Origin of the sequence: Micromonospora sp. CPCC 206060, from assembly GCF_036906895.1 — a bacterium.
In the GTDB taxonomy this organism is placed as follows: domain Bacteria; phylum Actinomycetota; class Actinomycetes; order Mycobacteriales; family Micromonosporaceae; genus Micromonospora.
Map to the genome: position 1 here is coordinate 1 of NZ_JBAKHU010000037.1, position 57,671 is coordinate 57,671.

42 protein-coding genes and 1 pseudogene (1 of these 43 running past the window's edge) are annotated in these 57,671 nt (G+C 72.2%); 33 read left to right on the forward strand and 10 right to left on the reverse strand.

Annotation, left to right across the window (positions count from 1 at the left end):
- Positions 1–62: 62 nt before the first annotated feature.
- The gene (locus V6U90_RS21400; RefSeq protein ID WP_442933637.1) at positions 63–1,097 is read right to left on the reverse strand and encodes a DUF3866 family protein; all 1,035 of its coding nucleotides are present in this window, start codon (positions 1,095–1,097) and stop codon (positions 63–65) included.
- On the reverse strand, positions 1,027–1,641 hold the full coding sequence (locus tag V6U90_RS33950; RefSeq protein WP_442933638.1) for a cation transporter: 615 nt from the start codon (positions 1,639–1,641) through the stop codon (positions 1,027–1,029). The genes V6U90_RS21400 and V6U90_RS33950 overlap by 71 nt, the downstream gene beginning before the upstream one ends.
- Here V6U90_RS33950 and V6U90_RS21410 point away from each other — a divergent pair.
- The 6 genes from V6U90_RS21410 (at position 1,531) to V6U90_RS21435 (ending at position 6,275) form a co-directional block, all read left to right on the forward strand.
- On the forward strand, positions 1,531–2,529 hold the full coding sequence (locus V6U90_RS21410; protein WP_334439475.1) for a helix-turn-helix transcriptional regulator: 999 nt from the start codon (positions 1,531–1,533) through the stop codon (positions 2,527–2,529). The genes V6U90_RS33950 and V6U90_RS21410 overlap by 111 nt on opposite strands.
- Positions 2,526–3,539 (forward strand): helix-turn-helix transcriptional regulator, encoded by a 1,014-nt coding sequence (locus tag V6U90_RS21415; protein WP_334439478.1) that lies wholly within the window; start codon positions 2,526–2,528, stop codon positions 3,537–3,539. Before V6U90_RS21410 ends, V6U90_RS21415 begins: the two co-directional genes overlap by 4 nt.
- Positions 3,540–3,549: 10 nt before the next feature.
- Positions 3,550–3,798, forward strand: a complete 249-nt coding sequence (locus V6U90_RS21420; RefSeq protein ID WP_334439481.1) for a hypothetical protein — start codon at positions 3,550–3,552, stop codon at positions 3,796–3,798.
- Between the two features lie 208 nt (positions 3,799–4,006).
- On the forward strand, positions 4,007–4,300 hold the full coding sequence (gene tatA, locus V6U90_RS21425) for a Sec-independent protein translocase subunit TatA (RefSeq protein WP_334439483.1): 294 nt from the start codon (positions 4,007–4,009) through the stop codon (positions 4,298–4,300).
- 18 nt (positions 4,301–4,318) lie between these two features.
- A complete protein-coding gene (gene tatC / locus V6U90_RS21430) occupies positions 4,319–5,272 on the forward strand; it encodes a twin-arginine translocase subunit TatC (protein WP_334439486.1) in 954 nt (317 codons plus the stop codon).
- Between the two features lie 70 nt (positions 5,273–5,342).
- The gene (locus V6U90_RS21435) at positions 5,343–6,275 is read left to right on the forward strand and encodes a diacylglycerol kinase family protein (protein ID WP_334439489.1); all 933 of its coding nucleotides are present in this window, start codon (positions 5,343–5,345) and stop codon (positions 6,273–6,275) included.
- 59 nt (positions 6,276–6,334) lie between these two features.
- Here the strand turns inward: V6U90_RS21435 and V6U90_RS21440 are convergent, their stop codons facing one another.
- The gene (locus V6U90_RS21440) at positions 6,335–7,108 is read right to left on the reverse strand and encodes an HAD family hydrolase (protein ID WP_442933639.1); all 774 of its coding nucleotides are present in this window, start codon (positions 7,106–7,108) and stop codon (positions 6,335–6,337) included.
- Between the two features lie 86 nt (positions 7,109–7,194).
- On the opposite strand from V6U90_RS21440, the gene V6U90_RS21445 reads away from it, so the two are divergent.
- Positions 7,195–9,990 (forward strand): DEAD/DEAH box helicase, encoded by a 2,796-nt coding sequence (locus tag V6U90_RS21445; protein WP_334439492.1) that lies wholly within the window; start codon positions 7,195–7,197, stop codon positions 9,988–9,990.
- 310 nt (positions 9,991–10,300) lie between these two features.
- On the opposite strand, the gene V6U90_RS21450 is transcribed toward V6U90_RS21445, so the two are convergent.
- A complete protein-coding gene (locus V6U90_RS21450) occupies positions 10,301–11,215 on the reverse strand; it encodes a 5'-3' exonuclease (RefSeq protein WP_334439494.1) in 915 nt (304 codons plus the stop codon).
- Positions 11,216–11,341: 126 nt separating this feature from the next.
- Between V6U90_RS21450 and V6U90_RS21455 the strand changes: the two genes are divergently transcribed.
- The 3 genes from V6U90_RS21455 to V6U90_RS21465 all read left to right on the forward strand — a co-directional run bounded on the left by V6U90_RS21455 (position 11,342) and on the right by V6U90_RS21465 (position 14,210).
- Entirely contained in the window at positions 11,342–12,460 is a 1,119-nt protein-coding gene (locus V6U90_RS21455) for a M24 family metallopeptidase (protein ID WP_334439497.1), read from the forward strand.
- On the forward strand, positions 12,457–13,602 hold the full coding sequence (locus tag V6U90_RS21460) for an acyl-CoA dehydrogenase family protein (protein ID WP_334439499.1): 1,146 nt from the start codon (positions 12,457–12,459) through the stop codon (positions 13,600–13,602). The genes V6U90_RS21455 and V6U90_RS21460 overlap by 4 nt, the downstream gene beginning before the upstream one ends.
- A 98-nt stretch (positions 13,603–13,700) precedes the next feature.
- Entirely contained in the window at positions 13,701–14,210 is a 510-nt protein-coding gene (locus tag V6U90_RS21465) for an Lrp/AsnC family transcriptional regulator (protein ID WP_334439502.1), read from the forward strand.
- Here the strand turns inward: V6U90_RS21465 and V6U90_RS21470 are convergent.
- On the reverse strand, positions 14,137–14,751 hold the full coding sequence (locus tag V6U90_RS21470) for a histidine phosphatase family protein (RefSeq protein ID WP_334439504.1): 615 nt from the start codon (positions 14,749–14,751) through the stop codon (positions 14,137–14,139). The genes V6U90_RS21465 and V6U90_RS21470 overlap by 74 nt on opposite strands.
- A 366-nt stretch (positions 14,752–15,117) precedes the next feature.
- Here V6U90_RS21470 and V6U90_RS21475 point away from each other — a divergent pair, with 366 nt between their 5' ends.
- The 10 genes and pseudogenes from V6U90_RS21475 to V6U90_RS21520 all read left to right on the forward strand — a co-directional run bounded on the left by V6U90_RS21475 (position 15,118) and on the right by V6U90_RS21520 (position 38,371).
- Positions 15,118–15,489, forward strand: a complete 372-nt coding sequence (locus V6U90_RS21475; protein ID WP_334439506.1) for a hypothetical protein — start codon at positions 15,118–15,120, stop codon at positions 15,487–15,489.
- A 116-nt stretch (positions 15,490–15,605) separates the two neighbouring features.
- Positions 15,606–15,794, forward strand: a pseudogene (locus V6U90_RS21480) (amidohydrolase family protein); the annotation flags it as partial.
- A gap of 333 nt (positions 15,795–16,127) precedes the next feature.
- Positions 16,128–16,727 (forward strand): chorismate--pyruvate lyase family protein, encoded by a 600-nt coding sequence (locus V6U90_RS21485; RefSeq protein WP_334439509.1) that lies wholly within the window; start codon positions 16,128–16,130, stop codon positions 16,725–16,727.
- Positions 16,724–18,136, forward strand: a complete 1,413-nt coding sequence (locus V6U90_RS21490; protein WP_334439512.1) for a class I adenylate-forming enzyme family protein — start codon at positions 16,724–16,726, stop codon at positions 18,134–18,136. The genes V6U90_RS21485 and V6U90_RS21490 overlap by 4 nt, the downstream gene beginning before the upstream one ends.
- Positions 18,126–23,717 (forward strand): type I polyketide synthase, encoded by a 5,592-nt coding sequence (locus V6U90_RS21495; RefSeq protein WP_334439514.1) that lies wholly within the window; start codon positions 18,126–18,128, stop codon positions 23,715–23,717. The genes V6U90_RS21490 and V6U90_RS21495 overlap by 11 nt, the downstream gene beginning before the upstream one ends.
- A complete protein-coding gene (locus V6U90_RS21500) occupies positions 23,714–27,085 on the forward strand; it encodes a condensation domain-containing protein (protein WP_334439517.1) in 3,372 nt (1,123 codons plus the stop codon). Before V6U90_RS21495 ends, V6U90_RS21500 begins: the two co-directional genes overlap by 4 nt.
- A 4-nt stretch (positions 27,086–27,089) precedes the next feature.
- Positions 27,090–31,742 (forward strand): amino acid adenylation domain-containing protein, encoded by a 4,653-nt coding sequence (locus V6U90_RS21505; protein ID WP_334439520.1) that lies wholly within the window; start codon positions 27,090–27,092, stop codon positions 31,740–31,742.
- Positions 31,742–32,968, forward strand: coding sequence for a macrolide family glycosyltransferase (locus V6U90_RS21510; protein ID WP_334439523.1), 1,227 nt, complete (start codon positions 31,742–31,744; stop codon positions 32,966–32,968). The genes V6U90_RS21505 and V6U90_RS21510 overlap by 1 nt, the downstream gene beginning before the upstream one ends.
- Positions 32,965–34,140: a 4-hydroxybenzoate 3-monooxygenase gene (locus tag V6U90_RS21515; RefSeq protein WP_334439525.1), complete on the forward strand. Its 1,176-nt coding sequence runs from the start codon at positions 32,965–32,967 to the stop codon at positions 34,138–34,140. The genes V6U90_RS21510 and V6U90_RS21515 overlap by 4 nt, the downstream gene beginning before the upstream one ends.
- A 775-nt stretch (positions 34,141–34,915) precedes the next feature.
- Entirely contained in the window at positions 34,916–38,371 is a 3,456-nt protein-coding gene (locus tag V6U90_RS21520) for a glycosyl hydrolase (protein ID WP_334439528.1), read from the forward strand.
- 95 nt (positions 38,372–38,466) lie between these two features.
- On the opposite strand, the gene V6U90_RS21525 is transcribed toward V6U90_RS21520, so the two are convergent.
- Entirely contained in the window at positions 38,467–39,156 is a 690-nt protein-coding gene (locus V6U90_RS21525; protein ID WP_334439531.1) for a GNAT family N-acetyltransferase, read from the reverse strand.
- Between the two features lie 162 nt (positions 39,157–39,318).
- Here V6U90_RS21525 and V6U90_RS21530 point away from each other — a divergent pair, with 162 nt between their 5' ends.
- From V6U90_RS21530 to V6U90_RS21540, 3 genes are read left to right on the forward strand one after another with little or no spacing between them, the layout of a single operon-like run.
- Positions 39,319–40,152 (forward strand): carbon-nitrogen family hydrolase, encoded by an 834-nt coding sequence (locus tag V6U90_RS21530; protein ID WP_334439534.1) that lies wholly within the window; start codon positions 39,319–39,321, stop codon positions 40,150–40,152.
- Between the two features lie 24 nt (positions 40,153–40,176).
- Positions 40,177–41,529 (forward strand): helix-turn-helix domain-containing protein, encoded by a 1,353-nt coding sequence (locus tag V6U90_RS21535; protein ID WP_334439537.1) that lies wholly within the window; start codon positions 40,177–40,179, stop codon positions 41,527–41,529.
- The gene (locus tag V6U90_RS21540) at positions 41,526–42,851 is read left to right on the forward strand and encodes a helix-turn-helix transcriptional regulator (RefSeq protein WP_334439540.1); all 1,326 of its coding nucleotides are present in this window, start codon (positions 41,526–41,528) and stop codon (positions 42,849–42,851) included. The genes V6U90_RS21535 and V6U90_RS21540 overlap by 4 nt, the downstream gene beginning before the upstream one ends.
- 11 nt (positions 42,852–42,862) lie before the next feature.
- Here V6U90_RS21540 and V6U90_RS21545 read toward each other — a convergent pair whose 3' ends face one another.
- Positions 42,863–43,093, reverse strand: coding sequence for a DUF4190 domain-containing protein (locus V6U90_RS21545; RefSeq protein WP_334439543.1), 231 nt, complete (start codon positions 43,091–43,093; stop codon positions 42,863–42,865).
- 773 nt (positions 43,094–43,866) lie between these two features.
- On the opposite strand from V6U90_RS21545, the gene V6U90_RS21550 reads away from it, so the two are divergent.
- From V6U90_RS21550 to V6U90_RS21560, 3 genes are all read left to right on the forward strand, one after another.
- Entirely contained in the window at positions 43,867–46,395 is a 2,529-nt protein-coding gene (locus V6U90_RS21550; RefSeq protein ID WP_334439546.1) for a chitinase C-terminal domain-containing protein, read from the forward strand.
- 397 nt (positions 46,396–46,792) lie between these two features.
- Positions 46,793–47,698 carry a hypothetical protein gene (locus V6U90_RS21555; RefSeq protein ID WP_334439549.1) on the forward strand — a complete coding sequence of 302 codons (906 nt, stop codon included), beginning with the start codon at positions 46,793–46,795 and terminating at the stop codon, positions 47,696–47,698.
- A 518-nt stretch (positions 47,699–48,216) separates the two neighbouring features.
- Positions 48,217–49,005, forward strand: a complete 789-nt coding sequence (locus V6U90_RS21560) for a GntR family transcriptional regulator (RefSeq protein ID WP_334439551.1) — start codon at positions 48,217–48,219, stop codon at positions 49,003–49,005.
- Between the two features lie 36 nt (positions 49,006–49,041).
- Here V6U90_RS21560 and V6U90_RS21565 read toward each other — a convergent pair whose 3' ends face one another.
- Complete coding sequence (locus V6U90_RS21565; RefSeq protein ID WP_334439555.1) at positions 49,042–50,409, reverse strand: hypothetical protein; 1,368 nt, start codon at positions 50,407–50,409, stop codon at positions 49,042–49,044.
- A 239-nt stretch (positions 50,410–50,648) separates the two neighbouring features.
- On the opposite strand from V6U90_RS21565, the gene V6U90_RS21570 reads away from it, so the two are divergent.
- From V6U90_RS21570 to V6U90_RS21580, 3 genes are all read left to right on the forward strand, one after another.
- A complete protein-coding gene (locus tag V6U90_RS21570) occupies positions 50,649–50,798 on the forward strand; it encodes a hypothetical protein (RefSeq protein WP_334439558.1) in 150 nt (49 codons plus the stop codon).
- A 47-nt stretch (positions 50,799–50,845) separates the two neighbouring features.
- Positions 50,846–52,012, forward strand: a complete 1,167-nt coding sequence (locus V6U90_RS21575) for a helix-turn-helix domain-containing protein (RefSeq protein WP_334439590.1) — start codon at positions 50,846–50,848, stop codon at positions 52,010–52,012.
- A gap of 205 nt (positions 52,013–52,217) precedes the next feature.
- The gene (locus V6U90_RS21580) at positions 52,218–52,562 is read left to right on the forward strand and encodes a hypothetical protein (protein WP_334439561.1); all 345 of its coding nucleotides are present in this window, start codon (positions 52,218–52,220) and stop codon (positions 52,560–52,562) included.
- Here V6U90_RS21580 and V6U90_RS21585 read toward each other — a convergent pair.
- Complete coding sequence (locus V6U90_RS21585) at positions 52,547–53,137, reverse strand: dihydrofolate reductase family protein (RefSeq protein ID WP_334439563.1); 591 nt, start codon at positions 53,135–53,137, stop codon at positions 52,547–52,549. The genes V6U90_RS21580 and V6U90_RS21585 overlap by 16 nt on opposite strands.
- A 285-nt stretch (positions 53,138–53,422) precedes the next feature.
- On the opposite strand from V6U90_RS21585, the gene V6U90_RS21590 reads away from it, so the two are divergent.
- From V6U90_RS21590 to V6U90_RS21600, 3 genes are all read left to right on the forward strand, one after another.
- Positions 53,423–54,151: a class I SAM-dependent methyltransferase gene (locus V6U90_RS21590; RefSeq protein WP_334439565.1), complete on the forward strand. Its 729-nt coding sequence runs from the start codon at positions 53,423–53,425 to the stop codon at positions 54,149–54,151.
- Positions 54,152–54,251: 100 nt separating this feature from the next.
- Complete coding sequence (rpmF, locus tag V6U90_RS21595; protein ID WP_334439567.1) at positions 54,252–54,431, forward strand: 50S ribosomal protein L32; 180 nt, start codon at positions 54,252–54,254, stop codon at positions 54,429–54,431.
- Positions 54,428–55,672 (forward strand): GTP-binding protein, encoded by a 1,245-nt coding sequence (locus V6U90_RS21600; protein ID WP_334439569.1) that lies wholly within the window; start codon positions 54,428–54,430, stop codon positions 55,670–55,672. Before rpmF ends, V6U90_RS21600 begins: the two co-directional genes overlap by 4 nt.
- A 140-nt stretch (positions 55,673–55,812) precedes the next feature.
- On the opposite strand, the gene V6U90_RS21605 is transcribed toward V6U90_RS21600, so the two are convergent.
- Entirely contained in the window at positions 55,813–56,199 is a 387-nt protein-coding gene (locus V6U90_RS21605) for an ArsR/SmtB family transcription factor (RefSeq protein WP_442933640.1), read from the reverse strand.
- Between the two features lie 81 nt (positions 56,200–56,280).
- Between V6U90_RS21605 and V6U90_RS21610 the strand changes: the two genes are divergently transcribed.
- Positions 56,281–57,671: the 5' portion of a heavy metal translocating P-type ATPase gene (locus V6U90_RS21610; protein ID WP_442933641.1), read on the forward strand. Its footprint extends 586 nt past the window's final position; 1,391 of the gene's 1,977 nt are visible here — the first part of the coding sequence; it begins with the start codon at positions 56,281–56,283; the stop codon falls past the right edge of the window.

Genomic DNA, 57,671 nt, shown 5'->3' on the forward strand with positions numbered 1-57,671 from the left:
TGACCACGACTGCACCCAAACCCCGGCCAGTCAACCCCCGAAGAACTTACGGCGCGGACCACTTAGCTGCTCATACCGAGCCGGGCGGCGTGCCGGCCGGCGGCTGCGGCGGCCAGGAAGTAGGCGTGGTCGGCGTCCAGCCCCCGCCCCATCGTCGACAGCGGCACCGGGCTGGCCCGCAGCGCCGCGTCGAGCCCCTCGGTCGACACGGTCACGATCCGGTGCCGGATGGCCAGAGGAGCCACCGCCGCCGCCACCTCGGCGGCCAACCCCGGCTCCAGCCCGTCCGGCAGCACCAGGTCGGCCGGGACGAGTGCGACCCGCCCGTACGCGGTGGCGCTGTGGTGGGACAGCCCCCGGTGCCGGGGACGGGGGTCGGCGTCCGAGATCCGCAGCGAGCCGACCGGGCGACCGCCCAGCGTGGCGATCGCGTTGACCGCCTCGCCGACGGCCACCCCGGAGAAACCCCACCGGGTACCGGTGCCGAGGTTGCCCGGTCCCTGGGCCACGATCGCCACCTCGGCGTCGAGCACGTGCCGGGCGGCGAGCAGGCCGCTGTGCAGGTTCGTCGCCTCCAGGTCTCCGCCGAAGGCCTGACCGACGCTGACCGTGCCGGCCAGGTCGGCGCGCAGCCCGGCCAGGGTCCGGGAGAACCAGGCTGGCAGGGCGCCGCCGTCGGTCAGCAGGTACGCCACCCGCGCGGTGGGCGCCTCGGCGCGGATCCCGGCCAGGATTGCCGGCAGCGCCGAGTGCAGGTCGGCGGTGACCACCGGCATCCCGGCCAGGTCGTCGGCGTCTACCAGGGCGGCCCGGTGCGGTGAGGCGTCCTCGTCGACGCCGAGCAGGATCGGTTGCAGCGGGGTGTACCGGGCCTTGACCAGATGCCCGGCGTCCCGGGTGTCGACCGCGTCGGGCGGGTCCGCCGGCAGCCGGTCCGGCAGCGCCACCACCAGGGCGTACCCGCCGGTGCCCAGCCCCATCAGCAGGGCCGAGGCGTTGAGCAGCACCAGGTCGCCCGGCTCCGGCTCACCGACCAGCGCGGGGTAGGCCAGCGCCCGCATGCTGCCCCCGTCGCCGAGGGTGACCTCCAGTTCCACCGCGCCGGGCCATCGCCGCCGTACCGTCGTGACCGTGCCGGACCGCCATCGCACCATGCCCGGCACGGTAACCGCGTCGTCGACGCCCGGTGCCGTGGGGGCCGCGGTGCTGGCTGTCGGCGGGCCGGGCGCCCCGGCGTAGCGCGGTGTGGAGCAGCACCTCGGTGGTGGTGTCGGCCTGTGAGTGGGCCGCCTCGGAGAGCATCGCCGCCGAGCCGGAGATCGTCCCGGCGACGAGCTTGGCGGCGGCGATGGCGAGGTTCGCGCCACCGGCCACGATCACCGTGCCGGCTCTCGGCGTTCGTTTCCCGTCCCTCGGACACCAGGTCACCCTGCGACCGGGTGGTCCGGGCGGCAGACTGCCGACCTGCTTCGCGCGCCACGCCCCGCGTGGGTGCACGACCCGAACGGGTGGGCTGCTAGCGTCTTGCAGGTGTCGCGGACCCGCACCGAACGCCTGGTCAACCTGGTGATCTGCCTGCTCTCCACGCGACGGTTCCTGACCGCCGCGCAGATCGCCGCCACCGTGCCCGGATACGAGCACGATCCGAGTGACGCCCGGGACCACGAGGCGTTCCAGCGCAAGTTCGAGCGGGACAAGGCCGAGCTGCGGGAACTCGGGGTGCCCCTGGAGACCGGCACGGCCAGCGTGTTCGACACCGAGCCGGGCTACCGGATCGCGCACCGTGAGTACGCGTTGCCGGACATCCCGCTGGAGCCGGACGAGGCGGCCGCGGTCGGGATCGCCGCGCGGCTCTGGCGGCACGCCGGGTTGGCCACGGCGGCCTCCTCCGGGCTGGCCAAGCTCCGCGCCGCCGGGATCGACGTGGACCCGCAGGCCACCCTCGGGGTGGAGCCGATGGTGACGGTCGATCCGGCGTTCGCACCGTTGACCGCCGCCGCCCGGGACCGCCGTACCGTGCACTTCGACTACCGGACGCCGGACGGCGACACCCCCACCAGCCGCCGGCTGCAACCGTGGGGGGTGGTCTGCTGGCGGGGCCGCTGGTACGTGGTCGGGCACGATCTGGATCGTTCGGCTACCCGGTGCTTCCGGCTGTCCCGGGTGGTCGGCGTGGTCCGGCCGGTCGGCCAGCCGGGCGCGTACACCCCGCCGGCCGACGTGGATCTGATCAGCCATGTGGCCCGTTGGTCGGGGCCGGTGGAGCGCTCCGGTCGGGCCACCGTGCTGGTGGCGCCGGGGCGGGCGGCCGGGTTGCGCCGGTGGGCGCGGGAGGTGCGTACCGGTCCGGACGGTGACCGGCTGGTGCTGCCGTACGCCGACGCCGAGACGCTCGCCGGTCAACTGGTCGGGTACGGCCCCGACGTGCGGGTTCTGGACCCGCCGGAGGTACGGGAGGCGGTCATCCAGCGGTTGAAGGAGATCGTCGCCCGCCACGAGGAACTCACTACTCCGGGAGGGCAGGCATGACCAGGACGGCGACCCGCGCCGCGTCGCGCACCTCGGCCGACCGGTTGGCCCGGCTGCTGAACCTGGTGCCGTACCTGCTCGCCCGGCCGGGTATCGAGCTGGCCGAGGCCGCCGGGGATCTGGGGGTGACCGACCGGCAGCTACGCGAGGATCTGGAGCTGCTCTGGGTCTGCGGGCTGCCCGGGTACGGCCCGGGTGACCTGATCGACATGGCGTTCGACGGTGACCGGGTCACCATCACCTACGACGCGGGCATTGACCGGCCGCTGCGGCTCACCCAGGACGAGGCGCTGGCGCTGGTGGTGGCGCTGCGGATGCTGGCCGAGACGCCCGGGGTGGACAACCGGGACGCGGTCGAGCGTGCCCTGGCCAAGATCGAGAGCGCGGCCGGTGACCTGGCGGACGCCCCGGTGGCGGTCCGGATGCCGGACGACTCGACGCAGGTCGAGGCGCTGCGGGCCGCGGTGCAGCGGGGCCGGGCGCTGCGGATCACCTACTACACGGCGGCCCGGGACGAGACCACCGAGCGGACCGTGGATCCGTTGCGGATGCTGATGGTCGGTGGGCGGGCCTACCTGGAGGCCTGGTGCCGCCGGGCGGAGGCGGTACGCCTGTTCCGGGCCGACCGGATCGACGCCTTCACCGAGCTGGACGTCCCGGCCGTGGTGCCGCTGCAGGCCCAGCCGCAGGACGTGACCGAGGGGGCGTTCCGGCCGTCGGTGGATCTTCCGCTGATCACGCTGCGGGTCGGTCGTGGCGAGCGGTGGATCACCGAGTACTACCCCTGTGAGCGGGTCGAGCGCGGCGAGGGCGACCAGTGGCTGGTCTGGATGCGGGTGACCGATCTGGGCTGGGCCCGCCGGTTCGTGCTCGGGCTCGGGCCGACCGTCACGGTGGTCTCCCCGCCGGAACTGGTCGAGCAGGTGCGGGCCCGGGCGGCTGCGGCGCTCGACGCGTACGCCACCGTCGTGCCGACCGCCGATCGGGCGGAGCCGGTCGACACCCACTAGGCTGGCCGCCGTGGTGAAGTGGATCGTTCTCGCGGTGGTGGTGGCGGCGCTCGTGGTGCCCGCCCTGGCGGTGCGGCCGGTGCTGGTGCGCCTGCCCGGCCTACACCGGGCGGCGTTGGGTCTCCAGCAGCGGCAGGCCCAGGCCGAGTCGTTGGCCGTCGGCGCGGAGGCTCTCCAGCAGCGGGTGACCGCCCTTCAGGAGCAGGCCGACACGATGGCGCAGCGACTCGCGGTGATCAAGGCCAAGCGCGGGGAATGATCGAAATCTGCAACTGCCTGCGCGGACCAGCCCGGTTTCGCGCAGGAAGTACCGCACGGTGACGGGTTGACGGGACGCGCGCCGTTAGCCGAGACTTCACCGACCAGGCATGATCCCCGGATGCCTGGTGGGTGGCGGAAGCCGTCGACGGACGTACGATGGGCTCCGAGACACCGACGTAGACGACACAGAGCGACTGGAGCTTCCCATGGGTGCCCTCAAGCCGTGGCACATCGCCGTACTCGTGGTCGTGCTGATCCTGCTCTTCGGCGCGAAGCGGCTCCCGGACGCGGCCCGCTCGCTGGGCCGTTCGCTGCGGATCATCAAGGCCGAGACCAAGAGCCTGGCCGACGACGACCGTGACCTCGCCGAGAAGGCCGACGCCCAGACGGCCCGGCAGCCGCTGCCCCCGCAGAACGTCCAGCAGCAGCCGTACGCCGCCCCCCAGCAGCCGGCCGCGCCTCCGGCGGTCGATCCGGTGCAGCGCGTCCGCGACAACTGAGCCGGGGCCCGACCACCGATGGGCTTCGCTCTGCGCAAGCGCGGGCCGAGCAGCTTCGAACGGGCCGCCGACGGGTCGATGACCCTCGTCGAGCACATCCGCGAGCTGCGTGACCGGTTGTTCCGCGCCTCGCTGGCCATCCTGGTCGGCTTCGGCGTGGGCATCTGGCTGGCCGGTCCGGTTCGTAGGCTGCTTCAGCAGCCGTACTGCTCGCTGCCGAACTCGAAGGACCCGGCGACCGGGCTGTGCAACTTCGTGCAGCTCGGTCCGGCCGACCTGTTCCTGCTCAACCTGAAGATCGGCCTCTGGGTCGGGCTGATCGTGGCGGCTCCGGTCTGGCTCTACCAACTCTGGGCGTTCATCGCTCCGGGCCTGCACCGGCACGAACGGCGCTACGCGTACGTGTTCACCGCGCTGGCCGCGCCGCTGTTCGCCGCCGGTGCGGTGCTCGCCTTCTTCGTGACGTCGAAGGGTTTGGAGTTCCTGCTGGAACTCTCCGACACCGACATCAGCACGACGCTGGACATCACCCGGTACATCTCCTTCGTCACCAACCTGATCCTGCTGTTCGGGGTGGCGTTCGAGTTCCCGCTGATCGTGCTGATGCTCAACTTCGTCGGCATCGCCAGCGCCCGTAAGCTGCTGGGCTGGTGGCGGATCGCGGTCTTCGTCTTCTTCGCCTTCTCCGCGGTGGTCACCCCCACCCCGGACCCGTTCGGTATGACCGCCCTGGCAATCTGCCTCTGCGCGTTGTACTTCGCCGCCGTCGGGGTGGCGTTCATCAACGACAGGCGCAAGGGCCGGGGCAAGGAGATCTACGCCGGCGTAGCCGACGACGAGGTCTCCCCGCTGAACCTCGATTCGGAGCCGGTCACGGCCGGCGACCGCGTCGAGACGGTCGCCCCGGTGGCCGCGCCCGAGCCGGTCGCGGCACCGAAGCCGATCACCCGGCAGTTCGACGACATGACCTGACCGGCGGTGCCGTCCGGGTACTCCGGGCGGCACCGTCCGGGCATGCACCGCACCGTCGGCGCCGGGTACGGTGCTCGCCGTGACCGACCCTGATCACCTCCTTTTGCCGCCGGGTCCGGTGGCCGTGCTGGTCAACCCGACGGCCGGCAAGGGCCGGCACCGTGACCTGCTGCCGCAGGTGCTGGCGCGGCTCGCCGAGGGGGGCCGGCCGCTGCGGTTGCTGGACGCGGACACCCCCGACGGCGCGGTCCGGGCCTGCCACGCGGCGGTGGCCGAGGGAGCCGGCGCGCTGGTCGCGGTGGGTGGGGACGGCACCGTGCACCTGGGCCTGCAGGCCGTCGCGGGCCGCGCCGTCGGCTTCGCCCCGGTACCGGCCGGCACCGGCAACGACTTCGCCGTGGAGACCGGGTACCCGCTCGATCCGCTGGCCGCCGTCGACACGGTCACCGCCGCGCTGCGCGCCGGGCGTACCCGGGGCGTGGACCTGGCCCGGCTGACCGGAGCGGACGGCGCCGTACGTTGGTACGGCGCGGTCCTCGCGGCCGGGTTCGACGCGGTGGTCAACGAGCGGGCCAACCGGATGCGCTGGCCCCGGGGCCCACGCCGCTACGACCTGGCCATCCTGGTGGAGTTGGCCCGCCTCCGCCCGCGCCGCTACACCCTGGTCCTGGACGGGGTACCGCAGGAGGTGGACGCGGTACTCATCGCGGTGGGCAACACCGCCAGCTACGGCGGCGGCATGCGGATCTGCCCGGCGGCGGACTCCACCGACGGGCTGCTCGACGTGATCGTCGGTGGCCGGTTCACCCGGCGTGAGCTGATCCGGGTCAAGCCGCGCATCTACCGGGGCAGCCACGTCGACCATCCGCTGGTACGGACCTACCGGGCCCGCACGGTGGAGCTGTCCGGGCCGGAGATCGTGGCGTACGCCGACGGGGAGCGGACCGCGGCGCTGCCGCTGACGGTGACCGCCGTGCCGGGCGCCGTCCGCCTGCTGCGCTGAACCGCCCCGCCCACCACACCGGCCGGCCCGGTGGTGGTCCCCCGGTCAGTGGTGGCCGGTCAGGCGCCGGCGACCGCCAGGTCGAGGACGGCGGTCAGACCGTTGGACCGGCCCGCCTCGGCCGCCGGGAGCACCAGTGCCGCGCAGCCGGCCCGGACCGCACCCGCGTCAGCCGGCGTGTCCCCGACCATCAGGGTGCGTTCCGGGTCCACGCCCAGCATCCCGCAGGCGCGCAGGAAGATCCCCGGGTCGGGTTTGCAGCGCCCCACCTCGTAGGACAGCGCGTAGGCGTCGATCAGGTCGACGAATCCCCAGTCGGCGAAGATCGGCCGGATGTCGAAGCCGATGTTGCTGACCACCGCGACCCGGACACCGGCGGCCCGCAGGGCCCGCAGCGCCGGGCCGGTGTCGGCGTACGGCACCCAACCGGCCGAGGTCAGCACCCGCTCGTACAGCGCCTCGGCCAGCCCGTCCTCGGTGCCGGTCACGGTCTCGGCGAGGCCGGTGTAGGCGGCCCGGTGGGCGTGCGGGTAGAGATCCCGGTCCGCCCAGACCTCGGCCAACCGGGGCGGTACCCGCGCCGGCAGCGGGCCACCGGCCCGCCCGGCGGTGAGCAACCGGTCGGCGAGGGCGGTGGCGCGGGCCCGCTCCAGGCCCATCCCGCACGACGTGGCGGCGGCGAGAACCCAGTCCAGTGGGGTCTCCACCTGGGCGAGGGTGCCGTGGAAGTCGAGCAGCACGGCGTCGACCGGCCGGCGCGGGGGCACCTCGTCGGCAGTCCCGGGGCTGCCGCTGGGGGTACCGGGCATGGGCGGTTCGGTGTGGTCCGACACGTGGTGCACCCTACCGACCTCCTCTGACGGGTCCGTCCGACGGCCTCGCCGCGTGCACCCGGCCGGTACGCACTAATCTTGGTGGCATGTCGAGCCCCGCCGAGCGGTACGCCGCGGCGCGCCGCCGGGCCGCGCAGGCCAACATGTTCCCGGCGCTGGACGAGTTCGCCCTTGACCTGGGGTTCGATCTCGACGATTTCCAGCGGGAGGCCTGTCAGGCCCTGGAGCGGGGCAGCGGGGTGCTGGTTTGCGCGCCGACCGGGGCCGGTAAGACGGTGGTCGGTGAGTTCGCCGTGCACCTGGCGTTGCGGGGCGCACCGGCTGGCGTGGAAGGAGCGACCGACGGCCCGGGTACGCCGGTGCGGAAGTGCTTCTACACCACCCCGATCAAGGCGCTGTCCAACCAGAAGTACCACGACCTGGTGGAACGCTACGGCGCCGAACGGGTCGGTCTGCTGACCGGGGACAACGCGATCAACGGTGACGCGCCGGTGGTGGTGATGACCACCGAGGTGCTGCGCAACATGCTCTACGCCGGCTCGGCGACCCTGGCCGGCCTGGCGTACGTGGTGATGGACGAGGTGCACTACCTCGCCGACCGCTTCCGGGGCGGGGTCTGGGAGGAGGTCATCATCCACCTGCCCGCCTCGGTGACCCTGGTGTCGCTGTCGGCCACCGTCTCCAACGCCGAGGAGTTCGCCGACTGGCTGGTCACCGTCCGGGGTGAGACCGAGGTGGTGGTCAGTGAGCACCGGCCGGTGCCGCTGTGGCAGCACATGCTGGTCGGTAAGCGGATGTTCGACCTGTTCCACGACGCCGACGCGGCCCGTAAGCACGACGTGCACCCGGAGCTGCTGCGCTACACCCGGGACACGCTGCGCCGCCTGGAGTTGGGTGAGGGACGCAGCGCGGGCCCCGGCCAGGGACGGCGCGGGCCGCGCTGGCGCGGCCCGCTGCGCCCGGACATCGTCGAACGGCTGGACCGGGAGGGGCTGCTCCCGGCGATCCTGTTCATCTTCAGCCGGGCCGGTTGCGCCGCCGCCGTGCAGCAGTGCCTCGCCGCCGGGCTGCGGCTGACCACGCCCGAGGAGCGCACCGAGATCCGTCGGGTGGTCGAGTCCCGGGTGACCGCCATACCCGGCGAGGACCTGGCCGTGCTCGGCTACTGGGAGTGGCTCGACGGGCTGGAGCGCGGTCTCGCCGCCCACCACGCCGGTATGCTCCCCGCCTTCAAGGAGGTCGTCGAGGAGCTGTTCGTCCGGGGCCTGGTCAAGGCGGTCTTCGCCACCGAGACCCTGGCGCTCGGCATCAACATGCCGGCCCGCTGCGTGGTGCTGGAGCGGCTGGTCAAGTTCAACGGCGAGGCGCACGTCGACCTGACCCCGGGGGAGTACACCCAGCTCACCGGTCGGGCCGGCCGGCGGGGCATCGACGTCGAGGGCCACGCGGTGGTGGTCTGGTCGCCGGAGACCGACCCGCGGCACGTCGCCGGGCTGGCCTCGACGCGTACCTACCCGCTGCGGTCCAGCTTCCGCCCGTCGTACAACATGGCGGTCAACCTGGTCGGCTCGGTGGGTGCCGAACCGGCCCGCGCCCTGCTGGAGTCGTCGTTCGCGCAGTTCCAGGCGGACCGGTCGGTGGTCGGGCTGGCCCGCCAGGTGCAGCGCAACACCGAGACCATGGAGGCGTACGCCGCCGAGGCCGCCTGCCACCACGGCGACTTCAACGAGTACTTCGCGTTGCGGGTGGCGATCGCCGACCGGGAGCGTGCGCTGGCCCGGCAGGGGCAGTCGCAGCGCAAGGCTGCCGCGGTCGCCTCGCTGGAGCGGCTGCGGATCGGTGACGTGATCCGGGTGCCCTCCGGGCGGCGGGCCGGGCTCGCCGTGGTCCTCGAACCGGGCACCGGCGGGTTCGGTGAGCCCCGGCCGCTGGTACTCACCCAGGACCGCTGGGCCGGTCGGGTCACCCCGGGGGATTTCACCACCCCGGCCGAGGTGCTGGCCCGCATCCGGGTGCCGAAGCACTTCAACCACCGTTCGCCGGCTGCCCGGCGGGATCTCGCGGCGGCGGTCGCCGGCACCGGCCTGGACCGGCACGCCGGCCGGCGCGGCGGGCGTTCGCGCGGTTCCGGGGAGGACCACCGGCTCATCCAGCTCCGTTCGGAGCTGCGCCGGCACCCGTGCCACGCCTGCAACGAGCGGGAGGAGCACGCCCGCTGGGCGGAGCGGCGCTGGCGGCTGGAGCGGGACACCGAGGAACTCCGTCAGCGGGTGGCCGGCCGGACCGGCTCGCTGGCCCGTACCTTCGACCGGATCTGCGCCCTGCTCACCGCGCGCGGCTACCTGACCGGCGACAGTGAGGTCACCGACGCCGGGCGGACGCTCGCCCGGATCTGGAGCGAGGCGGACCTGCTGGTGGCCGAGTGCCTGCGCCGTGGCGTGTGGGACGGTCTCTCCCCGGCCGAGTTGGCCGCCGCGGTGTCGGTGCTGGTCTTCGAGGCCCGGCGGGACGCCGACGAGCGGGCGTCGGTACCCCGTGGTCCGGTCGCCGACGCGGTCGACGCGACCCTGAAGCTGTGGAGCGAGATCGAGTCCGACGAGGCGTCCCGGGGGCTGGAGGTGACCCGGGAGCCGGATCTCGGCTTCGTCTGGCCGATCTACCGCTGGGCGCGCGGCGAGGTGCTGGCGAAGGTACTCGCCAGCGGGCACAACCTGGACGGTGACATGCCGGCCGGCGACTTCGTCCGCTGGGCCCGGCAGGTGGTCGACCTGCTCGGCCAGCTCGCCGACTCCGGAGGTGTGTCGACCGAGTTGCGGCAGACCGCCCGGCAGGCGATCGCTGCGGTCAACCGGGGGGTGCTGGCGTACCACGCCGCGACCTGACCGGCACCGGCCCGCCGCGCCCTGTTCGGGTACACCTTCCTCGATCCACTCCGTTTTCAGGAAGTCGGGCTATCGGATCGGGGCTGACACCGCGACTACCAGGAAACCGAGTGGATCATAGAGCGGTGGTCGAGGCCGATCAGGGCCGCAGCGGGTGTCCGGTGTCATGTCGGCGGGGCAGTCGGCCCCCCGTGTGCTGGCGCAGACGGTGCAGCTCGACAGGCGGCGAGTCGGAGGTCTGCTGCGGCTGTCGACCAACGGGCAGCCCCGGACCGCGCGACCCTTCGCCGGACCGGCCGGCAGGCGCCGGTCAGCCGGCCAGCGCGTCCACCAGGCGCCGGCACGGGCTGGCCAGGTTCCACTGCTCGGCCAGAACCAACAGCCGGTCCGGGTCGGCGGGCGCCTTCGGCAGCGTGGTGTCCAGCTCCGATAGCGGGACGTCCCGGGCCACCCGGACGACCTGCGGCGCGACCGCCAGGTAATCCCGGGCGGCGGTGAGCTTGGTACGCAGCCCGGGGGCGAAACCGGCGTCCGGGTCGTCCAGGGCGGCGACGATCTCGGCGACCCCGCCGTACCGGGTGACCAGCCGGGCGGCGGTCTTCTCGCCGACGCCGGGCACCCCGGGCAGCCCGTCGCTGGGGTCGCCGCGCAGTGCGGCGAAGTCGGCGTACCGGTCGGCCGGCACCCCGTACCGGGCCTGCACGGCCGCGTCGTCACAGTCGTCGAGGTTCGCCACGCCGCGCCCCACGTACAGCAGCCGGACCGGGTGGGCGTCGTCGACCAGTTGGAACAGGTCACGGTCGCCGGAGACGACCTCGACCGGGCCGGGCTGGGTGGTGGCCAGGGTGCCGAGCACATCGTCGGCCTCGTAGCCGGCGGCGCCCAGGGCGGGGATACCGATGGCGGCGAGCACGTCCAGGATGACCGGGATCTGCGGGGTGAGCGTGTCCGGCACCACCTCACCGCCCTCCGGGGCCAGCCGGTGGGCCTTGTACGACGGCAGCAGCGCCACCCGCCAGTCCGGTCGCCAGTCGTGGTCGAGGGCGCAGACCATCCGGTCCGGGTGCCGGGTGCGGATCAGCGAGGCGAGCATGTCCAGGAAGCCCCGGGCCGCGTTGACCGGACTACCGTCGGGTGTCCGGGCCGCCGACTCGGGGATACCGAAGTAGGCCCGGAAGTAGAGGCTGGGTGCGTCGATGAGAAGCAACGGGGGTCGGTGTGCCACGCCGACAGCCTGGCACACCGACCCCCGGCGTGCGGTACGGCACGCGCCTGCCGGGTGTCGTCGCCCGGGGTCCGGTGGTGCCGGCACGAGGCCCACCGTTGACCGAACGACCGTTAAGCTAGCGGGGTGCGCATCGAGGAGCTGTACCCGCCGGACCGGATCGCCGCCGCCCGGCGGGCCACGGCCGCTGCCGGTCTCGATGCCCTGCTGCTCACCCCCGGCTCCGACCTGCGCTACCTGACCGGATACCCGGCGCACGCCTCGGAGCGCCTGACCTGCCTGGTGGTGCCGGTGCAAGGGGAACCCACCCTGATCGTGCCGGCCCTGGAACGGCCGGCGGCCGAGGCGTCACCGGCGCCGGCCACCGGCGTGCGCATCGTCGACCACGCCGACGGCTCCGATCCGTACCCGCTGGTGATGGCCGCCATCGGCGGGCCGGTCACCGCCATCGGCATCGCCGACCGGATGTGGGCCGAGCAGGTCCTCGCCCTGCGTGCCGTCCTGCCCGGCACCGCCCAGCGACTGGCCGGCGAGGTCCTGCGGGAGCTGCGCATCCGCAAGTCGCCGGCGGAGGTGGCCGCGTTGCGGGAGGCCGGGGCGGCGATCGACGCGGTACACGAGCGGATGGGGGAGTGGCTGCGTCCCGGGCGGACCGAGGCCGAGGTGGCCGTGGACATCGCCGCCGCGATCACCGGCGCCGGGCACCTCAGCGTCGACTTCGTCATCGTCGCCGCCGGGCCCAACGGGGCCAGCCCGCACCACGGCACCTCGGACCGGCCGATCGGCGCGGGGGAACCGGTGGTGGTCGACATCGGCGGGACCATGCCGTCCGGGTACCGCTCCGACTGCACCCGCACCTACCTGACCGGCGACGTGGCGCCGCCGGCCGAGTTCGTCGACTACTACGCGGTACTGCACGCCGCGCAGCGGGCCGCGGTCGCCACGGTGCGGCCCGGGGTCACCGCCGAGGCGGTCGACGCCGTCGCCCGGCAGGTGATCACCGATGCCGGGTACGGTCCCGCGTTCCTGCACCGTACCGGCCACGGCATCGGGCTGGACGGCCACGAGGAGCCCTACGTGGTCACCGGCAACGTGCGGCCCCTGGAGACGGGGATGACCTTCTCCGTCGAGCCGGGCATCTACCTCGCGGGCCGGCACGGCGCCCGCATCGAGGACATCGTCGTCTGCACCCCGGACGGCGTGGAACGACTCAACACCACCCCCACGGAGTTCACCGCGCTATGACCGTCGACCGTATCCTCCCCACCGACGAGGCCCACGACCTGCTCGACCTCGCCACCGACCTCGCCGACCGGGAACTCGCACCCCGGGCGGCCGAGTTCGAGGCGCGCGCCGAGTTTCCCCGCGAGGTGCTGCGCACCCTCGGCCGGGCCGGCCTGCTCGGCCTGCCCTACCCCGAGGAGTACGGCGGTGCGGCCCAGCCGTACGAGGTGTACCTCCAGGTGCTGGAGATCCTGGCCAGCCGGTGGCTCGCGGTCGCCGAGGCGGTCAGCGTGCACACCCTGTCCTGCTACCCGGTGGCCACCTACGGCAGTGCCGAGCTGCGCAAACTCCTGCCGGACATGCTCGGTGGGGAGCTGCTCGGGGCGTACTGCCTCTCCGAGCCGCAGGGCGGGTCGGACGCGGCGGGCCTGACCACCCGGGCGGTACGTGACGGCGACGACTACGTGGTCGCCGGCACCAAGGCGTGGATCACCCACGCCCATTCGGCCGACTTCTACAACATCTTCTGCCGCACCGGCGGCCCCGGTGCGCGGGGCATCTCGTGTCTGCTGGCCGACCGGGGCACGGCGGGGATCACCCCGCAGGCGGCGGAGAAGACGATGGGGCTGCGGTCCTCGCCGGTGGCGCAGATCGCCTTCGACGACGCCCGGGTGCCCGTTGACCGGCTGGTCGGCGAGGAGGGGTCCGGTTTCAGCATCGCCATGTCGGCGCTGGACTCTGGTCGGCTCGGTATCGCCGCCTGCGCGGTGGGTCTGGCGCAGGGGGCACTGGACTACGCGGTCGGCTACGCCCGGGAGCGGCAGCAGTTCGGCCGGGCCATCATCGACTTCCAGGGCCTGGGTTTCCTCCTCGCCGACCTGGCCACCCAGATCTCGGCGGCCCGCGCGTTGACCCTGGCGGCGGCCCGGCTGCGCGACGCCGGACGGCCCTACTCGATCGAGGCGGCCAAGGCGAAGCTGTTCGCCGCCGATGTCGCGATGCGGGTCACCATCGACGCGGTGCAGGTCCTCGGCGGTGCCGGGTACGTCGCCGACCACCCGTTGGAGCGGTACCTGCGGGAGGCGAAGGTGCTGCAGATCGTGGAGGGCACCAACCAGATCCAGCGGCTGGTCATTTCCCGGGACCTGGCCAAGCAGCGGTGAGGCTCGCCCCCGTGACGCCGTGGCCTGCACCATGACACGGGTCCCGGGCGGCGGTGGTGCCGTCGCCCGGGACCGGTTTTACCGGTAGGTTGCACGCCGTGGAGGAGATCGATCGCGCCATCGTCGCGGCGCTGACCGCTGACGGTCGGCTGTCGTACACGGATCTGGCGGAGCGGGTGGGCCTGTCGGTCTCCGCCGTGCACCAGCGGGTCCGCCGGCTGGAGCAACGCGGAGTGATCAAGGGGTACGCCGCCCGGGTGTCGTTCGAGGCACTGGACCTGCCGTTGACGGCGTTCGTGGCGATCCGTCCGTTCGACCCGTCCCAGCCGGACGACGCCCCCGAGCGGCTGGCCCATCTACCGGAGATCGACTCGTGCTACTCGGTGGCTGGTGAGGACTTCTACCTGCTGCTGGTACGGGTGGCCAGCCCGGCGGATTTGGAGCGGTTGCTCCAGGAGATCCGGACGGCGGCGAACGTGACCACCCGGACCACGGTGGTCCTGTCCACGCCGTACGAGGCCCGTCCGCCGAAGGTCAGCTCGGACCCGGCGACCCTGGCGAGGGCGCGGGGGCTGCCTCCGGAGGCGGCTGGTTCCAGCGCAGAATGACCGGGCGGCCGTGTTCGTGGCCGAGCACGGAAACGCTGGCGGTGTCCAGCCGCAGCCGACCGCCGGCGCTGGCCGGTAGGCCGATCCAGCGGGCGCCGGCCACCCGCAGGCTGTGCCCGTGCGCGACCAACGCGACGTCACCCCGAGCGAGCGCCTCGGCGGCCCGGGCGAGTACCCGGTCCAGGCGGGCGCCGACCTGGTCGGGGGACTCGCCGCCGGGGCACCCGTCGGTCCACAGATACCACTGTGGACGGTCCCGCCGGATGTCGGCGGAGGTCCGGCCCTCGTACTCGCCGTAGTTCCATTCGGCGAGGTCGGCGTCGATCGCGGTGGGGATGAGGCCGGCCAGTTCGGCGGTCCGCCGCGCCCGCTGGCGGGGACTGACCAGGACGGCGGCGAACGACCGGCCGGTCAGGTACGTGGGGAGCGCGCGGGCCTGCTGTTCGCCGACCGTGGTCAACTCCAGATCGGTGTACGACGTGTGCCGGTGCGCGGCGCTCCACTCGGTCTCGCCGTGCCGGATCAACAGGATCTCACCCATCGGCCCAGTCAACCAGATCGGCCGGTGGGTGACCCGGATCGACCGGCCGACTCCGCCCGCCGGCCGCTGCTGTGGCCGCCGGGCGCGCCAAGTGGCCGCCACGACGTCTGGGCAGCCGGCCCGTCGATCACCGGTCGGGCATGCGTCGCCTGTCGCCTGCTCCGCGTCGGTGTCGCTGGGGGCGCAACCGGCACGCCGACGTGACCGGGTCTGCGAGTGGCTGCCTGCTCGCTGACGCGGCCGTCACCGGCTGGGCAGCGCCCGCGCGCACCGCCCAGCGGTCCCGGACGCCTGACGCCCATCGGTGTTTGACCGCCGGGGCCGGGGGAAGACCCTGCTCCCAGGGCTGATTCCCGAGGAGCGACGATGGCGGACGCAGGACAGGCCAGAAAAGCTACCGGGGCGCGTAAGGCCCCGACGAATCGGACAACGGCGGCGAAGAAGGCGACGACGGCCACGAAGCGGGCCACCGGGGCGACCATGGCCAAGTCACCGGGTGAGAAGCCCACGCCGACGGCGGCCCGGGTGGCCCGGAAGAAGGACTCCTCGGCCACGGCGGCCCCCGTCCGAGCCCGCAAGGCGCCGGCCACGGGCGCGCCGGCGAAGACGACGTCCGCCAAGAAAACGGCGAAGGCCGCCGCGACCCGTGCCGGTGCGGCCCCGAGGACACCGGCCCGCAAGGCGACGACCATGGAGTCGTTCGGCACCCGACGGACGGCCCGAACGAGCGCCCGCTGACCCGCCCGCACGGTCGGGGGCGGCGTCGGCCCGCCCATCCTGACGATCACGTGAGTCGGTCAGGCCAGGCTGGCGGCCCTGGGGCTGGCGGGACTCGCTGACATCTCCACTGTGGGTCCGCGCCGGCCCCCGGTCGCCACACCGGCCCGGAGAGCGTCCAGCGGCTGCTGGGCAAGCACCCCGATCTGGTGCTGGTCATCGCCCACCTCGGCATGCCCGAGTACCACGCCTTCGCGGACCTCGCCGAGCAGTATGCCGACGTGTACCTCGACACGACCATGAGCGGCATGGATTCCACCAACCGAATCGCACCCCTGCCCGACAGGTACCGCCCGCGGCTGGCCTATCCCTACGCCCACCAGTTGCAGGCGCTCCCCCGCCTCGACCTGGGTGATGAGTGGATGCGCGCCGCCGGTTCACTGTGCGAGGATGCGCCGCGCTGTCGTCGTCGGCGGACCAGTCGGCGATGGTGGCGCTGTCCTACACCCGGTCGAAGATGTCGACAATCCGGAGCCGGGCCACACGGCGGCTCCGGTCATCGTGGCGGATCCCGCTGCGACGGGACCGGCGGGTTCTTCGCACTTGCGGACCCGGGGCGGGTTTGGCAAGTTGTGACCGGTTCTAGTCGAGGGAGAACGATGCGCAAGACATCCGGGTTGGCTGTGGACGGTCCAGCAGCCGGTGGTGATGTCCAGGCGTTGTTCACCCGACACTTCGTCGCACAGTCACGCCGCCCGGCCCCACTCACCGATGTCGCGGTCGACAGCCTGCACCCGGAGCAGCGCTGTCTACTCGCCACGGACGGCATGGTGAGCACCGTGCTTGAGGCGTACCACCTGGAGCCGATCGTGGTGCGGCCGGTCAGCCAGGGCGAGGTGCCGGTCCACGGCGCGGAGGCCGACTGGCTGGGGATTTCCCAGGCGGCGACCGTGGTACGCCGACGGGTGGAGATCCGGGGGCTGGTCTCCGGCGTCACGTACGTCGCCGCGGAGTCCCTGCTCGTGCCGTCCCGCCTGCCGGACGGTTTCGGCGACGACATCGACCGTTTCCCCTCCGGGCTCGGGGCGGCACTGTTCGCCCGGGGCATCGAGAGCCGGCGGGAACTGCTGTGGTTCGGTGCCGGGCCGCTCCCCGGCTGGTACCCCGATCAGGATGGCGGGGGCGTGCTGCAACGCACCTACCGGGTGATCAACGGCGGGCAGCCGATATCGCTGATTACCGAGAGTTTCCTGCGGTGAGCCCGGCCACGGAACTGGGGTTGTTGACCTCAACCATCGGCCGGGTGGCCCGGATCGACCCGTCGCGTGTCGCGGTCCGGGGCTCCGACGGTGAGGTGACCTACGGCGAGCTGCGTGACCGGTTGGACGCCGCCGCATCCCGCCCGGTCCCGGGCGAGTGCCTGCTGCCCGTGTCCGGGCTGGCATCCGATGTGGTTGCGCTGCTGACCCGGGCCGTGGCCGGGCAGAGCGTACTGGTGCTCGACGCACAGACCACCGCGTGGGAGCGGGAACGGGTCGAGGCGCTGATCCCGGGCGGTGACGGCCCCGGGACGTCGCCGTGGCTGGCGCTGTGCACCTCGGGTACGTCCGGGCTGCCCAAGGTGGTGCCGCTGGGTTGGCGGACCGACGTCCTGCCCAACGCGCTCGCGTTCGCCGAGGCTGCGGGGTACGGGCCGGACGATGTGATCTGGTGCAGTACGCCGCTGCACCACCGGTACTGTCTGGCCGCCGGGGTGCTCGGTGGGTTGCTGTCCGGCTCGACCCTGCTGCTGATGCCGGGCATGCTCGGTCCGGCCGAGTTCGGTCGGCGCCTGCACGACGACCGCGTCACGGTCCTGCTGTCGGTGCCGTACCTGTACGGGTTCTACGCCCAGGAGCTGGCCCGCGATCCCGGGATCGTCCGTGCCCTGCCGTTGCGCCGTTGCGTGGCGGCGGGAGAGCCGCTCCCGGCGCAGGTCGCGCAGGCCTGGCACGAGGCCACCGGCCTGCCGTTGCTCTCCCACCTCGGCAGCACCGAGGACGGCCAGCTCACGCTGGGCCGCGGTGAACCCGACGAGGGCGTGGGACGACCGCTCGCCGACACGCAGATGCGCGTGGACGCCGACGGTATCCTCGCCACGCGTCGCCGGGCTGATGTGTCCACCCCGGACGGCAGCGTGGATCCCGGGCCGGCGGGTGGTGGCCGCGACGGCTGGCGCCGGATGGGTGATGTCGGGTACCTCGACGAGCGGGGCAATGTCCACGTCACCGGCCGGGCCGGCGACCGGCTCAACGTGGCGGGGAAGAAGGTTGACCCGGTGGAGGTCGAGCAGGCGCTGCGGACGTGTCCGGGTGTCTCCGACTGCGTGGTCGCCGGGCTGCCCGGCCCGACCGGTGACGAACTGGTCGCCTTCGTCGTCGTGAGCGGCGCCCCCACCGACAACGAGCTGCGCCGTCATCTCGGCGAACTACTCTCGCCGTACAAGGTGCCCCGACGCTTCGTACGGTTGGGTCGCGTCCCGCGTACCCGCACCGGCAAGCCACAGCGTGGCCTGCTGGTCGCGGGGCTGCTGGCGGAGCGGCCAGCCACGGGTACCGCGCCGGAGGGCCCGACGCCGCAGCAGAGTGTTCCGCTCGACCCCACCGGAAGGCTTTCGCGTGACCAGTGACCACCCGGGTACCGCAGCACAGGACCGGCCCGAGCCGATCGCCGTCGTCGGTATGGCCGCCAGGTTCCCCGGCGCGCGGTCGGTGGAGGAGTTCTGGCGCAACCTGGTCGACGGCGTCGAATCCGTACGCTGGTTCAGTCCCGAGGAGCAGATCGCGGCCGGTGTGCCGGAGTCCGTGGTGCGCCAGCCCGGTTTCGTCGCCGCGGCGCCGGTCCTCGACGACATCGACTGTTTCGAACCCGCGTTCTTCGGTCTGAGCCCCCGCGAGGCGGAGCTGCGCGATCCGCAGCAACGGCTGTTCCTGGAGGTCGCCCACGAGACGCTGGAGAACGCCGGGTACGACTCGTGGCGCTATCCGGACCGGATCGGGGTCTTCGCCGGGGTGGGCGCCAACGGCTACCTGCTGCACCATGTCGCGCCACCGGCGTTCGAGGCGAACACCGAGGGCATGTCGGTCGGTATCGCCAACGATCACGACTTCGTCTCGACCCTCGTGTCGTGGGCGTTGAACCTGCGCGGGCCGAGCATGACGATCAACTCGGCCTGCTCCACGTCGCTGGTGGCCGTACACGCGGCCTGCGCGGCACTGCGGGCGGGCGACTGCGAGATGGCGCTGGCCGGCGCGTCGAACGTCGTGATCCCGCACGGCTACGGCTACCTGTACCAGCCCGGCGGGGTGTTGTCGCACGACGGGCACTGCCGGGCGTTCGACGTCGACGCCGACGGCACCCTGTGGGGCAGCGGGGCCGGTGCGGTGCTGCTCAAGCCCCTGAGCGCCGCGAGACGCGACGGTGACACGGTGTACGCGACGATCCTCGGCTCAGCGGTGAACAACGACGGTACGAAGGACAGCTTCACCGCACCCAGCGCCGCCGGTCAGCGCGCGGTCGTCGCGGCGGCACTCGACGCGGCCGGCGTCGATCCGCGCACCATCGGGTACGTCGAGGCCCACGGTACGGCGACCGCGCTGGGCGATCCGATCGAAACGGCCGCCCTGTCCGAGGTGTACGGCCGCGGCTCCACCGACACCGGCTGGTGCGGGCTCGGCGCGGTCAAGAGCAACATCGGGCACCTGATCAGTGCCGCCGGTATCGCCGGACTCGTCAAGACGGTGCTCGCCCTGCACCACGGTCTGATCCCACCGACGTTGCACTACCGGCGGCCCAATCCGCGCATCGACTTCGCGAACAGCCCGTTCAAGGTGGTGGCGACCCTCACGCCCTGGCGTGGCGGCGCCCAGGCCCGGCGGGCCGGGGTCAGCGCGTTCGGCATCGGGGGCACCAACGCCCACGTCATCGCCGAGCAGGCGCCACCGTCGGCGCCGCGCGCCGGTGCCACCGGCCCGGTCCTGTTGCCGCTGTCGGCCCGTACCGACACCGCCCTGCACGAGGTCGTCGCCAGCCTCGGCGAGCACCTGTCCGCGCACGACCAGATCGACATCGCCGACGTCGCACACACCGTGCAGGTCGGGCGGCGTCAGCTCAGCCACCGTGCGTTCGTGGTGGTGGCCGATCCCTACGAGGCCGCGTACACGCTGTCGGAGGGCCCGGGCGGTGGCTCGCGCCTGCGGGTGGGCCGGGCCGCGTCGACCCCACCCGAGGTGGCCTTCCTCTTCTCCGGGCAGGGCGCCCAGCACGTCGGTATGGGTCGTGGGCTCTACGACCGGTACCCGGTTTTCCGGGCGGCGGTCGACGAGTGCGCCGAGCTGCTCGGTGAGCATCTCGACCGGGATCTGCGCGAGGTGCTCTACCCGGCAGCGGGCGGCGCCGGCACGGACCTGGACCAGACCTGGCTCACCCAGCCGGCACTGTTCACCGTCGAGTACGCGCTGGCCCGGCTCTGGCAGTCGTGGGGGGTGCGCCCGACGGCGATGGTCGGGCACAGTGTCGGTGAGTACGTGGCGGCCTGCCTGGCCGGCGTGTTCACGCTGCCCGACGCGCTGCGGGTGGTTGCCGCGCGGGGACGGCTGATGCAGTCCATGCCGGCGGGAGCGATGCTCGCGGTGCCGCTGGACGAGCAGCGGCTGCGCCCGCTGCTGCCCGACACCCTGGACCTGGCCGGGGTGAACGGACCCGGGCGGTGCGTCGTCGCGGGCCCCACCGACGACGTCGAGGCGTTCGCGGCCGAACTGACCGGCCGGGGAATCGCCTCGAACCCGCTGCGCACCTCGCACGCCTTCCACTCGACGATGATGGAGCCGATCCTCGACGGGTACACGGACCTGCTGGCCGGCCTGACCCTGCGGGCCCCGCAGGTGCCCTTCCTGTCCAACGTGACCGGTGACTGGATCACCGACGAGCAGGCCACGAGCCCCCGGTACTGGGCCGAGCATCTGCGCTGCACGGTTCGTTTCGCCGACTGCGTCGACCGCCTGCTCGCCGAGCCGGGCGCCACCGGCTCCGGTCGGGTGCTCGTCGAGGTCGGTCCCGGCCGTACCCTCGTGGACCTGGTCCGGGCCGGCCACCAGGGCGCCGATCTGCTGGTCACCCCGAGCCTGCCCCGGCCACGGGAGTCGTCGGCGGAGTCGGACCAGGTCGCGGCCCTGACCGCGGTGGGCGAGGCGTGGCTGCGCGGCGTCGACGTGGACTGGGCCGGCCTCGCCGAGCCCGGACGCCGACGCATCCCCCTGCCCACCTACCCGTTCGAGCGCAAGCGGTACTGGATCGAACGCGGCGCGGACCGCCCTGTCGACCAGCGCCGCAGCGGTCCGTTGGCCCTGGCGGACTGGTTCGAGGTGCCCGGCTGGCGCCAGGCGCCGGTGCCGGCCACCGCCGACAACGCGTTGACCGGCGAGCGGGTGCTGCTGATGTGTCCGGACAACCCGGCCGGTGAACTGCTGGCCGGCGCCCTCGCCGGCCGGGGCGCGGCGACGGTCCGGGTACGGATCGGCACCGGGTACTCCCGGGTGGCGCACGACCTGTTCACGGTCGACCCGACCTCCCGCGAGGACCACGCGCGGGTGCTGGCCACGCTGCGCGCCGAGGGCGCCGCCCCACAGCGGATCGTCGCGGCGTGGGGCCTGCTGCCGCCGCCCGCGCCGGACAGCGGCCTGCACCCGGAACGCGTTTCCGAAGGGCTGCGACGCTGCTTCTACGGCCTGCTCGCACTGGCCCAGGCCCTCGCCGAGGAACGCCCCACCGGGCTGCGCGTGGACGTGTGCACCGCGCACACGCAGGACATCGACGGCACCGATCTGCTGGCGCCGGAGTTGGCGGTGGCGGCGGGTGTGTGCCGGGTCGGACCGGTGGAACTGCCCGAGGTGACGTGGCGGCATCTCGACACCGACCTGCCCGGGGATGACACGGCGCTCGCCGGATCCGTGGCCGCCCTGGTCGCCGCGCTCGCCCATCCGGGCACCGATGAGCTGGTCGCGTTGCGGCGGGGACGGCGCTGGCTGCCCACCGTCGAACCGGTACGGCTGACCCCCGAGTCGCTGGCCGGCCCGGACTGGCGTACGGCAGGCGGGTACCTGATCACCGGCGGTACCGGCGGACTGGGTCTGGCCATCGCCGAGCACCTCGCCGAACACGCGCAGGCCAGGGTGGCCCTGCTCGCCCGCTCGGAGCTGCCACCTCCGGCGCAGTGGGACCAGTGGCTGGCCGCTGACGGGTCCGACGCCACCGCCCAGGTGATCCGTTCGGTCCGGCGGATCCAGGCCCTCGGTGGTGAGGTCCTGCTGGTCCGGGGCGACGTCACCGACGCCGCCGCGCTCCGCCGGGCCCGCGACGAGATCATCGACAGGTTCGGCGCCCTGCACGGGCTCATCCACGCCGCCGGCGTGCCGGGCGGTGGAATGATCGAGGTCAAGGCGTTCGCCGACGCGGCGGCGGTCCTCGCCCCCAAGGTCGACGGGCTGGTGGCCCTGGCCGACGCCTTCGGTGACCTGCCGCTCGACGTCGTGGTCCTGTGCTCCTCGGTCACCGCGCTCGCCGGTGGGCTGGGTCAGGTCGACTACTGTGCCGCGAACGCGTTCATGGACGCGTACGCGCACAGCCCGCGACGGTTCGCCGCCCGGACCGTGTCGGTGAACTGGGGTGGCTGGCTCGACGTCGGCATGGCCGCCCGCGCGGTGGACGGCCACGCCACGCCGCCGGGACATGACATACCGCAGGACCGGCCGGTCGCCGCACCCGAGGTGCCGACGTTCGCCCCGTACCACGGCCATCCGTGGCTGACCGAGGTGGCGCACCTCGCCGCCGGCCGGGTCGTGCTGCGCGGCACGCTGGGCCCGGACACCCACTGGGTGCTCGATGAGCACCGGATCAACGGTGAGCCGGTGCTGCCCGGCACCGCCGCGCTGGAACTGATGTACGCGGGGTTCGTCGCCACCGCCGCAGGGGACACCGGCCCCGTCGAACTGCGTGATGTCCTGTTCCAGGCGCCGCTGGCGGTGCCCGACGGCACCGGGATGCTGCTGGAGGTTTCCGTGTCGGCCCCGGCACAGGACGGTAGCCGGGCGGTGACGGTCGCCGGGCACACCGCTGACGGGCTGCGGCAGTTCGCCCGGGCCGGCGTCCGCCGGCTCGTCGACGACCAGCCGCCCACCATCGACGTGTCGGCGGTACGCGGACGGTGTGTGCCCCGGGACGGAGCCGGGATGCCCACCGGCGGTGGGATGCTCGCCTTCGGTCCACGCTGGAACAGCCTGCGTGCGGCGTGGACCGGCAGCGGCGAGGAACTGGCCGAACTGCGGGCGCGTCCGATGGTCGCCGACGAGATCGGCGTACTCGGCCTGCACCCCGCTCTGCTCGACGAGGCGACCGCGTTCGGCGCCGGGTACGACGTGGCACCCGACCAGCGGTACCTGCCGCTGGGATACGGGCGCGTGGTGGTGCGCGGGCCGCTGGCCGCCGAGATCACCAGCCACCTGCGGCACCGCGGCGGTGACGCGCAGCGGGAGGTTCTGCGCGCCGACTTCAGCATCGCCGACGCCGCCGGTCGGGAGGTGGTCGCGATCACCGACTTCACCCTGCGCCGGGTCGCGGAGGACCCGCTGGCCGCCGCCGGACCGCAGGTGGTCGGGCAGGTCTCCCCGGCGGCCGTCGCCGACGCGGTGGCGGTGTCGAGGAGCCCACGCGGGCAGGATCCGGCCGGGATCAGCCCGCCCGACGGTGCCGAGGCGCTGCGCAGGCTGCTCGCGGCCGACCTCGGTCCGCAGGTGGCGGTCGGCGTGATCGGCGTCGAGGAGGTACGCCGGGACGTGCGCGAACGCGCAGCCGACCTGGTGAGCGCCGTACCCGGTGCGGTACCGGCGGCGTCGGGCCAGTCCGGCCGGGAGGGCCTGGGCCCGTACCGGGCACCCGCCACCGAACTGGAGTCGGCGCTGTGCGCGGTGTGGTCGGAGATCCTCGCCATCGCGGAGATCGGTGTCGACGACGACTTCTTCGAACTGGGTGGGAACTCGCTCGTGGCGATCCAACTGGTCTGGCGGGTCGGCGAGGTGTGGGGGGTGAAGCTGCCGATGCGGGCGCTGCTGGACGCACCGACCATCGCGGGCCTGGCCGGTACGGTGCAGGCGGCCCTGGCCGTCGATGACGCGGACGACCTGCAGATCGAGGTGCTGCCGAGGGGGCGGTCGTGACCGCGCAGCAACCGGACGACGCGCCGGTGTTCCCCGCGTCGTCGGCGCAACGTCAACTGTGGTTCCTGGAGCAGATCTATCCCGGCCAGCCGTTGAACAACCTCAACGTCGAACTGCGCCCGGCCGCGCCGTTGCGCCCCGAGCCGTTACGGGCCGCGTTGCGGGCCCTGGTCGACCGGCATGAGGCGTTGCGTACCACGTTCCACCAGCGCGACGGATCCCTCGTGCAGGCCGTGGCCCCCCGGGCCGGTGAGGTGGACCTTCCGGTCAGCGACCTGCGCGACCTGACCGAAGAGCAGGCCCGCGAGCGGCTGACCGGGTTGCGCCAGCGCGACGCGGCGGCCCTGTTCGACCTGACCACCGGGCCGGTGCTGCGGACCCGGCTGGTGTACCTGCCCGGCGACGCGCAGGCGGTGATCATGGTCGTGCACCACATCGTCGCCGACGCGACCTCGGTCGGCGTCATGGTGGAGGACCTCGCGGCGTTGTACTCCGGCGCGGCCGACGGAACGGATCCGGGTCTGCCGCCCCTGCGCATCCAGTACCTGGACTACGCGGCCTGGCAGCAGAAGCGCCAGGACCGCCCGAAGGCCGCCGAATCGGTCCAGTGGTGGCGTCGACAGTTGGCGGACCTGCCGACCGTACGGCTCGTCCCCGGGCGGCCCCGCCCGGCCGGTGCCCTGGACAGCGGCGGCTGGTACGCCGAGAACTGGGACAGCGCCTTCGTCGACGATCTGCGGGCCCTCGCCCGCGCCCATGCCACCACGGTGTTCGCCGTGCTCCTCGCCGGGTACTCGGTGCTGCTCCACCGGTACACCGGCGGAACGGACCTCCCGGTCGGTACGCCGGTGCTCGGTCGCCCCACCGCCGAGCTTCGTCGGGTGGTCGGGCTCTTCGTCAACATGCTGGTCCTGCGGGTGGACGTGTCCGGCGACCCGGGCTTCGGTGAGCTGCTGACGCGGGCCCGGCGTACCGTGCACGACGCCCTCGCCCACGAGGACACGCCGTTCGAGCGGATCGTCAACGCGGTCGCCCCGACGCGGGCCCTCGGTGTGACCGCGCTGTTCCAGGTGGGCATCAACATGGTTCCGGCACCGCCACCGGCGCAGGCCGGCCGGGCGGCGTTCCTGTCCGCCGGCACCGAATTCGGCAACGGGACCGCCAAGTACGACCTGTTCCTGACCTTCAACGAGCGCGCCGACGGCGGGCTGGAGGTGGTCGTCGAGTGGCGGCGGGGCGTGCTGGCCGACACGGCCGCCCGCGCCCTGCCCGGTCAGCTGCACCGGATCCTGCGTACCGCTCTCGCCGATCCGCTGCTCCCGGTGGGTGAGCTTCCGCTGCTCGACCCGGACGGGACCGGCACGCTCGTCGCGGCTCTGGCCGGCGCCGAGCCACCGCAGGGGTACGCGTCGGGTCTGGACAGTTTCCCTCCGGGTGGTTCACCTGACGAACCGGCGGTGCTCGACGGTAGCGGCGTGGCCGTCACGTACCGCCAACTCGCCTCGGCGGTGGACCTGGCGGTGGCCCGGCTGCGCGAGCACCACGTGCGCCCCGGTGACCTGGTCGCCGTCACCGGTCCGCCGGGCAGCGCGCTGCTGGCGGCGATGCTCGGTGTGCTGCGTACCGGTGGTGTCGTGCTGCCCCTGGCGTCGGGCGGGAACCTGGCGTCGGACGGGGACCTGGCCGACCTGGCCGCCGGTCTGGGCGCGGTGCTGCTGGTGGACGTACGCCACTCGCCGGCGGAACTGCACCCGGTCACCCCGACCGGCGCCGGTGCCGGCGGGCCGGAGACCTGCGCCGCCTGGTTGCTGCCGCCGGATGGTCCCGCCGGTACGCCGACCGCGTTGACCCGTCGGGAGGTCACGCGCGCGATGGCGGTGCGGGCCGAGCGGCTGGGCATCGGACCCGGTACCCGCGTGACGGTGGCCCAGCCGGTTACCTCCCCGGCCTGGCTCACCTCGACCCTCGCCACCCTGGCCGGGGGCGGCTGTCTCACCTTCGTCGAGGTCACGCCACCAGCGGATCCGGCTGCGCCGGCTGTGCCGCCGGTGGGCGATCCGGCACATCTGGCCGCCGCACTGGTCCGGTCGCCGGCCGACGTCCTGTGCATCCCCGCGACCGAGCTGGCCGCGGCGCAACTCGCCGCGCCCGCCGAGCCGCGCGATCTTCTGCCGTCCACGGTGCTGGCACTGACCGGGACCGTCGGGCGGGCCTGGGTCGACGATTTGCGGGCCGGCTGTGCCGTCGAGGTCTTCCACGGGCCGCCACGGCTCGCCGGGATGGCACTGGCCTACCGGTGGGATCCCGTGCGGGAGGTGCCGACGACCCCGCACCTGCCGCTGGGACGGCCGCTGCCCGGCGTCCAGGTCTTCGTGGTGGATGCGGCGGGAGCACAGGTGCCGCCGATGATGCCGGGAGAACTGTGCGTGGACCATGCTGGCGGAGCCGGTCTACCGGTACCGCCGGGCTCGCCGCTGCGTACCGGCCTGCGGGCGCGGACCGCCCCCGACGGGCTCGTCGAGTACCTCGGTCGCCTGTCGGAGGCCGGACGTGCCGGCGCCCCACCGGCGGCCGATCGGGCCCTGGCCGAGGCGGCGTTGGCGGAACACCCGGCGGTGGCGGCGACGACCGTGACGGTCGGGCCACCCGCGGTCGCGTACGTGCTGCCCCGGCGAGGGGTGACCGCCGACCCCGCGCGGATACGGGGCGAACTGGCGGTTCGGCTGGACGCGGAACCGGGCCGGGTGCCGGTCGACGTCGTCTTCGTCGACCGGCTGCCGCCAGCGGGTGGGCGCGGACCGGGGGACCGGCCCGGGTCAGCGCACGGGCCCGCGTCGACGTCCGGGATGCCGCCAGGCGACGGTGCCGGTCGAGCGTCGAGCGCCGTGGGGGACGGTCAGCCGCACCGCGGGCGGGCGCCACTGAACCGGGCCGAGGAACTGCTCGCCGGCGTCTTCGCCGAGGTCCTGGGCCATCCGTCGGTGGACACCACCACCGGCTTCTTCGCGCTCGGCGGGGACTCGGTGGCCAGCCTGCGGGTGGTGGGCCTCGCCGCCGAGGCGGGTCTGGAGATCTCGCCCAGTGACGTGTTCCTGCACCAGAGCGTCGCCGAACTGGCCCGGGTCGCGAAGACAGCCGCCGTACCGGCCGGGGAGCAGGGACAGCAGCCCGATCAGCTGCCGGACCCCGCCTCGCCGCACCAGGACAACCGCACGCCGGTGCCGGACAGCACCGCGCCGGTTGTCGAGGGCTACCGGGCGAGCGACTTCCCGGACGCCGGCCTGTCCCAGAGCCAGCTCGACCGGTTGGTGGCCAGGTTGGCGGCGGCCTCCGGTCGGCAGCCGCGTCCCGACGACCAGAATCCGTGAGTACATGACGGGCCCGGCGATCGAGGACATCTATCCGCTCACGCCTCTGCAGCACACCATGCTGTTCCACGCTCTGGCGGCCCCACGCGCCGGTCAGCACCTCCAGCAGCATGTGTACGAGGTGACCGGGCCGGTGACGCCCACCATGCTGCGTGCCGCGTTCGAGGCGGCGCTGGCCCGGCACACCGCCCTGCGTACCGGCTTCGTGTGGCAGGACGTGAGCCGGCCGGTCCAGGTGGTGTGGGCCGACGTGACGCTGCCGTGGCAGGTCGAGGATCTGCGCGCGGCGGACGAGTCCACCGTGCAGGGGTGTCTCGACCGGGTGCTCGCGGCGCACCGAGACGCCGGCTTCGACCTCACCCTCGCACCGTTGCTGCGGGTGGCGGTGGTGCGTACCGGTGCGGACCGGATGCTCGTCGCGGTCACCGACCATCATCTGATCGTCGACGGCTGGAGCGAGGCGCTGCTCGCCAGCGAACTGGCGGAGCAGGTGCGCGCCGCGGTGGCCGGCCGGTCGGCCCGGTTACCCGCCGCACGCCCGTTCGGGGAGTACGTCCGGTGGCTGGCCGGACGTCCGCAGGCCGAGACCGTCTCGTACTGGCGGTCCCGGCTTCGTGACCTGCGTGCCCCGACGCCGCTGGGGGTGGACCGGCGGGGCCGGTTCACTCCGCCGGAGATCGGTGTCGACGACCGCCGGCTGGAGGCGACCTGGCACGACCCGGAACTGTCCGGGCGACTACAGGCGTTGCGGGAGCGGGGCATCCTGCCGGCCACGCTGGCGCACGCCGCCTGGGCGCTGCTGCTGGCCCACCACAGTGGCCGCGATGACATCACCTTCGGCGTCACGCTCGCCGGGCGTGGCGCCGCCCTGCCGTCGATGGACACCCGCATCGGCATGTACGCCAACACTCTGCCACTGCGCCTGGGCGTGGACCGGGCCACGCCGGTCGGTTCCTGGCTCGCCCGGGTGCAGCAGACCCTGGCCGAGCTGAGCCGGTACGAACACAGCCCGCACCCGCTGGTGCAGGCACAGTCGGGGATGCGGCGCGGAGACGCCCTCTTCGACAGCGTCCTGGCCTTCCAGGGCTTCTGGGATCGCGCCGCGACCGGTGCCGGTGCCGGTGCCGACGGCGACAGCGATGGCGACGACGGCGTCGGCGTTTCGCTGGTACGCGCCGTCGAGCACACCAGCGTGCCGCTGGCCGTGTCGGTGACGCTGCCCGGAAACAGCGTGTGGACCCGACTGGACTACGACGCGAACCGCTTCGACGAAGCTGTGATGGCCGCCACCCTGCGCCGCTACCAGCGGTTGACGGTGGTGCTCGCCGCTGACCTCGATGCGCCGGTCGGCTCGGTACGGATGCCCGACGCGCCGGTCGGCTCGGTACGGATGCCCGACGCGCCGGTCGGCTCGGTACGGATGCCCGGGGCGGACGTGGGGGAGCGGTTCCTGGCCGGTACGGCCGAGGACGGTCCACCGGACGCGCCCGTGGTACCGGACCCCGCCGGTACCGGCCGGAACGAGCCGCCCGATGTGCTGGCCGCCGTGTGGCGGGCCGCCGGGCGATGGCCGGACGCCACCGCCGTCCGGGCCCCCGACGGGACGTGTGGCTACGCCGATCTGGTGCGTCGCGCGACCCGACTCGCGGCGGACATCAATGTCGAGCCCGGTGGGACCGTGGCGATCCTGGCCCGCCCCTCGGTGGAGATGGTCGTGGCCGTGCTCGCGGTGCTGCACGTCGGTGGCGCCTGCTGGTTGGCCGACCCGGCGACCTGGGACGAGGCGCAGCTGCGGGCCAGCGGCGCGCGTCTGCTGCTGGTCGACGGGGTTGTCACGCCAGCCGCCGGGGGCACCGTCGTTGACCGCACAGCGGGTGCGGACGCCACCACGGCATGGTGGGCGCCGACAGCCGGCGCGGACGGTACCCGTGTCCCCGTCGGCCGGCGGGCGGTCTCCGTGGCGGCTGCCGCCGCCGTCAGCGAACTCGACCTGGCTGCCGGCGCGGAGGTGACCTGCCGGGTACCGCCACCGTGGGCCGCCGCGTGGTGCCTGCTCGCGCCGCTCACCGTCGGAGGCTGTGCCGTACTCGGTGCGGTGCGGTCAACGGGAGCCGGGACGGTGATCGCCACCCCCGCTCAGTGGCGCGACCTGATCGCCGAAGGCTGGCGGGGCGGCCAGGCTGTCGTCGTCGGCGAAGCACCGTCGGCGTATCTGCGCGCCCTGCTGGCCGGACGGGCCGGGAACGTGAGCGGGGTCTACGGCACCGCACGCGGCGCGGGCATCGCGAGCGTGGCGAGGTGGCGTGCAGGCGACGGCTGTGCATCCGCCGGTGCCGGGGGAGCCCTGATCGGGCGTGCCGTCCCGGGCGTGCGGCTGCTGCTGCTCGACGAGCATCGTCGGCCGGTACCCGCCGGGGTCCCCGGACACCTCTGGCTCGCTGATGATCTGCGCACCGGCGACCGGGCGCGCCACCGCGCCGACGGCACGCTGGAACTGCTGGGCAACGAGCGGGACGGGGCCGAGGCGACCCTGGCCGGTCAGGCGCTGCGGGAGATTCCCGGGATCGCCGCCGCGCTCGTGCTCACCGACGCCGACGACCGGCTGCTCGGCTGGTACGAGTGCGTCGAACGGCCCGGCCCCGACCCGGCGACGGTGTCGCGCCTGCTGCGCCAGGTCCTACCGCCCACGCTGGTGCCCGTGGAACTGACCGCCGTCGAGCGGCTGCCGGTGGATCCGGGCGGCCGGTGGGACCGCGTCGCGCTGCTGACCGCAGCACCGACCGGGGACAGCCTCAGCTACGAGGTCGCCGCAGCACCGGTACCCGACCCCGGGCAGGTCGCCACGCTGCTGCGTTGGGGCGACGGCGGATCGGCGGGCACCCCGGCGGGCACGATCACCGAACTCGTCGCGGCCAACGCCCGCCGCGCACCCGCCGCGACGGCCATCGACTTCCACGCGCGGCCGACCAGCTACGGCGAACTCTGGCGTTCGGCCGAGGAGATCGCCGGCCGGCTGGCCACCCTGGGCGTACGGTCCGGCGACACCGTCGCGCTCTGCCTGCCGCGCGGGCCCTCGATGGTGGCGGCAGCGCTGGGAATCCTGGTCACCGGCGCGGCGTACCTGCCGGTTGATCCGGCACTGCCGGCCGAACGGATCCGGTTCATGCTGGTCGACGCGTGCGTCGCCGCGCAGGTGAGCACCACCGCGCTGGCCGGGCGGATGTCCACCGGTACGGTGCCGCTGCTCGACCTCGACGCGGCCGACCCGATGCCCGTCGCGTCGCGGTCCACGGCGCAGCGTCGCCCGTCATCCGTCGACCCCGCCGGGGCGGCCTACATCCTCTACACCTCGGGCAGCACCGGGGTGCCCAAGGCGGTCGTGGTGCCGCACCGCGCGGTGGTCGACTTCGTCACGCACATCAACGCGGCGTACCGGATCCGGCCCGGTGACCGGGTCCTCGCCCACGCCGCGCTGAGCTTCGACGTGTCGGTGTTCGACCTGTTCGCCACCCTGGGCGCAGGCGCCACCGTGGTGCTCGCCGACGATGACGACCGACTGTCCGCGCAGCGGTTGCAACGGTTGCTGGTCGACCGGGCCGTCACCGTCGCCGAGCTGCCCCCGGCGTTGATGCCGTCCCTCGACCCGGACCGGCTTGCCGACCTGCGACTGGTGTCGGTCGGCGGTGAGCCGCCCGCCGGGGCGCTGGTGGACGCCTGGCAGCGGCCGGATCGGGAGTTCTGGAACGGGTACGGCCCCACCGAGACCACCGTGGCGGTCACGCTCATGCGGTGCCGGCGACCCTCCGGCGGCCGGGTCCCCCCGATCGGTCGGCCGATGCCCAACCACCGCGGGTACGTCGTGGACACCGACCTGCGCCTGGTCGCCCCCGGCGAGGCCGGGGAGCTGTGCGTGGCGGGACCGGGGCTGGCCCAGGGCTACCACGGCCGTCCCGGGCTCACCGCCGAGCGGTTCGTGCCGGATCCGTTCGGCCCGTCCGGTGGACGGATGTACCGCACCGGGGACCTGGTCCGCTGGAACGCCGACGGTCAGCTCGAGTTCCTCGGCCGCGTCGACCGGCAGGTGAAGATCCGGGGATTCCGGGTGGAGCTGGGCGAGGTCGAGTCGGCGTTGTGCACGGTGCCCGGTGTGGCCACCGCCGTCGTCGAGCTTCGACCTGACCCGACCGGCGTGCCGGTCCTGGTCGCGTACGTCACCGGCCCGGCGGTTCCGGAGCTGACCACGCTGCGTGCGGTCGCCGGCCGGCGGCTGCCCTACTACATGCTGCCCGACCGGCTGGTGCACCTCGACGAGGTGCCGTTGACCGCGACCGGCAAGGTGGACCGGTCCCGCCTGCCGGTGCCCCCGCCGCCGTCGACCCGGGTCGGGGAACCCGCGGGCGGTCCGTCGTACGGCGCAGCCGACGGGGTGGGTGCGGTGCTGGCCACCGAGATCGTCGGTCCGCTGCTGGACACCCGCCCGGCGCCCGGGGACGACTTCTTCGCCCTCGGCGGCGACTCGCTGGGCGCGGCCGTGGCCGTCGCGCAGGTCCGCGAGCGCTTCGGGGTGGACGTCAGCCTGACCGAGTTCTTCGCCGACCCGACCGTGGCGCGGCTGGCGGCGCTGGTGGCGCTGGCCGCTGACGAGGAGACCCGCTGATGGACCTGGCTTTTCTGATCGCCCCGATGCACGGGCACGTCAACCCGACACTTCCCGTCGCCCGGGACCTCGTCGCGCGCGGCCACCGGGTGACCTACTGGCTGACCGCGCAGTTCCGCGACGCGGTGGAGGCCACCGGCGCCAGCTTCCAGGAGATCCGGACCCCGTCGCCCGATCCGCGGTTGCCCGACGACACCGACGCGCTCGTCACCCTCGCGCTCATCCCGGCACGACTGGCCGCCGCCGCGGTGCAGGTCCTGCCGGGGGTGCTCGACGGGGTCCGTGCGCTCGGCCCCGACACCGTGGTCGTCTACGACCAGTTGTGCGTGTGGGGCCGGCTGGTCGCCGAGGTGGCGGGTGTGCCGGCGGCGATGCTCTGCACCACGTACGCCTCGAACGGTCACTTCTCGTTCCTCGCCGGCCCGCACTCCCGGACGGTGCCCCGCATCCCGGCGGCCCTGCGGGCGTTCGACGACGACCTCGCCCTCCTCGCGCAGCGGCACGCCACCCCACCGCTGAGCCTGCCCGATCTGTTCTTCCACGCCGAGCCGGTCACGGTCGTCTTCACGATCCGCGAGTTCCACCCGGCGGTCGACACCTTCGACGACCGGTACGTCTTCGTCGGCCCGACGGTCACCGGTGACGGCCCGAGCAGCGTGGACCCCGCCGGCAACCTGGTGTACGTGTCGCTCGGCACGGTCTTCAACGACTGGCCCGAGCTGCTGCCGATCTGCGGTGCGGCGTTCGACGACGGCGCCTGGCAGGTCGTGGTCTCCACCGGCGGTCGTGCGGTGCCGCCGGCGCCGGCCCACCTGACCGTCGTGCGCCACGCCCCGCAGGTCGAGTTGCTGGCCAGGGCGGCGGCCTTCGTCACGCACGGCGGGATGGGCAGCGTCATGGAGGCGCTGCACCAGGGCGTACCGATGGTGGTGATCCCGCAGACGCCGGAGCAGGCGGTGACTGCCGAGCAGGTCGTCGACCTGGGGCTGGGTGTCCGCCTGGACCGTGCCACCACGACAGCGGCCACCCTGCGGGCCGCGGTGCAGCGGGTGGCGCACGCTGGCGGGTACCGGCGGCAGGTGGCCCGGATGCGGGACCAGGTGCGCAGCGCGGGCGGTGCGCGGGCCGCGGCTGATGCGCTGGAGCGCCGCGCGACCGGTGCCGACATGTCCGCCAGGGGTACCGGCACGGTGCAGCGTCGGGCGTCCGGTGCGGTGCAGGCGTGAGGACCCGGGTCGGGATCGTCGGTGCCGGGCCGGCCGGGCTCGTGCTCGCGCATCTGCTGCACCTCGAAGGCATCGACACGGTGGTGCTGGAGCGGCGCAGCCGTGAGTACGTGCGGCGGCGGACCCGGGCCGGCGTACTGGAGCAGTCCACCGTTGATCTGCTACGCGCGGCCGGCGTGGGCGCCCGGTTGGACCGCGAGGGGATGCCGCACCACGGCCTCTCACTGCGCTTCGACCGCGCCGACCACCGCATCCCGCTGACCGACCTCACCGGCCGGTCCATCACGGTGTACGGGCAGCAGGAGGTCGTCAAGGACCTGATCGACGCGCGCGAGGCGGCCGGCGCGCCGATCCTGTTCGAGGTCGACGACGTGGCGGTGCACGACGCCACCACCGACCGGCCCCGGATCACGTTTACCGATGCCGACGGTGTCGCCCGCACCCTGGTCTGTGATTTCGTCGCCGGCTGCGACGGCTTCCACGGGGTCACCCGCTCCGCGTTCGCCCCCGCCCGGTCGGAGACCTACCAGCGGGGGTACCCGTTCGCGTGGCTGGGCATCCTCGCCCGGACGCCGCCGTCGCACCACGAGCTGATCTACGCGTACTCGCCGCGCGGGTTCGCGCTGCACAGCATGCGCTCCCCGGAGATCACCCGGCTCTACCTCCAGGTGCCCTCCGACGAGCGGATCGAGGACTGGTCGGACGACCGGATCTGGGACGAGCTGGCCCTCCGGCTGGCGGCTGACGGGTTCGATCTACGGTCCGGGCCGGTACTGGAGAAGAGCATCACGTCCATGCGTAGCGTGGTGGTGGAACCGATGCGCCACGGCCGGGTACTCCTCGCCGGCGACGCGGCCCACATCGTGCCGCCCACCGGGGCGAAGGGCATGAACCTCGCGGTGGCCGACGCGCTGGTGCTTTCGCGGGCGCTGGCGCGGTACCTCTCGACGCGCTCGACCGACCTGCTGGACTCCTACAGCGACACCTGCCTGCGCCGGGTCTGGCGGTCCGAGCACTTCTCCTGGTGGATGACCTCCGCGTTGCACCGGTTCCCCGACGACGACCCGTTTCAGCAGCGCCTGCAGTTGTCCCAGTTGCGTTACACCGTGTCGTCGGTCGCCGCCGCGACGAGCCTGGCCGAAAACTACGTTGGGCTGCCGTTGGATCTGTAGTGCATGCCGGTCGCGCGCAGGCGGTGCCGCCCGTTGGCCGCTGCTGCTGAGCGCCTGTGCGGATATCTGGGAGAGTCCGTCGCGATGGCCGGTGATAGAGCCGTAGTGGGTTTTCCGGCTCGCCGGGACGTGGGCGGCTCGGCAGTGCCCGGCAGCGCTCGATCCGTCGGCTGGCCTCGGCCAGCTCGGGGGAGTGTCCGTCGTGTCCGAACTCCGAATTGACACCGACGGGCCGGCAGTAATGGTTTCCTCATCCTGCGCGTGGACATTCGTGAGCCATTCGTCGGCGTCGACGAAAGCGATCCATCCTCGCGGTGGGGATTCGATCGCCCCATTTCACGCGTCCGTGAAAAGGTGTGTCCAGGGGGCCTGGATCGGCTCAGCGTCGCCGCTGATCGGCGAGTGGGGGAGCGTGCCGTCGGTTGACGTGGCGTCGCGCGTCAGGGCCGCTGTGCCGGGGGTCCGCCACTCGTCGTCGGCGGGGTCCCGGCGGCCCCCATTGCCAAAAACGATCATGGTGGGCAAAGAACTTTTCGGAGATCTTGAAGCGTCCGGTTGGCTGTCACGGTCGACAGTGATCGATGTTTATGCAGGTCGGGGCTGTCGGGTCGGATATTCCAGCCGGCTGGGCAGCGCCAAAGAGGGCGCTCTGTTGCTGGTTCAGTCATTGACTCCGTCGTAGCAGGAACTTAACCTCGCCCTCCAAGAGAGCGCTCTCTCAACCTCCTGTCCCCCGATCCCGCACCCCCGACACTCCCCACTCCGGAGGAGCCTCATGACACTCCCGATTCGGGGCCACACCCCCGACGGCAGTCCGTACCCCGCCTCCCCCAGCGCGACATCCCGCCGCACCCGGGTACGCGCCGCCGTGCTGGCGGCGGCCACCGTCCTCGCCGCCGGCGTCGTCGGTGTCGTGGTCAGTACCGGCAACGCCCAGGCCGGGACGGTCGGTGCCGGCAGCTTCACCGAGACCCTGCCCGCCGGCCGTAACCTCCCCCAGGGCTGCGGCCAGCTCAGCGGCAACCCCCGGCAGTTCGTCACCGCCGACGCGCCCCCCGGACCCGTGCCGACCAACGACTGGTGGTCGTCGCTGCTGTGGAAGAAGTTCGACTGCGCCTACAGCGAGAACCTGCACGCCCACCCGCTGTCGTACGACACGTTCAACAACGGCATCGGACTGTCGTACAACACCACCCCGTCGATCAGCGGCGCCACCACCGGGGTCGCGGAGTTCCACTACCCGTACGCCGAGGACATTCGGGTCGGGGTGGTCGGGCTCGGTGCGCCGACCGTCAATGTCGCCGGCTGGACCGACTGGACGGTCACGCCGTACTGGAGTGACGGCGTACGCAGCATGAAGGCCACCATCGGCCACGGCCTGCCGTTCAGCTACTACCAGATCACCGGCGGCAACGCCAGGATCACCGGCACCACCACCGCGCCCGTGGTCTGGTCGAACAGCGGCGCGACGATCGGCTTCAGCATCGGCACCGACAACTACGTGGCGTACGCGCCGACCGGGGCCACCTGGACCGTCTCCGGCGGCGTCATCACCTCGTCGCTGGCCGGCAAGGGGTACTTCTCGGTCGCGGTCCTGCCCGGCGGTGGCGACCGGCAGCAACTGGCCGCCGCGTACGGCAGGTACGCCCACGCCCACATCACCGGTACCCGGCTCGGCTACACCTACGACCAGGCCAGCGGCGCCCTGAACACGACGTACACGTACACCACCACGCCGCGCGAGGGCACCGAGACGAAGACCGTGGTGTCGCTCTACCCCCACCAGTGGCGTCACCTGACCGGGGCCACCCCGATCCAGCCCACCTACGTCTCGGCCCGGGGTGCGATGAAGACCCTCACCGGGGTGTCGTCGTTCACCACGACCATGAAGTACACCGGCGTGCTGCCGGAGGTCCCGGCGGTCGCCGACTCCGCCGGTGCCGACCTCACCACCATCCGGAACTACCTGATGGCCGAACTCGCCGACCCGGCGAAGTACCAGGGTGAGGACACCTACTGGAACGGCAAGGGCATGGGCCGTGCCGCGCGGATCGCCGAGATCGCCGACCAGCTCGGCATGCTCGACGTACGCAAGGCCGCCCTGGACGCCATCAAGAACAAGCTCAACAACTGGCTCACCGCCAGCCCCAACGAAGTCAGCCAGATCTTCTACTACGACAAGAACTGGGGCACCCTGATCGGGTACCCGGCCTCGTACGGCTCGGACATGGAGCTCAACGACCACCACTTCCACTACGGCTACTTCATCGCCGCAGCGGCCACGGTGGCCAAGTTCGACCCGGCCTGGGCCACCCAGGGGCAGTACGGTGGCATGGTCGACCTGCTGATCCGGGACGCCAACAACTACGACCGCAACGACACCCGCTTCCCGTACCTGCGTGACTTCGACATCTACGCCGGCCACGACTGGGCCTCCGGGCACGGTGCCTTCTTCGCCGGCAACAACCAGGAGTCCTCGTCTGAGGGCATGAACTTCGCCAACGCCCTGATCCAGTGGGGCCAGGCGACCGGCAACCGGGCCGTCCGGGACGCGGGCGTCTACATCTACACCACCCAGGCCGCCGCGATCCACGAGTACTGGTTCGACGTGCGCAACGAGAACTTCCCCGCCCAGTTCAACCGGGCCACGGTGGGCATGGTCTGGGGCGACGGCGGTGCCTACGCCACCTGGTTCTCCGCCGCCCCGGAGATGATCCAGGGCATCAACATGCTGCCGGTGACCGGCGGTCACTTCTACTTCGGTGACTACCCGTCCTACGTGACCACCAACTACGAGGAACTGCTGCGCAACAACAACGGGAACCCGCCGAACGTCTGGCAGGACATCGTCTGGCAGGACATCGTCTGGGAGTTCCTGGCCACCGGTGACGGCGACCGGGCCCTGACCGCCTTCCGCAACAACTCGACCTTCCCGAGCGAGGAGGGGGAGAGCAAGGCGCACACCTTCCACTGGATCCGCAACCTCGCGGCGCTCGGCAGCCCGGACATCACGGTGACCGCGAACCACCCGCTGGCCAAGGTCTTCAAGAAGGGCACGGCGCGCACCTACGTCGCGTCCAACATCACCAACCAGGCGCTGACGGTGACCTTCTCCAACGGCACCACCCTGAACGTGCCGGCCGGGAAGACGGTCACCTCCGGTGCGCACACCTGGAGCGGCGGCGCCGCCACCGGTGGTGTCCCGTGGGGTGACACCCCGCCGACGACCCCGCCCACCACGCCTCCGACGACCCCGCCGACCATCCCGCTCAGCCCGACGCGGTACCTGCTGTCCGGTGGTGCGCTGGGCGGGTCGGCGGGTGCGGCCGGTGAGGTGTCGGTGGCTGCGGCGAACGGTAACCACGACGGGGTACCGGCGAATGCGCAGGTGTTCACGGCGTCGGGGTTGACGGGTGGGTACAGCGGCGGGGCGACGTCGTTCGATCTGTTCGTGGATGCCGGTACCGGGGTGGGTAACGGTGTGCAGGCGCGGGTGTCGTACGACCTGACCGGTGACGGCACCTTCGACCGGGTGGAGACGTACCACTACTTCGCCACCGATCCGGTCGGCGGGTGGGAGCACTACCGGAACACCCAGGGGCTGAAGTCGGCGACCGGCGCGTTGGGCGATCTGGTCAACGGTTCGGTGAAGGTGGAGGTGTGGAACGCGATCGGTTCGGCGGCGACGAAGGTGGCCGTGGGTGACGCCTCGAATGTCGTGCTGCCGTACACCGGCACCAGCCCGACCCCCACCGGTGGACCCTTCTCAGGCACCATGTACCCGCAGGGCAGCACGCTGTCCGGCCAGCAGGGTGCCGCCTCGACCGCGACGATCAGCGCGGCGAACGGCACCTGGGTCGGCTCACCGCACAACCCGCTGGTCTACACCGCCATCGGGGTCACCGCGAGCTACTCCGGTGGGCAGACCGCCTTCGACCTGTACCTCGACGCGGGTGGCAACGTCGGTAACGGCACCCAGGTGCGGGTGTCGTACGACCTGACCGGTGACGGCACCTTCGACCGGGTGGAGACGTACCACTACTTCGCCACCGACCCGGTCACCGGCTGGGAGCACTACACCCAGGCCCGGGGCCTGCACTCCGGTGTCGGCACCCTGGGCAACCTGGTCGGCGGCACGGTGAAGGTCGAGATCTGGAACGCGATCGGCGGTACCAGCACCAACCTCGGTACCGGTAACCAGTCCCGGATCGTGCTGCCCTACACCGGCTAACCGGACGGGCCGTACCACAGCGCCCCGGCCGTCGCTGCCGCTCCGCCTGTGCGGACCGGCCGACGACCGGGGCGCCACCGTCGTACCTGCCGGGGTCAGCCCGCCGGTGGTGGCTCCGCATGCGGCGGCAGCAGCACCGACAGCACCCGGGCGTACGGCCGGAAACCGGCCCGGTCGTACAGCCGGCGGGCCGGGTTCCCGTCCGCCACCGACAACCCGAGCGTCGGCAACCCGGCTTCCCGGGCCCCGCGCAGCGCGTGGGTGAGCAGTGCCCAGCCGAGTCCCCGACCCTGGGCCCACGGTGCGACCGCGATGTTGAGGATCCAGCCACCGCCGTCCTCGACCCAGGGCACCGGCCCGGCGCACAGGACATGTCCGGCGCTGCGCCCGTCGTCGCCGGTGAGGACAGCCGAGGCGGACAGCAGCGGCGGGACCGGATCCGCACTGTCGAACATGGCCCGGACCTGCCGGGTGTCATCCGGCGTCCACCCGCCGTCGGGATGTCCCGGTCCGTACGCCGCCGCGAGCGCCCCGCCCAGGTCGTCGTCCCAGACCGCGGGGGTCAGCGACCAGCCGGCGGCAGGTGCCGGCGCCTCCGGCACGTCGGCCAGGTCGTGCCGGGCCTGGGCGGCCACGTCGGCCGGGTCCGCCCCGGGCAGTGGGCGCAGCTCGGCCGCGACCGGTTGACCGTCGTCGTCGCGGGGGCGGAACCGGGCCAGCGGAACGCCGCCACCGGTGGACAGCAGCGACCAGCCGGGTTGTCCGACGTCTGGGGTTACGGGCATCCGGGCACGGTAACCGCCGGACAGGACCTGCTCCACCGAGTAAACGGGGCGCGGGTCGCCGCCGGAGGCTGGCGGGTAGGGCAGCGGCGGCTGGCGCGGCGCCCGGCCCATGGACCATCATTGATCACGTTGACGTCCGATACGGTCCGACCGGGAGCTGCGGTGCGGGTTTCGTTGGTGCAGGTGGAAAGCCCGGCCGGGGAACCGGTCGCGGCCCGACGCGAGCGGGTCGGCCAGTTGGTGGCCGAGGCGCGCGGTGCGGACCTGGTGGTGCTACCCGAGCTGTGGGCGCCCGGGTACTTCGCCTTCGACCGCTACCCGGAGCTGGCGGAGCCGCTGGACGGCGACACCGTGCAGGCCGGGCGGGAGTGGGCCCGGCGACTCGACTGCCTGCTGCATCTCGGCAGCGTCCTGGAGCGCGACACCGACGGCCGGCTGTACAACACGGCACTGCTCATCGACGCGACCGGCGAGATCGTGCACCGCTACCGGAAGATCCACGTCTTCGGCTACCGGTCCCGGGAGGCGGAGTTGGTCACCCCCGGTCAGGGCGTCACGGTGACCCGCACCGCGCTCGGCCGCACCGCCGCCACCACCTGCTACGACCTGCGCTTTCCCGAGCTGTGGCGGGCCCTGGTGGACGCCGGGGCGGAGACGGTCGTGGTACCGGCCGCGTGGCCGGCGGCGCGACGCCACCACTGGCGGCTGTTCACCTCCTGCCGGGCGGTCGAGGAGCAGATCGTCCTGTTCGCCTGCAACGCGGTCGGTACCCAGTCCGGGACGGTGCTGGGCGGGTACAGCCGGGTGGTCGACCCGTGGGGTGAGGTCCTGGTAGAGGCCGACGACCGCGAGGGGATCACCTCCTGCGAGGTGGACCTCGACGTGGTCACCCGGGCCCGGACGGAGTTCCCCGTGCTGCGGGACCGTCGCCTGGGCCGGCCTTCCCCCGGTTCCGCCGGGGATGAACGCCCCGACACCTTCCCGTCCACCCACTAGGCTGGTCCGGTCGGGAGGAGCAGGATGGCGGAGGCGACCGCGACGGACGTCGCCGGGGCCGGCGTGGGTAGCCCCGCCGGTGCCGACCTGCCCGAGGAGAGCCTCGGTGAACGGATCCGCCGCCTGCGGGTGGACCGGGGGCTGACCCAACAGCAGATCGCCGAGCCCCGCTACACCCGGGCTTACCTGGGGGCGGTCGAGTCCGGTACCCGTACTCCCAGCGCCCCGGCCCTGGCCTACATCGCCGACCGGCTCGGCGTGCCGGTCGACGACCTGCGGTTCGGGCGGCCCGCCGGTGCGGTAGCGGACCTCACCGCGCAGCTCGCGGCGGCCCGCCGTGCGCTTTCCGCCGGGGGACTGGACGTCGCCGAGCGCGCCCTGGCCGACATCCGCCGCCGGGCCGACCACTACCACCTGGCCGAGGTGAGCGGCTGGGCGCGGTACTACACCGCCGAGGTGCACCTGCACCGGGGCGAGGCGTCGGCCGCCGCGCAGGGCTACGACCAGCTGGCCGCAGACCTGCCCGACGGCGCGCCGGCGCTGTACGCGGCGGTGCTGGCCCGACAGTCGTACTGCCAGCTGGTCGACGGGAACGCGCCCCGCGCGGTGGCGATCCTCTCCGACGGCCTGCGGGTCCTGCGCTCGGCGCCACCGGTGGACCCGGACGCCGAGCTGCGCCTGACCAACGCGTTGATGTACACCTTCCTGGAGCTGAGCTGGCGCTACCAGGCCCGCCGGTTGGAGCGGGAGGCGATCGCGCTGCTGCCCCGGGTCACCCAGGGGGAGTGGGTGGCCCAGTTCTACGCGATCGCCGGGCAGCTTCGCCGCGACGGTGAACTCGACGAGGTGGAGCGCTACCTGGCCGAGGCGGGACGCCGGTACGCCGAACTCGGCCTGACCCGGGAGATCGCCCTGTGCCACTGGGCGCGCGGTTACGTGCTGCGTCGGGCCGGACGGCCCGGTGCGGCCGCAGCGGAGTTGCAGCGGGCCCGGGAGATCCTCCGTACTGTCGGCGCGGTGCTCGACCACGCCGGGGCGACCCTGGAACTGGCGGAGGCCCGCCGCCGGGAGGGGGCCCTGGACGAGGCCGGCCGGCTGGCCGAGGAGGCCGCCGGCACGGCTGCCCAGTGCCGGCACCGGGAGGCCATGGCCGAAGCCGATCGGGTACTTGGGCTGGTACGCGCCGCGAAGGGCGACCACGACGACGCGCGACGGCTGCTGTCCCGGGCCATCGAGCGCTACGAACAGGCCGGACTGATGGGGGATGTGGTGGTCACCTGCCGCCATCTCGGTGATCTGCTGCGGGAGCAGGGCCGTACCCGGGACGCCGCAGCGGTGCTGCGGCGTGGCCTGCGGGCGGGGGAGCGACTGCGGTGAGCGTGACGGTGCCGGGACCCGAGCTGGGCGCCCGGATCCAGCGGCTGCGCGCTGCCCGGGGGATGACCCAGCGGGCGCTGGCCGAGCCCCGGTACACCGCCGCCTACGTCTCCGCCGTGGAGAGCGGCCGGCGGGTGCCCTCCGGTGACGCCATCGCCCACTTCGCCGACCGACTCGGGGTCGCCCCGGTCGAACTGGTCACCGGGCGCTCGCCGGCCGAGGCGGTCCGGCTCCAGCTACGGCTGGTCGAGGCGGACTGCGCCGGCGTGACCGACCCGGCCGGTGCGGCGGCCTGCTACCGGGAGGTGGTCGCGGCGGCGACCGCGCTCGACGACGCGGTGCTCGTCGCCCGGGCCAGACTCGGGTTGGCTGACCTGGCATTGAGGCAGGGCGACACCGCATCGGCTGCCGCACAGGTCGAGCAGGCGGAGGCGCTGCTGGCGCAGGCCCCGCCGCATGTCCGTGCCGAGGCGGTGGTGGTGCGGGCGGAGGTACTGAGCCGGGGCGGCGATCCCCGCTACGCCACCTGCGTGGTGGCCGAGACCAGGGACGGGCTGCTGCGCGAGGGCTATCCCGATCCCGCCGCGCTGCTCACCCTGCACGCCGGGCTCGCGGTGCTGCACAGTGAACTCGACGACGAGCAGGCGGCGGCCGAGGCCGCCGAGGCGGCGTTGACCCTGGCGGTGCTGGCGGATCCGGCCCGGGTGGTCGCCCTGCACCGGACCGTGGCGGCCACCCTGCTCGCCGGGGGCCGCACCGCGGCGGCGGCGACCGCCGCTGAGCAGGCCCGGCAGGCGGCCCGCCAGGTGGTGCTGGGGGTACGGTTGGCGTCCTGCCATCGGGCGCGGGGGCGGGGCCGGTGGGCGGCCGGTGACGTCGCCGGGGCGTTGGCCGATCTCGCCACGGCGTACGCCGCGCTCCAGGGCACCGGCCAGGTGGCGCTGGCCCGGGACACCGGGGTCGAGTTGGCGGAGGCGTACCGGGCGCTCGGGCAGCCGGAGCAGGCGAGTGCGTTGGTGCGGGAGGCGCTGGATTCGGGTGACGACGGCCCCTGGCTGGCCCGGGCGGCCCGGGTGCAGGGCCTGCTCTGCGCCGACACCGGGGACCGGGCCGGCGCCGAGCGGCACCTGCGGGACGCGGTGCACGGTTACCGCACCTCCGGTCGGCGCCGGGAGTTGGCCACCACCGTGCTGCTGCTCGCCGACCACCTGGAGCGGTGGGACCGTCCGGAGGAGGCCCTCGACCTGTTGCACGACGGGCTGGGCGAGGTGGAACGGCTCGGGGAGCGGACCAGCGCAGCCTTCCGCTCACCCGAGCTGTGACCTGTCTGGCCTCAGGCGGTCGAGCCGGAGAGGAGGGTACCGGCCATGGCGCACCAGACCACGATGAAGACCACGTACATGATGGTGAACACCCAGCCGACCACGATGCCGGCGGTGGCGAGCTCGGCGCCCCGCTCACCGGTCTGGGCGATCTGGTCCCTGGCCCGGTTGCCGAAGTAGACGCCCAGCGGCGGAAAGACCATCACGGCGAAGACCAGGGACAGGATCGCGTACGTGTTCATCGGGGGTGCGTACGGGTAGGGCGGCGGGTACGGCGGTTGGCCCGGTGCCGGCCCGGGACCCGGTGCGGGCGGCGGCAGGTGCGGCGGCTGGTCGGTCAATGTCCACCTCCTGGGGACGGTTGTCCACAGTGTGTGACGGTCCCGCAAGCCGCTGGTCGGGGCTGTGCGTCTCTGCTGGTCGGCGGCCGCAGCAGACTAGCGATTCGCCGCCTGTCGAGCTGCACCGTCTGTGCGGCACGCGTGGGCCGGCTGCCCAGCCGGGGCGGCGGTGTCCGCCTGGCTCTGCCCTGACCAGCCGCACCACGTACTTCCAGCCGGTCAACCCGATCCTGGCGGCCTACGGGCTGACCCTGGTCACCTCCGGCAACCCGCAGCCCACGCCGACCCCCACCCCGACCGGTACCCAGCCGCCGGGCGGGACGACCTGGCAGGAGGGCACCACGTACGCCACGGGCGCGACGGTGACCTATGCCGGCCTGTCGTACCGGTGCCTGTAGGGCCACACCGCGCAGACCGGCTGGGAGCCGCCGAACATCCTGCGTTCTGGCAGCGCGTCTGAACGTTCCTCCTCCCTGGAAGGTGGACGGACCCGGTCAGTGTCGCCCGGTCCGTCCACTCCTGCGCGTCGGCCACGTGCTGCCTTTGCCGGGCCACCAGCAGAAACCTTGCGTACGGACATCGACACCGCTACATTCTGGAAACCCACCTAACAGTTAGGTTTGTTAATTAAAGCGCGGAGGATCTTCATGCGGCCAAGGCGTGCCCTGCATCTGTTGTCCGCCACCGCCGTGGGCTTACTCGCGGCATCCCTCACCCTCGTCATGGCCGGACAGGCCAACTCCGCCGAGGTCGACCACGCGGCCTGCCGCCCGGACGGGCTCTACCCGACCCCCGGCGTCACCGTGCCCTACTGCGACGTCTACGACACCGACGGCCGGGAGAAGCTCGGCGCCGACCACTCCCGGCGCATCATCGGCTACTTCACCAGCTGGCGGACCGGGAAGAACAACGCCCCCGCGTATCTGGCCCACCAGATCCCGTGGAACAAGGTCACCCACATCAACTACGCGTTCGCGCACGTCGACGCGGCCAACAAGATCTCCATCGGTACGCCGAGCGCGCCCAACAACCCGGCGACCACCATGACCTGGCCGGGCGTGGCCGGCGCTGAGATGGACCCGGCCTACCCGTACACCGGGCACTTCAACCAGCTCAACAAGTACAAGAAGCAGAACCCCGGGGTGAAGACGCTGGTCAGCGTTGGTGGCTGGGCCGAGACCGGCGGCTACTTCGACGACGCCGGCAACCGGGTCGACGCCGGCGGCTTCTACCGGATGACCACCACCGGCACCAACGGTGTCAACACCGCCGGCATCACCACCTTCGCCGACTCGGTGGTCACCTTCCTGCGCACCTACGGCTTCGACGGCGTCGACATCGACTACGAGTACCCCACGTCGAACAACAAGGCCGGCAACCCGCTGGACTTCGCCCAGGCCGACGCCAAGCGGGCCGGGCTCAACACCTCGTACCAGGCGCTGATGCGCACCCTGCGGGAGAAGCTCGACGCCGCGGCGGCCGCCGACGGCAAGTACTACATGCTCACCGTGGCCGCCCCGGCCTCCGGATGGCTGCTGCGCGGCATGGAGTCCTTCCAGACCCTCCAGTACCTCGACTACGTCAACATCATGTCGTACGACCTGCACGGCTCGTGGAACCACTTCGTCGGCCCGAACGCCGCCCTCTACGACAACGGCGACGACGCCGAACTCGCCTCCGGCGGCGTGTATGGCGCGTACAGCGGCATCGGCTACCTCAACACCGACTGGGCCCACCACTACTTCCGGGGTGCCATGCAGTCCGGCCGGATCAACATCGGCGTGCCGTACTACACCCGGGGCTGGCGCGGTGTCACCGGCGGCACCAACGGGCTCTGGGGCCGGGCGGCGCTGCCCGACCAGACCAAGTGCCCACCCGGCACCGGCAGTTCGGTCGGCTCGACGACCCCGTGCGGCAACGGCGCCGTCGGCATCGACAACCTCTGGCACGACCTGGAGAACGGTCAGGAGGTACCGGCCGGAGCCAACCCGATGTGGCACGCCAAGAACCTCCAGGACGGTCGAGCCGGCAGCTACCGGGAGGCGTACGGCCTGACCCCGGCGACCGACCCCACCGACCAGCTCTCCGGCACCTACACCCGGCACTACTCGGCCCCGCTCGTCGCGCCCTGGCTGTGGAACAGCCAGAAGCAGGTCTTCCTCTCCACCGAGGACGAGCAGTCCCTGGCGGCCAAGGCCGACTACGTGCTGGCCAAGGGCATCGGCGGCGTGATGATCTGGGAGCTGGCCGGTGACTACGCCTGGGACGCGCAGCGCGGCGAGTACTACATGGGCAACACCCTGACCAACCTGCTCTACGACAAGTTCAAGGCCGGCACCCCGTACGCCGCCACCAAGGCCGGCCGGGCCATGCCGACCTCGACGCTGAACGTCGGCGTCACCATGGGCGGCTTCGCCCTCGGCGACAACAACTACCCGATCAACCCGGAACTGCGGCTGACCAACAACTCCGGCGTCACCATCCCGGCCGGCACCCAGTTGGAGTTCGACTACCCGACCTCAGCCCCCGGTACCCTCGGTCAGCAGTCGGGCTGGGCACTGACGGTGGTCTCCACCGGCCACACCGGCAGCAACGCCGGCGGGCTCAAGGGTGACTTCCACCGGGTACGGCTCAACGTGCCGGCGGCCATCGCACCCGGTTCGTTCGCCGAGGTGACCCTGAACTACAGCCTGCCGATCGCCGGCCCGTCGAACTTCACCCTCAGCTTCGGCGGTACGACGTACGCCCTGGCCGCCGACCACGCCCGGGGTGGGGTCGCGCCCTCACCCACGCCGACCGGTACGTCGTCGCCCACCGGGTCGCCGTCGCCGACCGGCGGTACCTGCTCGGCCCCCGCGTGGAACGCGGCGACCGCATACACCGGTGGCCAGGAGGTCTCGTACGGCGGACGCACCTGGCGGGCAAAGTGGTGGACGCAGGGTGAGACCCCCGGCCAGGCCGGCGTCTGGGAGGACCGGGGTGCCTGCACCGGCACCAACCCGACCGCGACGCCGACGAGCACCGTCTCGCCGACCCCGACCGGCGGCACGGGCTGTGCCACCGTCCCGGCGTGGAGTGCGGCCACCGCCTACTCGGGCGGGGCAACCGTGCAGTACAACACCCGCCGCTACCGGGCGAAGTGGTGGACGCAGGGTGAGACCCCCGGCCAGGCCGCCGTCTGGGAGGACCAGGGCGCCTGCTGAGAGAGCCGCCGGACACGCCGCTTCCCACCGGCGTGTCCGGCACCGGTGCTCCCCTGCCCACCGCCCGGTCCCCGGTGGGCAGGGGAGCCGCCGTCCGACAAACGTCCACGACAGGTGGACGGGTTGAAGGAAGCTGTCTTCCATCGTGGAGTGTGACCTCGATCCGTTGGCGCATGTCAGTTCCAATGGGCCCATGCCGACGCGCCTTGGCAAGCCGACCACCGGACACCGGCAAAGGCCTGGCCCACCTGCCCCCAGGCGTTGGAGAGCCGCAGGCCAGGCCGCGATCAGCCCTCGATCGTGGCGTCCCGCCCGACGGAGACGGGTTCCCGGCGGGCCGATCGGCGTCAGACGCCGCCGGTGGCGACTCTGGGTTGCCGTCGGGGGCACCCTGTCGGTGCTGCTGTTGGTGGTCGTCGGCCCGCACGTGAGCGGAATCCTCGACCTGCTCCGCCTCTGGTGGGACGGAAAACTCCCCGATGACCAGGTCGTGGGGGGCTTCCCCATGGTCTGGGTGGCACGGTTCGGTAAGGGTCTCCAGATCGCGGCCGGCATGGTCGTCGTTGTCGATCTGCTGACCGCGAACTGGTTGGCGCGCTGGGCCAACCACGCCTCCGTCCGGGCGAAGCAGCGCGGCATCATCGTCCGGCACCACATCTGGATCTACAAGATCCGTCAGGACCTTGTGCATGTGGTGGCATATGGTCCGTCCAGTAAGAGGGAATATTTGCGGTATTCGCCGCCGGACAAGGTGCCCCGGGGTCTTCCGCTGACCCTGGCTGCATACCGGGACTTCCACCGGGATGTCGTCAAGCAGGTCGAGCGCGAGCATTCGTGCGACGGGCAGTCGCACCCTGCAATGTGCATCGCTCAATCAAAACTCGTCGATCACTGCATCGACGAGCTTGCGATGGGACGCATCGCCGCGAGCGAGCGTGCCGCTGTCGCCGACTACTACCATCATCTTGGCGGGCGTGAATTCTTTCCCTGGCTGATCACTTTCTCTATCGCCTTACCGCTCTGGATTGGCGTCGTTGCTGCCAGCCTGCTGTCATGGGAATGGTTGGCGCAAGATCGGGATCTGCTATTCGTGTCTGTGCTCCTTCTGGGGGTTCTCCCGCCGGTGGCTATTTCTTTCATTGCTGTTCACCCGCTAGTGCAGCTCAAGTGGTACCAGTTGCACAAAGTTCTGGCTGATTTCCTTGTCGAGCAGGCGAAGAAGTCGCCGCCGTTCCGCGCAGCGAAGCTGTTTGCTCTGGGTGTGTTCCTTGTCGGCGCTGCGCTGGACCTGCTCGCATCGTGACAGTGATGACGTGGTCGCAACAAGGGTCTGGTAGATGTCGATATTTGAAATGGTGGGGCGGAGTGTAGCCGACGTGTCGTGCGCATCTTGAGGGTGGCGGTGGTGTGATGTCAGATTGTCGTATGTCGCCGACTTGCCGCCCCGACTCCGCTATCGGCGAGCATGGCAACAGACTACTCAGGATGATCTTTGAGTCTGCCATCGCTGCTGCGGCCCCGGCCATCCTTCACGTCGAGGGCGAACAAACCGCCTGGAACGAACACTGCGCCGGCAGTGAGCCGTTACTCGGAACGGCTCACTGGCGTCCAAATAGATGGGCTTCTTGGCGTCGCGCATAACACCACCGCAAATAGCGCGAGCATCACGCAAGGCATCTGGGAAATCACGTTCAGTACGCGCTGTTGTCAGCGGACAATCCAGGCGACGCTGGACAATCCTGACTGGCGGGTCCACCGGGTTGCCAGATTCTCCAACCGTCGCCCAAGTAATCTTTTGTCAGGCGACAGTTGGAGAATCTGATGAACAACGCGAGCGGGCAGCAGCGGAAGCACACTGCCGAGAGCTTCGCCGCTGAACTCAGGCGCAGGATCAGGGAGGGCGTGAAAGGCTACGAGGCTGGCGCAAAGCTCCCCACACTTCGCGAGTTCGCCGCCAACGGCGAAGAGAACGTCGCACGCGGCGTTGCGGAGAAGGCCATCGACCGTCTGCGAGCCGAAGGGCTGATCGAGTCGCGCCGAGGTTCCGGCAGCTACGTGCGGGCGAGTCGCATCCCTCGGACCTCACCGGGGAGGCTGGCGCCGGAGCAGTGGGGGCGCGGGCTGTCGATCCAGGCGTACGACTCGGCGAATCCGCCGAAGGCCGTGGACGTGACGGTGGGCGATGTCGTGCCGCCGGCACAGGTCGCCGACGCCCTTGGGGTGCAGCCCGGTGACGTGGTGTTGTCAAGGTATCGCCGATATGTCCGGGACCGGCGCTCCGTTCAGATCGCTACCGCCTACCTTCCGGCAGACCTGACCCGTGGCACTCGCATCGAGCACACCGACACCGGTCCCGGTGGGACGTACGCCCGACTCGCCGAGCAGGGATTTGGACCGACGAGGTTCGTGGAGCGGGTCATCAGCCGCGCACCCACGCCCGAGGAGATCAACGGGGTGGATGGCCGGGAAGGACTGGGCCTGCGCCGGGAAGGCAGTCTCGTCTTCGAGATCACCCGGCAGGCCTACGCCGGAGACCGCTGCGTCGAGGTGTCCCTGATGGTGCTCGACGCCGAGATGTACGAGCTGGTTTACAGCTTCCCCGCTTCTTGAATGCCCCTAGGCTCAGGGCTGAGCCCTACGGCGTCGTCACCTGGCAATGAGGTCCTTGGCGTCCTGACAGAATCGGCGCACGGCGGACGTGCGTCGGTAGGGGGTGAGGCTGCCGACCAGGTTGCGCACGTGCTTGATGCACCTGGCGGAGGTGACCTGTCCGGTCAGTGTCTGTACTGCCTGGTCGCCGAGGGCGAGCGCCTTGTCCAGCTCGGGTTGTTCCTGCTGGACGTAGGTGGTCGCAAGCAGCGCATTACGTAGTGCGCCCTCGCGGGTGTACTCGTTGCCCTGTAGCCGCAACGCCGTCCGTAGGTGATCGCGAGCGCGTGGCCAGTCTTCGAGCTTGACGAAGCAGTAGCCGGCCTGCGCGTGGGCCTGCGCTTCGTTGATCCAATAGGACCAGTCGGGGTCACCGTGCTGCGGGTGGCTGTCGGTGAGCCTGCTGAAAGCGTTGTCGAGCGCGCGCCGGGTGTCGGTCACCGAACGGTTGTTGGCGTACGCCTCGGCGGCTCGCAGGTCGAGGATGGTTGCCACTTTCGGGCTGGTGGCGGGGTAGCTGGCTCGTGCTGTTTCTGCGAGGGTCACGGCTTGGCGGAGCTGACCAAGGTCCTTGGCCTGGCAGGACATGAAGCCGAGGATGTTCGCGCCGAGTCCGCGATCGCCAGCGGCGTTGGCCTGGTAAAGGCCGGCGATCCAGAACCGTTGCGCCTGGGTGTGGTGGCCACCGTCGAAGGAAAGCCAGCCGGCGAGGCGTAACAGCTCACCGGCGGTGGCGTGGAGACGCCGGCCGATGCTGTCGGTGTAGCTGCGCTCTCGCAGCACCCCGACCACCGTGCTCAGGTGCTGACGGACCAGCCCCAGGGTCTGGCCGCTGCCGAGGTGGTCGTCCATGCGTCGCAGGCTGGCCGTCACCGCGTCCAGGTGGTCGACGACCTTGCCGGACAGGGGACGGCCGGTGGTCGACGCGATGTCCTGCGGCGACTGGGCAATCAGCCACTCGTGTGCCGGCGACGTCAGTGCGGAACCGAGCAGAGTGATGAACATTCGCCGATGCATCATTCCCCCAGATTCGTTCACCACCTCGGCCGCCTGCAAGGCCCCGGCTGAGGACCAGGGCAGGTCGAGGCCGGCGGAGGCCGGTGCGACCTTGAACCCGTCCTCTGGCCAACCCAGTTCATCGAGGCTGATCGTCCGATGCAACTGCTCGGACAACAGCGCCGTGGTCAGCGATGGCCAAGGGCTGCGCGGAACGTCGCCCTTCTTCCACTTGTACGGCGTCTTGAGATGCAGCCGCTCCACGCGCCCGTGCCGCTCGGCGTACTCGTTGAGGCGTCGAGCGAGCTGCTCGGGCTGCCAGCCCACCTCGGCCAGCAGTCGGGTGATTGCCTCCCCGCTGGATGCCACTCTCCGACCCCCTCCTGTGTAGCGGTCGCTGCACGGACAGTATCGGAACTTCGGTGAAAAATGCGCTCGGCACCGCTACGCACCGAAAGGCACCTCACGCACCCACTCGCACCGCGCTCTCGTCAGGGTCAACTGGACGCCTCAGAGCGGGCGGTGTGTCCCTGCTCCCAGTCCGGAAAGGAGCCGAGTGCCATGGGCGGCAACATCCCCGGCTCTTGGCTTCGCCAGAAGGTGAGGCTGTGGTGATCTCCGAAGTGGTGCCGATCGCGTTCGGTGGGCTGGTGCCGGGCTTCCTGCTCGGGTTGCTCGCGTTCCGGGTCAAGTCCCGATGGTGCCCCCGCTGCGGCGGGTACACGCACGCCGTCCCACCGAGGGAGGGGCAGCGGTGACCGGGCCCGGCCGGCGCACTGGCAACCAGTCACCCATCGGGCGCCGCATGGCCGTCCTGCGGGTACGTCGGGGCATGAGCCAACAGGTCCTCGCCGATCGCATCGGCAAGTCCAAGAGCTGGGTCGACAAGGTCGAACGCGGCGTACGCACGCTCGACCGGCTCTCCGTCATCGAAACCGTCGCCAAGGTGCTCGGGGTCGCCCCGAACGTCCTGCTCGCGGAGCAGACCCGCCCCGAGCCCGGCACCGACCTCGGCACCGACGTGGAACTCGTCCGGGCAGCACTGGCCCGGCACGACCCACCCGAAACCGACAGCCCCAGCCTGCGGCAGCTCGACGACCAGGTCGGATACGCCTGGACCGCCTACCGCAACGGGTACCACCCACAGGTCCTCCGGACCCTGCCCGGCCTGCTCACCGGCACCCGGCACCCCTACCACCTTCAGGATGGGGACGCGTCCGCCGCCGACCTGCGCGTCCGCGTCTACCGACTCACCGCGCAGACCCTGGTCAAACTCGGCGAACCCCACCTCGCCTGGCTGGCCGCCGACCGGGCGATGACCGCCGCCACCGGCGACCCGCACCGTACCGCCCTCGCCACCGTCTCCCTCGCCCAGGCACTGCGCGCCCTGCGCCGGGGCCGCCTCGCGACGACCGCCGCGCTCACCGCCGTACACCAACTCGACCGCACGCCGACGCGCATCCTGCGGCCCGACGAACCCGGCGTGACCGGAACCCTGCTCACCGAAGCCGCCCTCGCCGCCGCCGCGCACGGTGACGCCGCCACCGCCCACGACCTCACCGCACACGCCGAGCGCCTCGCCACAACCCGCGACGAACGCCAGCAACCCGACAGCGACGGCATCACCTTCGGCCCCACCGCCGTCACCCTCGCCCGCGCCGTCACCGCCACCCGCCTCGGTGACCACCAACAGGCTGTCACCCTCCACCGGCAGGCGACCAGTCAGGACGGCTGGCACCGACTCCCCGCCGAACACCGCGCCGCGCACCTCATCGACATCACCCGCGCGTACCTCGACCTCGGCAACGCGGCAGCCGCCGGCCGCGCCCTGGTCACCGCCGACCACATCGCCCCGGCCGAGATCCGCTCCCGCCCCGCCGCCAGAGCCGCCCTCACCGCCGTACTCCACGCCGGCCCCACCTCCGCCGACGTCACCCGCCTGGCCGCCCTCGTCGGCCTGACCCGGCAATGACCCCACTCTCAGCCCGGGGCGCTCCACCCGCCCGCAACCGAACCGCGAACCCTGCTGAGATCACCTCACATCAAGGTCGGTCGGGCCCCCGCCCGGGTGGCCGACTGCGACAACAAGAACGCCTGGTACACCCCGTTCGACCTGTCGACGGTGCCGGCCACGGCGCTGCCCCGGGTCGAGGTGGTCCACGGCTACCAGCAGGCCGGTGGCGAGGCGATCACCGCCTTCGCCGACGCCGGGGTCAAGGGCATCGTCACGCGGTACCGGGGCGGCCGGCATCTCCGCCGCGCAGGGCGCGGCCCGTACCGCCGCAGTCAATGCCGGAGTGGTCTTCGTCGGCACCACCCGCACCGGTTCCGGTTCGGTGTACGGCGGCACCACCGGCAGCGTCATCGCCGGGGACGACCTGCTGCCACAGAAGGCCCGCCTGCTGCTCATGCTCAGTCTGGCCTTCGCCCCGGGCGACGTCGCGAAGGTCCGGGAGTGGGTGACCACGCTCGGTAACCCGGAGTGGTCGACCGCGCACGAGGGTGGTCAGGCCCGGTCGTAGGTGAGGACAGCCGTACCGGAGGGCAGCACGGTGTGCCCGGTGAGCTGCCAGGACTGTGGCTCGAAGACGGCGGCTCGGCCGAACAGCGGAATCCCGGTGCCGATGGTCAGCGGCGCCAGCTTGATGATCAGCCGGTCGATCTCGGCGTACAGCGCGCCGGCCAGTTCGCCGCCGCCGATGAGCCAGATGTCCCGGCCGTCCTGCTGTTTGAGGTCCCGTACCGTCGCGACGGGATCGCCGTTGACCAGTTCCACCGTCGGGTCCGGGCTGACCGTGAGGGTGCGGGAGAAGAGCAGGTGCCGCAGGTGCGGGTAGGCGTTGGTGATCCCGGCCTTCAGCCCGATCTCGTACGTGTTGCGGCCCCCGACGACGGTGTCGAAGTGCCGCCCCTCGTCGGTGACGGACAGGGCTGCCCGAGCCGGCCCGGGCAGCGTCTCCGGGTACTCGGCGACGAGGTGCGCCAGGTAGTCCTGCGGGATCGGCCAGAAGCCGCCGGGGCCGGTGGGGTCGGCGCCGTCCGGGCCGGCGATGAAACCGTCCACAGTGCTGGCGATGTAGTACACGAGTCTGCGCATGGTGTTCCTTCTCGGTCATGACGCCGCCGTGTGCCTGTGCGACGTACCGTTGCCTCTCAGCGCGCTCTAGCCACCGGGCCACTCCCGGCGGTTGCTGCCTCGGCCGCGAGGGTGGCGAGGTTACGTGCGGCGGTGACGTCCCGGTCGCCACCCCGTTCGGCGGACCACCGGATGGTAGACGGTCGGGGGACCGGCTCATTCTCATTCCGGGCCGCATTCCGACCCCTTGCTGGCAACGATTGTCATTACTGATAGCCTCGTCTCCGGTCGACGGAGGGGAGGACCATGAGCGTGGATCCGTACCAGCGGTCCGGTGAGTTTCTCGACCTGCTCAGCCGCGACGCGTGGGAGGCGTTGCGGGAACCGGTCGCCCACGCCCTGCGCGGCGTGGTGCCCGCCAACGGCCCGATCCTCGACGTGGGCGCCGGCAGCGGTCTGGGCACCCTGGTGGCGGCCGGAACGGTGGCCGACGCGGAGATCCTCGCCGTCGAACCGTCCGCCGTGCTGCGCGCCGTCCTGCTCGCCCGGGTCGCCGCCGACCCGGACCTGCGGCGGCGGGTCACCGTGCTACCCGGGGACGCCGGGACGGTGGCGCCACCCGACCGGCTCGGCGCGGTACTGGCGATGAACATGGTCGGCCATCTGTCGCCCGAACAGCGGCGGGCGTTCTGGCACCGGATCGGTGAGCGGCTGGCACCCGGAGCACCACTGGTGGTCAACCTTCAGCCACCCGCGACCGCCGCCGTCGTACCCACTTCGGTGTTCGCCCGCCAGCAGGTCGGTCAGTACGTGTACGAGGGCAGCGGCGGTGCCGAGCCGACCGCGCCCGATGTCGTGACCTGGCACCTGCGTTACCGGGTCCTCGACGCCCACGGTCAGGTGCTGCGCGATCTCACCGCCGACTACGACTGGCACGTCGTGGCACCACGGATGCTGCTCGACGAACTGTCCGAAGCGGGGTTCACCGCCGAGCGCGGCGCCCTCGACGTGGTCCGGGCGGTCCGCAACTCCTGACCAGGCCCCGATACCCGTCCGCCCGCAGCCGTGGTGGCACCCGCCACCGTCGGCTCCACCGTCGCGTGGTGGACGCCCAACCCCTCACCAGGAGACTGTCATGGCCGTACCCAAGCGCCGCATGTCGCGGTCCAACACCCGACACCGGCGGGCCCGGTGGAAGGCGAGCGTTCCGCAGGTCGTGCCCTGCCCCTGCCCTCGCAAGGAGATGGTGGTGCCGCACCGGGCCTGCACGCACTGTGGCCTCTACAACGGCCGTCAGGCGGTGGAGCAGCCGTGACCGGCCGGCTGCCGGTGACGGTACTCTCCGGTTTCCTCGGCGCCGGTAAGACCAGCCTGCTCAACCACGTCCTGGCCAACCGGGACGGGCTGCGGGTCGCGGTGATCGTCAACGACATGAGCGAGGTCAACATCGACGCCTCGCTGGTCCGCGACGGAGGCGCACTGTCGCGGACCGAGGAACGGCTGGTGGAGCTGACCAACGGCTGCATCTGCTGCACGCTGCGTGACGACCTGCTCGACGAGGTCGCCCGGCTGGCCCGGCTGGGCCGCTTCGACTACCTGCTGATCGAGTCCAGCGGCATCTCCGAGCCGATGCCGGTCGCCGCCACCTTCGCCTTCGGCGTGGAGGACGGACAGGTGCTCGACGACCTGGCCCGGCTGGACACCACCGTCACGGTGGTCGACGCGGCCGGGCTGCTGGCCCAGATCCAGGCCGGGGAGTCGCTGGAGCAGCGCGGGCTCGCCGCGTACGCCGACGACGACCGAACCATCGCCGACCTGCTGGTCGACCAGATCGAGTTCGCCGACGTGATCGTGATCAACAAGACCGACCTGGTCGACGCCGACGACCTGACCGTGGTCGAGGCGCTGGTCACCCGGCTCAACCCGGGTGCCCGTCAGGTGCGGGCCGCCCACGGGCGGGTGGCCCCGGCCGAGATCCTGCACACTGGGCGCTTCGACCTCGAACGGGCCGAGACCGCCCCGGGCTGGGTGGCCGAACTCAACGGCGAGCACGTGCCGGAGACCGAGGAGTACGGCATCTCCAGCATCGTCTTCCGGGAGCACCGCCCGTTCCACCCGCAGCGGCTGTGGGACCTGCTCACCGGCGGGCTCGACAGCTTCGGCGTCGTACGCTCCAAGGGTTTCCTTTGGCTGGCCAGCCGCCCCGACGTGCAGGCACTCTGGTCGCAGGCCGGCCCGTCCGGACGGTGCGACCCGGCCGGCATACCGGTGGTCGTCTCCGGTGAGTGGCCGGACGACCCGGACGAGCGGGCCGAGTTGACCGCGCGGTGGGACCCGGTCTTTGGCGACCGTCAGCAGGAGCTGGTCTTCATCGGCGTCGACCTCGACGCCGACAGCCTGCGTGCGGCCCTGGAACGCTGTTTGCTCGACGCGACGGAGATCGCCGCAGGTGTCGACGGCTGGCGGGATCTGCCCGACCCGTTCCCCGAGTGGGATCTCGGTGACCTGCACGACCACGCGGAACCGGCGGCCTCCACCCTCGAGGTCCTGGCCTGATCCCCTGGACTTTGTCTGCACTCATTATCATTTTCGTCATCCGCTGGGGCAGAGGGTGCCTCGGTCAGGCGGATCCGATCGGCGCGGCGCCCGGCCCACCCGGCGTCGCGCCGGTCGCGCCGGATCCGCCGGACGCCCGATCAGCCCTGGGCGGCCGACGGCTGATGGTGGTGTGGCAGCAGCTCGCCACGAGGATGGTCGGGCAGGTTCCGGTCAGCGTGGTCGGCGTGGAACAGTGCCTCGGCAAGGAGGGCCTGTACGTGCACATCGGCGGCGGAGTAGTAGACGAACGTCCCCTCCCGTCGGCCGTGCACCAGTCCGGCCAGGCGGAGCTTGGCCAGGTGCTGACTGACGGCGGTGGGGGCGGCGCCGACCAGTTCGGCGAGGCAGGCGACCGAGGACTCGCCCTGCAGTAGCGCCCAGAGGATCCTGATCCGGGTCGGGTCGGCCAGCATCCGGAAGCTCTCGGCGGCGAGATGGACCTGCTCGTCGTTGGGCATCTGGAAATCCGGCAGTGACGTGTGCACCCGGCCAGCCTAGCGGCACCCAGCTGCGCGCCTGGCTAGCTGAGTGAATACCTTCGCAGTCATGCAGGTATTGTCAGGGTCGTGACGCTCACGACGGAACCAGTGCCCCCGCAGACCCGAGCCGGTGTACCGGCCGCCATCCCTCTCGTGACCCGGTTCTGGGCACTTACCGAGGTCCGCTGGGCGACAGCGGCGACGGTACTGTTCGCACTCGGTGCGGTGGCGCAGCTCGCCGACGCCCCGGCACCGCTGTGGTGGACGCTCTACCTGGCCTGCTACGCCGCCGGTGGCTGGGAACCCGCACTGTCCGGGTTACGCGCGCTGCGTGAGCGCAGCCTCGATGTCGACCTGCTGATGATCGTTGCCGCGTTCGGTGCGGCCGGGATCGGTCAGGTCTTCGACGGCGCACTGCTCATCGTCATCTTCGCCACCTCCGGCGCGCTGGAGGCGTTCGCGACGGCGCGCACCGCTGACTCGGTCCGCGCACTGCTGAACCTAGCCCCGGAACGCGCCACCCGGGTTCGTGACGACGGCACCGAGGAGGTCGTGCACCCGGCCGACCTGAGGGTCGGCGAGCTGATCCGGGTACGGCCAGGGGAGCGGATCGGCGCCGACGCACTCATCGTCGACGGAGCCAGCGACGTCGACCAGGCCAGTATCACCGGCGAGCCGTTGCCGGTGGCCAGACACCCCGGCGACGAGGTGTTCGCCGGCACGGTCAACGGCGCCGGATCACTGCTGGCCAGGGTGCACCGGCCGGCCGGCGAGACGGTGATCGCCCGGATCGTCGCCCAGGTACAGGAGGCGTCGGCGACCAAGGCCCGGACCCAACTGTTCATCGAGAAGATCGAGCAGCGCTACTCGGTCGGTGTCGTGGTGGCGACCATTGCCCTGTTCACCGTGCCGCTGCTGCTCGGCGCGGCACTGGAGCCCACCCTGCTGCGGGCGATGACCTTCATGATCGTCGCGTCACCGTGCGCGGTGGTGCTGGCCACCATGCCACCGCTGCTCTCCGCGATCGCCCTGGCCGGCCGGCACGGCGTCCTGGTCAGGTCCGCTGTGGTGATGGAACAACTCGCCGACACCACGGTCGTCGCCTTCGACAAGACCGGCACCCTGACCGAGGGCACCCCGCGACTCGTCGGGATCCACCCTGCCGGCGGCGCCGACCCGGATGAGGACGAACTGCTGCGACTGGCCGCCGCAGCCGAACACCCCAGCGAGCACCCGCTCGCTGCGGCGGTGGTCACCGCCGCCCGGGAACGCGGACTGGACCTGCCCGCCGTGGACGACTTCCGTGCCACGCCCGGTTGGGGCGTCACCGCCACCGTTTCCGGGCACCGGGTGCTGGTCGGTAATCCCGCGCTCCTCGACGAACTGGCTCCGAAGGCCCGGGCGACCGTCCGTGACGCCGTCGAGGCCGCCCAGACTGCGGGCCAGACCGCAGTGGTGGTGATCGTGGACGGCGTACC

Bases quoted from the DNA above. Each gene is read 5' to 3' on its own strand.
- V6U90_RS21415 (WP_334439478.1), top strand. From the start codon at position 2,526: ATGACCAGGACGGCGACCCGCGCCGCGTCGCGCACCTCGGCCGACCGG.
- tatA (WP_334439483.1), top strand. From the start codon at position 4,007: ATGGGTGCCCTCAAGCCGTGGCACATCGCCGTACTCGTGGTCGTGCTG.
- tatC (WP_334439486.1), top strand. From the start codon at position 4,319: ATGGGCTTCGCTCTGCGCAAGCGCGGGCCGAGCAGCTTCGAACGGGCC.
- V6U90_RS21445 (WP_334439492.1), top strand. From the start codon at position 7,195: ATGTCGAGCCCCGCCGAGCGGTACGCCGCGGCGCGCCGCCGGGCCGCG.
- V6U90_RS21460 (WP_334439499.1), top strand. From the start codon at position 12,457: ATGACCGTCGACCGTATCCTCCCCACCGACGAGGCCCACGACCTGCTC.
- V6U90_RS21470 (WP_334439504.1), bottom strand. From the start codon at position 14,751: ATGGGTGAGATCCTGTTGATCCGGCACGGCGAGACCGAGTGGAGCGCC.
- V6U90_RS21475 (WP_334439506.1), top strand. From the start codon at position 15,118: ATGGCGGACGCAGGACAGGCCAGAAAAGCTACCGGGGCGCGTAAGGCC.
- V6U90_RS21485 (WP_334439509.1), top strand. From the start codon at position 16,128: ATGCGCAAGACATCCGGGTTGGCTGTGGACGGTCCAGCAGCCGGTGGT.
- V6U90_RS21505 (WP_334439520.1), top strand. From the start codon at position 27,090: ATGACGGGCCCGGCGATCGAGGACATCTATCCGCTCACGCCTCTGCAG.
- V6U90_RS21510 (WP_334439523.1), top strand. From the start codon at position 31,742: ATGGACCTGGCTTTTCTGATCGCCCCGATGCACGGGCACGTCAACCCG.
- V6U90_RS21520 (WP_334439528.1), top strand. From the start codon at position 34,916: ATGACACTCCCGATTCGGGGCCACACCCCCGACGGCAGTCCGTACCCC.
- V6U90_RS21525 (WP_334439531.1), bottom strand. From the start codon at position 39,156: ATGCCCGTAACCCCAGACGTCGGACAACCCGGCTGGTCGCTGCTGTCC.
- V6U90_RS21535 (WP_334439537.1), top strand. From the start codon at position 40,177: ATGGCGGAGGCGACCGCGACGGACGTCGCCGGGGCCGGCGTGGGTAGC.
- V6U90_RS21545 (WP_334439543.1), bottom strand. From the start codon at position 43,093: ATGAACACGTACGCGATCCTGTCCCTGGTCTTCGCCGTGATGGTCTTT.
- V6U90_RS21560 (WP_334439551.1), top strand. From the start codon at position 48,217: ATGAACAACGCGAGCGGGCAGCAGCGGAAGCACACTGCCGAGAGCTTC.
- V6U90_RS21575 (WP_334439590.1), top strand. From the start codon at position 50,846: ATGGCCGTCCTGCGGGTACGTCGGGGCATGAGCCAACAGGTCCTCGCC.
- V6U90_RS21585 (WP_334439563.1), bottom strand. From the start codon at position 53,137: ATGCGCAGACTCGTGTACTACATCGCCAGCACTGTGGACGGTTTCATC.
- V6U90_RS21590 (WP_334439565.1), top strand. From the start codon at position 53,423: ATGAGCGTGGATCCGTACCAGCGGTCCGGTGAGTTTCTCGACCTGCTC.
- rpmF (WP_334439567.1), top strand. From the start codon at position 54,252: ATGGCCGTACCCAAGCGCCGCATGTCGCGGTCCAACACCCGACACCGG.